The organism is Dactylosporangium sp. NPDC051484 (assembly GCF_040689395.1).
Taxonomy (GTDB): domain Bacteria; phylum Actinomycetota; class Actinomycetes; order Mycobacteriales; family Micromonosporaceae; genus Dactylosporangium.
Map to the genome: position 1 here is coordinate 228647 of NZ_JBFAZX010000005.1, position 56680 is coordinate 285326.

Sequence of the window (56680 nt, forward strand, 5' to 3'; positions counted from 1 at the left end):
TGATCACCACGCCAAGGACGGCGTCGCCGAGGAACTCCAGCCGCTCGTTGGTGGGCAGGCCGCCGTTCTCGTACGCGTACGAACGGTGGGTCAGGGCCCGCTTGAGCATCTCCGGGTCGAAGTCGACGCCGAAGGCGGTCTCGAGATGGTTCTGATTCTTCACGAGCGCTCTCCCAGTGCGTCACGGATAGTGAGGCCGCCGGCCGAGGAGAGTTCGGTCAGCAGATCGTCGGCGATACCGGCGACCGCCGGGGTGATGCGGTCGCGGTGCAGTCGTGCGGCGAGGGCGATGCCGTCGGCGACCTCGGCCCCGCCGGCCGAGCCGTGGCAGACGACGACGTCGCCGGCCACCCCCAGGAGCACGGCGGCCTCGTGGGGGCGTGTGCCGTACACCTCGGAAATCTTGGATCCACCGCGACTTGCGGTGAACGCCCCCTCGATGCCCTTGAGCAGGATGTTGCCGGTGAAGCCGTCGGTGACGACCACGTCGGCGGGGCCACCACGCGGCACGTCGAAGCCCTCGACGAGCCCGACGTAATGGCCGCCGGCGGGCAGCGGGATGTCGGACAGCGCAATCGACACGGCGCGGCGCAGCCGGTCGCCCTTGCCGGGCTCGCTGCCGATGGACAGCAGCCCAACGCGCGGGCGCGCGATGCCGAGCCCGACGGAGGCGAAGGCGGTGCCGAGCACGGCGTGCTGGACGAGCTCGAGCATGGTCGCGTCGAGGGTCACACCGACGTCGAGGAGGAGCACGGGTCCCCGTTCGGTGGGCAACTGTGCGGCGAGGCCAGGCCGGCGCACGCCGCGCAGCCGGCCCAGCACGTGCGCGGAGGCAGCCACGGCGGCGCCGCTGGAGCCGGCCGAGACCATCGCGTCCGCGCGGCCCGTGTACACCGCCTCGGCGGCCGTGCGGACCGTCGTCTCGCGGCGGATGTTGCGCAGCGGCGAATCGGCCATGCCGATGACCGAGTCGACGGCGATGACGCTGACGCGCTCACGGTCGCCGACCGCGAGCGCACCGACGACCTCGCCGGCCGACTGCTGCGGCCCGACGAGGACGAGGTGGAGGTCTGGATCGGCGCTGCATGCACGCAGAGCGCCGTCAACCACGACGGCGGGAGCCCCGTCCCCGCCGAGGAGGTCGACGGCGATCCGCGCGACGCCGGACGGGAGTCTCCCGCCGTGCGGCGATCGGTCGGATCGCGTCACCCGGATCCGGTGGTCAGACCTCGATGACCTGACGGCCGTTGTACGTGCCGCAGACCGAGCAAGCCGCGTGGGGCAGCTTGGGCGAGCGGCACTGCGGGCACGGCTGAGTGGAGACCGCGACGGCTTTCCACTGGCTCCGGCGCGACCGGGTGTTGCTGCGCGACATCTTCCGCTTGGGAACGGCCACGGGACCTTACTCCTCTGACTTGATCTGGGACAGGGCGGCCCAGCGCGGGTCGATCTGCTCGTGGTTGTGTCCCGCGGGCAGATCGTCGATCGGTACCCCACAGCCGGGGCACAGACCTGGGCAGTCTTCACGGCACACGGGGTTGGCGGCCAGGGAGAGCACCACCGCGTCCCGCAGTGCCGGCTCCAGGTCGATCAGGTCGCCCTGCAGCCGTCCAACCTCGTCCTCGTCCGTCGTCTCGTCCGTGGTGCTGTGCTCGTAGGCATAGAACTCTTGGATCGGGACGTCCAGCGTGTCGCTGATCGGGCGTAGGCAGCGCCCGCACTCGCCGACCAGAGGGCCGGTGACGGTGCCGGAGACGAGAACGCCTTCGGACACCGACTCCATGCGCAGCTGGAGGTCGAGCTCGGCGCCCTGGGGCACGCCGATCAGCTCCAGGCCGAGGTCTTCGGGCGCCGGCACCTTCCGCGAGACCGCATGCAGAGCGCCCGGTCGGCGTGGGAGGTCTCTCGTCTCGAGGACCAGCGGCGACCGGGGATCCAGGTGCGGGTGCTGTTGATGTGGCATCGTTCAGACTCCGGCCAGGCAGGGCCGACGGATTAGGCTACCCGAGCGGCAGATCTTCCGTCGAATCGCCCCCACCATAGCGCGCCCGAAGGCGCGGCTCAGAAGGGCAGTGGCCGGTCGTCCTCGCCGGAGGGGGTGAACGACCCGATCTCGCGCAGGGCGTGCATCTTGTCGCGCCCGCGCTCGATGGACGCCAGGGACCTGGTCAGGAACTGCTCGAAGTTGGCCAGTGCGGTGTCGACGTAGTCGTCGACCTCGTCACGCAGCCGCTGCGTCTCCGCGCGCGCCTCGTTGATCATCCGCGACGCCTCGTGCTCCGCCGACACGACGATCTCGTTGATCGACACGAGGCGGGTGTGCTCGGCCTCCGCCTCGGCGATGATCCGCTCGGCCTCGCGCCGGCCCGCCTCGACGATCTTGTCGCGCTCTTCCAGCAGCGCGGTCGCCCGGCGCAACTCCCCTGGCAGGTCGGCCCGCAGCTGGTCGAGCAGATTGATCATGTCCGCGCGATCGAACACGAAGTTGCTCCGCGACATCGGCGCCGACCGTGCACCCTCGATCAACGCGATGATCTGGTCGATGCTCTCGAGCGGATCCACCTGCGGTCACTCCTGTTCACAAGGTCGAACGACGTAACCATCATGCGGCTCGAAGCACGATGCCGCTCCATCGCCACTCGGGGGTTTCGCAACTACTTTCGCGCAGAGGCGAATCGCTCCCGCAGACGATTCGCCACGAGATCGGGTACATGTGGCGAAACGTCGCCGCCCCACTTGGCGACCTCTTTGATGAGGCTCGAGGAGACGAAGGAGAACTTCGGATTGGTCGGTATGAACAGCGTCTCGATGCCGCCGAGGCCGTAGTTCATCTGGGCCATCTGCAGCTCGTAGTCGAAGTCGCCGGCCACGCGCACACCCTTGACGATCGCGGTGATGTCGTTGGCCTGGCAGAAGTCGACCAGTAGGCCCTGGAAGGCGTCGACCCGGACGTTGGCATACGGCGCGGTCACCGCCGCGAGCATCTCCAGCCGTTCGTCGACGGTGAAGAGCCCCGCCTTGCTTTGATTGATCAGTACCGCAACTACGACCTCATCGAACAACTGCGATGAGCGACCCACGATGTCCAGATGCCCGTTCGTGACCGGATCGAACGAACCGGGACAGACCGCGCGCCTCATTGCACCAGCCCAAGCCTCATGAGCGGGGACCGTACCAAAGCTCCGGTCAAGCGCCGCGTGAGCCGTCCTGATCCCGTCGGGCATACCACAGTGCCGTCTCCCCATAGCGGCGCTCGGCGAGCTGGTGCAGGCCCCCGGGCCAGGCGATCGAGGCGCCTCGACTGGACCGCTCGACCACCACCACGGCGTCGGGCGCCAGCCAGCGCTCGGCGAGTGCCTCCAGCACCGCGCCGACGCGCTCGTCGGTTACGGCGTAGGGCGGGTCGACGAACACCGCGTCGTACGCCTCGTCCGGCTCCCCCGCGACCAGCCGCTCGACCTTGTCGGTCACCAGCCGCACCCGGCCACCCACGCCAAGCGCTGCGATGTTGGCCCGGATGACCCGCCCCGCCTTGGCGTCGGCCTCGGCGAGCAGCACGTGGGCGGCCCCGCGCGAGCACGCCTCGAGCCCGACCGCGCCCGAGCCGGCGTACAGATCGGCGAAGCGGGCCCCCTCGAGGTCGAGCAGGTTGTCCAGGCTGCTGAACAGCGCCTCTCGGACCCGGTCCGAGGTTGGGCGGGTGCCCTGCCCGGCCGGCACAGCCAGCCGCCGGCCGCCGTGCGCCCCGGCCACGATGCGCGTCACGCGCTCCAGGGTATGCGCTGGCCTGATGTGATCTGACTCACGTTCAGCCCTTCTCCAGGTACTCCGCCCGTTCCTCGTCCACCAATCGCGCGATCGTGGCGGCCAGGGCCGGGTGCCGCTCCAGCTCCGGGTCCTCCCCGATGAGCTGCGCCGCCTCCGCGCGGGCCTCCCCGATGAGCTCGGCGTCGCGCAGCAGCGACAGCAGCCGCAGGTGCGAGCGGTGGCCGGACTGCGAGGCGCCCAGCACGTCGCCCTCACGGCGCTGCTCCAGGTCGAGCTCGGCGAGCTTGAACCCGTCGGTGGTGGAGGCGACCGCGTCCAGTCGCGCCCGCGCGGGTGTGCCCTCCCCCGACTCGGTGACCAGCAGGCACAGCCCGGGCGCGCTGCCCCGCCCGACGCGCCCGCGCAGCTGGTGCAGCTGCGAGACGCCGAACCGGTCGGCGTCGAGGATCATCATCATCGTCGAGTTGGGCACGTCGACGCCGACCTCGATGACCGTGGTGGCGACCAGCACGTCCAGCTGCCCGGCGGCGAAGGAGCGCATCACCGCGTCCTTCTCGTCGGCGGGCAGGCGTCCGTGCAGCACCCCGATGCGCAGGCCGTGCAGCGGCCCGTCCTCCAGCTGCGGCGCCACGTCCAGGACCGCGACCGGGGGCCGGCGCCCGTCGTCGCCGACCGGCGGGACGTCCTCGCCGTCGGACTTGGCGTCGCCGATGCGCGGGCACACGATGTACGCCTGATGGCCCTTGGCGACCTCCTCGCGCAGCCGCCGCCAGGCCCGGTCCAGGAACGCGGGCTTCTCGGCGACCGGCACGACGTGCGAGGCGATCGGTGAGCGCCCGCGCGGCAACTGGCTGAGCACCGACGTCTCCAGGTCGCCGAACACGGTCATGGCGACCGTCCGCGGGATGGGCGTGGCGGTCATGACGAGCACGTGCGGGGGCTGGTCGGCCTTGGTCCGCAGGGCGTCGCGCTGCTCGACGCCGAAGCGATGCTGCTCGTCGACGACGACGAGGCCGAGGTCGGCGAAGTCGACGCCCTCGTAGAGCAGCGCATGGGTGCCGACGATGATGCCCGCGCTGCCGCCGCGGATCTCCTCCACGACGCGGCGGCGCGCGGCCGCGCCCAGCGACCCGGTCAGCAGCGCTACCCGGGTGGCCTCCGGGGCGGCGTCGAGCTCGCCGGCCCGCGCCATGCCGCCGAGCAGGTCCACGACGTTGCGGTGGTGCTGAGCGGCCAGGACCTCGGTCGGGGCGAGCATCGCCGCTTGGCCGCCGGCGTCGACGACCTGCAGCATCGCGCGCAGCGCGCACAGTGTCTTGCCGGAGCCGACCTCGCCCTGCAGCAGCCGGTGCATCGGGTGCGGCCGCGACAGGTCGGCGGCGATCTCGTCGCCGACGTCGCGCTGGCCGCGGGTCAGCTCGTACGGCAGGCCGGCGTCGAACGTCGCGAGCAGCCCGTCCTCGCGGCGCGGGCGCGGCACCGCGGGCCAGTCCTGCGCCCGCTTCTTGCGCTGGACCAGCGTCAGCTGCAGCGCGAACGCCTCGTCCCACTTCAGCCGCCGCCGTGCGATCGCCAGCGTTTGCTGCGACTCCGGGCGGTGGATCTCGCGCAGCGCCTTGTCCAGCGCGGACAGCCGGCGGCCCGCGCGCGTGGTCGCCGGCACCGGGTCGGGCGTGGGCGGCAGGATGTCGAGCACGGTGCGCACCGCCGCGGCGATGCGCCACGTCGGCACTCGCGCGGTCGCGGGGTACACCGGGATGATCGCGCCGGCGAACTCCTCCACCGCCTCCTCGCCCTCGCCGGCGTCGAGCAGCACGTAGTCGGGCTGGTTGAGCTGCAGCTTCTGGTTGAACCGGCCGACCTTGCCGGAGAACAGCCCCCACCGGCCCGGGCGCAGCTGGTTCTCCCGCCATGGCTGGTTGAAGAACGTGACGCTGATCTCGCCGCCGCTGTCGTCGCCGATGATCGCCTCGACCAGCGAGCCCCGCTTGCCGCGCGTGCTGCCTCGCTGCTGCGTGAACTGCCGCGACGTCACGCGCTTGACCTGCCCGAACACAGTGACGTCAGTGTCGATCTCCAGCGCCCGGATGTCGGTGTGCTCACCGCGCTCCTCGTAGCGGCGCGGGAAGTGGTAAACCAGGTCGCCGACCGTATGCAGGTCCAGGTGCTCAGCCAGCAGCTTCGCGCCGTTGCCCCCGAGCACCTTCTGCAGCGGCGTGGTCAGGTCGATGTCGGCCACTTCGGCTCTTTCCCCGTCTCGTTGCTACTCCACTCCCACAAGCAGTGGGTAATGCGGCTGACCACCTTCGTAGCACTGGACCTCGACGAAGGGCCAGGAGCCCTCGACGTGCGCCGTCAGAGCGGCCGTCAGGCCCTCGGGCGCGTCCCGGCCGGCGACGAGGGTGACGAGCTCACCGCCGCCCGCGAGCATCCGGTCCAGCAGCCGGCACGCGGTCTGCGACAGATCCTGCCCGATCAGGTTGACCTCGCCGTCCACGATCGCGAGGATGTCGCCCGGTTGGCACCGCCCGGCCACCGTCAGCGCCTCCCGGCTGGCGATCGTGACCTCGGCCGAGCGGCACCGCGCGGCCGCCTCCGCCATGGCGATCACGTCGTCCTCGAACCGGCGGTCGGTGTCGCGCACGGCCAGCGCGGCCAGCGCCTGCACCGGGGAGCGGGTCGGCACCACGCCCGCGCTGACGCCCATGGCGCGCGCCTCCGCGGCGGCGGCCGCGGCGACGGCCAGGACGTTCGGGTCGTTGGGCAGCACCACGACGCGGCCCGCGCCCGTGCCCCGGATCGCGTCGAGGATCTCGCCGGTGGAGGGGCTGCCGCTCAGCACCGCGGCCCCCTCGGCTTCGAACAGCCAGGCAAGGCCCGGGCCGCTGCACACGACGACCACCGCGCGCTCCTGGCGCCCAACTCCCGCACGTTCCCCGTGCTCAGCGTCACCGCGCTCCCGGCGCTCCGCCTCGGCGGTGCCCGTCTCGCCCGCCCCCGCGCGCACGCCGGTTGTGTCGCCCACCCCCACGCGCACCTCGGCCCTCGCCCCCGCCTCCGCGCGCACCTCGGCCTCGACGCCCAGCCTCGCGCGCACCTCGGCCTCGACGCCCAGCCTCGCGCGCACCTCGGGCGGGGCGCTCGGTGATGGCACGGCCGCGGCGGCCCGGGGTCGCTGGACCTCCGCGCGAGCAGCGATCTGGTCGGCGAACCGGGTCACCGAGATCCGGCTCGGCCTCCCGGCCTCGACGCCCGCCTCGATAGCCGCACCGATGTCGTTGACGTGCACGTGGACGTGCCAGGTCGGCTCGTCGCCGATCACCACGAGGGAGTCACCGAGCCCCGCGAGGACGCCGCGCAGGGCCTCGACCGCCGCCGCGTTGGCGTGCAGGAGGTACTGCACCTCGTACGCGTACTCCTCCGAGCCCGCCTCGCGCTGCATCGTCCCGCCCGGTCGCGGATCCGGCGGCGTCGCCGGCCCGGGCGCGCCCCCGGGCGGCGGTGCCTCGCCAGTCAGCGTCTGGACCAGCGCGTCGAGCAGCACCACGAGGCCCCGCCCGCCGGCGTCGACGACGCCGGCCTGGGCGAGCGCGGGCAGCTGCTCGGGCGTCCGTGCGAGCGCGACACGCGCCCCGTCGGCGGCCGCCCTCGCCACGGCGGCGACGCCCCCGGGCCACGCGCCGGCCACGGGAGCCACGGCCAGCGCGGCCCGAGCGGCGGCCGCGCCGACGGAGAGCACCGTGCCCTCCACCGGCGCCGCGACCGCGCGGTAGGCGCCGCGGGCGGCCTCGTCCAGCGCCCGGGCGAGCTGCCCCGCGTCCGCCGCGACCACGCCGTCCAGGGCGTCGGCGAGCCCCTTGAACAGCTGGGCCAGGATGATCCCCGAGTTGCCCCGGGCGCCCAGCAGGGCGCCGCGCGCCGCGCCGCGCAGGACATCGCCCACCGTGGCGCCGTCCGCGGCCTCCGCGGCGGCGGCCATGGTCAGCGCGAGGTTGGTGCCGGTGTCGCCGTCCGGGACCGGGTATACGTTGAGCGCGTCGATCTCGGCCCGATGGCGCCGCAGCGCGTCGAGGCCGGCGGCACACCACCGGCGGACGGTCGCGGCGTCCACGCTGTCTGGCACGCGCCAGAGCCTAACGGTGAGGTCGTCCATTCCCCACCGATGCGCCGCCGACAGGGCCGATTGGGTGTCACGGGCGGGGATCAGGTAACCTTGCCGGGTTGCCCGCCGCTCACCCGGCCGGTGACGCCTGGAGCGAGACCCGCGAAGCGGGCCCGTTCCGACCCGAGACTGCAATCAATCCCAGGAGATCCCCGTGGCTAGCGTGTGCGACGTCTGCGGCAAGGGACCGGGCTTCGGCCACAACGTGTCCCACTCGCACCGGCGGACCAACCGCCGTTGGAACCCCAACATTCAGACGGTGCGCACCCCGGCCGGTGGCGGCACCACGCGGAAGGTGCAGGTTTGCACCTCCTGCCTCAAGGCCGGCAAGGTCGTCCGCGGCTGACTCAGCCTGGCGCAAGGCCCCGTGACGCGGTCACGGGGCCTTTTGTCGTGCTCGGGCAACCGGGCCGCAGCGTCAGAGCTCGCGCCCGAACGACCGCACGTCCGGATACCCCTTGTAGTGCCCGAAATCCTCGATTCGCGCATATCCGCTCCGCTCGTACAGCGAGATCGCCTCGGGCTGAGCGGTCCCCGTCTCCAGCCAGATCCGCTGCCGCCCAGCCTGCCGCGCCGCGTCCTCCACGGCGGTCAGGAGGGCCTTCGCCACGCCGCGCCCGCGGAACTGCGGCGCCACGTAGAGCCGCTTGAGCTCCGCCGTCGTCTCGTCGGCGGCGAACGTGCGGAAGCCGACGCAGCCGGCCGGCGTGTGGTCCTGGTAGGCGACGAGGAACGCCCCCTCCGGCGGGTCGAACTCGCCCGGCACGATCGGGGTGGTGTCCCCCTCGCCGCCGTACCGCTCGCTCAGGTCGGCGAGCGCGGCGGTGGTGAGTTCGGTGGCGACCCGCGAGCCGTAGCGGGTCAGTCGGATGTCGATCTCGATCACGAGCGTAAAGGGTACGGGCCGCGACAGCCCTTACTGCTTCGGCGGGATTCCGTCACCGGAAGTGATCCCAGCCGGGCGCTCCCCCGCTGTACCTGCGCCCGTCGACGGTCACGCCGTCACCCACTGTGACCAGACTGGACGGAACGACGGTGCCAACAACCAGCCACTCGGCCGGCAACTCGATGTCCGGTGGGAAGGTGGCGGCGAGGGCGTGGTCGTCGCCGCCGGCGAGGAGCCAGCCGAGCGGGTCGACACCCAGCGCGGTCGCGGCGTCACGCATGGGCTCGGGCACGCTGAACGCGTCGCGACGCAGGTCGATGCCGACGCCGCTGGCGACCGCGATGTGGCCGAGGTCGGCGAGCAGCCCGTCGGACACGTCGATCATCGACGTCGCACCCATCCGCGCGGCGACCGGGCCCAGATGGTACGGCACCTCGGGCCGCCGGTAGGCGTCGACCAACAGCTTCGGCGAGCGGAATCCGCGCGACAGGATCGTGTACCCGGCCGCGGCGTGCCCGATCCGCCCGGCCACGGCCACCACGTCGCCCGGGCGCGCGCCCGTGCGCACCACCGGCGCGTGCCCCTCCAGGTCCCCGAGCGCGGTCACCGCGATGGTCAGCGTCGGGCTCGCCGACGTGTCCCCGCCCACGACGGCGGCGCCCGTCTTGGCCGCCTCCGCGGCCAGCCCGTCGGCGAGCTCCTCGGCCCACGAGACCTGCAGGTCCGCGGGGGCGCAGAGAGCCACCAGGAGCGCGGTGGGGCGCGCGCCCATAGCGGCGATGTCGGCGAGGTTGGCCGCGGCGGCGCGGTGGCCGACGTCACGCGCGCTGCACCAGTCACGGCGGAAGTGCCGCCCATCGACCAGCACGTCCGTGCTCGCGACGACGCGCGCGTCCGGGGCCGCGACGATCGCCCCGTCGTCCCCGGGCCCGAGCAGAACAAAGGGCGACGCCGCCCCGAGCCGGGCCGTCACCCGCGAGATCAGCCCGAACTCCCCGGCGGTTGCTAGGGTCACCCGTCCTCCAACATGATGCTCGATAGTGTCGCCGACGCCACGTGTCCTGGCATGATCACGCACGGCGGCTGATTTGCCGATTCCATTCTTGCGGTAGGTTGACGTCCTGATCAGCGCTCGTATGGCGCAGGGAGGGAGTCGTGTCGTGGTACAGGCATACATCCTGATCCAAACAGAAGTCGGCAAGGCACGCGACGTGGCCTCGGCCATCAAAGGTCTCAACGGCGTGGTCCGCGTCGACGCCGTCACCGGCCCCTACGACGTCGTCGTCCTCACGGAGGCGCGCAACATCGACGAGCTGGGGCAGCTCATCGTCTCGAAGGTCCAGTTGGTGCCGGGAATCACCCGCACTGTCACCTGCTCGGTGGTGCACTTGCAGTGACCGCGGACACGACGCGCCCCGCAGCGGGCCCAGCCAAAATCGCGACCCTCGCGGCACTGCCCGTCGCGCTGGTGGCCGGCCTGCTCGCCTTCTGGGGCCTGGGCGGCTTCCCGGACCATGCGGAAAAGCCGCAAAACCTGGCAGCTGTACCCGCTGAGGCACCCGAACTCGCTTCGCGCCCGGCCACGGTGTGCCGTGCATTGGTTTCGAAGCTGCCCGAAACGCTCGGCGGCCTCCCACGCCGCGCGGTGACCGCCGGCGGCGAGCAGAACGCCGCGTTCGGCGACCCGCCGATCGTGCTGTCCTGCGGTGTGTCGAAACCGGCGGTTCCACAGGACGCGCAGTTGCTCGGCCTGTCGGGCGTATGTTGGTTCCCGCAGGAGCGCCACAGCGAGACCGTCTGGCAGAGCGTGGACCGCGAGGTGGCCCTCCGCGTCGTGGTGCCGAAGTCCACCGACGGCTCCTGGCTGGTGAATCTCTCAGCACCGATCGTCGCCACCGTGCCCGCCACAGACCCCGGCTCTGTGCACTGCTGAGCCCTCCCCTCGTTCGGGCCCGCATCCTCTGGCGGCGCGGCCGCCACTTCGCTGACCGCCCCATCCGCGAGCTGACCGCCGCCTACACGCGCTGGTCGCGGCGACCGCGCGATCGTGGTCACGTCCGCGCCACCGTGCCTTTGGTCCGCCTCAGCCCAGCGCGGCGTCCAGAGCGCGGCGGACGTCCGCGACCAGGTCGGTGGTGTCCTCCACGCCACACGAGAAGCGGACGAGGCCCTCGGGGGCGTCATCGCCCCATTGCGCCCGCCTGTCCGCCGTGGTGTGCAGCCCCCCGAACGACGTGGCGGCGAACACCAGATCGGACGCGGCCAGGAAGCGCTCCACGGCTGCTTTGTCGGCCAGCGTGAACGTCACCACGCCCGGCACGCGGCGCATCTGCCGGGCCGCCGCCTCGAACGCGGGATCGCCCGGGCGCCCGGGCCACCGCACGGACGCGACCGCCGGATGGCCGGCTAGCAGCTCGCTCACGGCAGCCGCGTTCGCAGTCTGACGCGCCAGGCGCAGGTCGAGCGTCCCGAGCGACCGGTGGGCGAGCCAGGCCTCGAACGCCCCCGGGATGCCACCCGTCCGCGCGCGCCATGTGCGGATCGTCGCGATCAACTCCGGGTCGCGCGCGCACACGTAGCCCAGCAGCATGTCGGAGTGGCCGGTCAGCGCCTTGGTGGCTGAGGCGACCGAGAAGTCCGCGCCCAGGTCGAGCGGCCGCTGCCCGAGCGGCGTCGGCGTGGTGTTGTCCACGGCGACCAGACCCCCGCACGCATGCGCCCGCGCGGCCAGGTCGGCCACGTCGCACACGTCCAGGCCCGGATTGGACGGCGTCTCCAGCAGCAGGAGGCGGACGCCGTCGAACGCCGGGTACGGCCCCGCCGTCGGCATCGTGCGCACCTCGATCCCGCGCCCGGGCAGGTGCTCGGCGGCGAAGGCGCGGGTGAGGTAGTACCCGTCGCCGGGCAGCAAGACGGTGTCGCCCCCACGCAGCGTGGCCAGCAGGACCGCGGTGATCGCGGCCATGCCGGAGGCGAACACGACGCACTCGCCGCCCTCCAACTCGCCGATTGCCTGCTCCAGGAGGCGGTACGTCCGGTTGTCCGTCCGCCCGTACCCGTCCACGCCCGGCTGTGGCCCGGCGACCGGATCGAGATGGTAGGGCGCCCCGAACACCGGCGAGGGCAGGAACGGCTCCCCCGCGACCGGCGCCGGCACTCCGGCGTGAACGACGCGCGTGCCGTCGCCACGCGCGTCCGCACGCGACGAGGCCGCCGACCCACCCACCCGGCCGGCCTCCGGCCCGGACGCGGCATCGGCCGCCGGCACGGCGGTCGCGTCCGGGAATTCGGCGGTCATTGGCCGGTCGAGGGGACGCCCGGGCGCTCCGGCTTCGTCCCTCTCGCCATCAGCGCGGCAATGGCCTTGAGCGGGTCGACGCCCTCGTGGCAGACCTGCTCGACCTGTTCCGTGATCGGCATTTCGACGCCGACGCTGTGCGCGAGATCACGGATCGACAAGCAGCTCTTGACGCCCTCGGCGGTCTGGCGGGTCGCGAGCTGCGCCTGCTCCAGGGTCTCGCCGCGCCCGAGCCGCTCGCCGAACGTACGGTTGCGCGACAGCGGCGAGGAGCACGTCGCGATGAGGTCGCCCAGGCCGGCGAGGCCGGCGAATGTCATCGGATTGGCGCCGAGGGCCGCGCCCAGGCGGGCGGTCTCCGCCAGGCCGCGAGTGATCAGCGTGGCCTTGGTGTTGTCGCCTAACCCGAGCGCGGAGGCCATCCCGTAGGCGAGCGCGATGGCGTTCTTCACGGCGCCGCCAAGCTCGCAGCCGACGACGTCGTCGTTGGTGTACGGCCGGAGGTACCGCGTGCTGATCGCGCGCTGGACGAGCTCCGCGCGGCGGACGTCACGGCAGGCGACGACGCTGCCCGCGATCTGCTCGGCGGCGATCTCGGGCGCCAGGTTTGGGCCGGTGACCACCACGACGCGCTCCGGTTCGACGTCGGCGACCTCGACGATCACCTCGCTCATCCGCTTGAGCGTGCCGAGCTCGATGCCCTTCATGAGGCTGACGAGCGTCGCGTCCGCGCCGATCGACTCGCGCCAGGCGGTGAGGTTGTGGCGGAGCGTCTGCGAGGGCACGGCGAGCACGACGAGGTCGGCCCCCTCGATCGCCTCGAACGCGTCGGACGTCGCGGTGACCGCATCCGGCAACCACATCGTGGGCAGATAGTCCGGGTTGTGGTGCTGCTCCCGAATCGAGGCTGCAACCTCGGGGCGGCGCGACCAGATGGTGACCTGAGGGGTACCGGCGTCGGCCAGGATCTTGGCGAAAACCGTGCCCCACGAGCCGGCGCCCAGGACCGCCGCGCGCTGAATGCTCATGCCGCCTGCTCTTCGGGTCGCTGCGCGGTGCGCTTCGGGGTCCACAGCGGCGGCGGGGTGCCGCCCCGGATCTCTACCAGCATGTCGCGCAGGTGCAGCATGATGTGGTCGGTGATCTCGACAAGGACCTGCGCCGTCGGCTGCGCGTCCGCCCAGGCGGACAGGTCGATGGGGTCGCCCGTCACGATGGTCACCTTCGCGCGAGGGAGCAGCTTGAGCTTCTTCGTGCGCGGGTCGTAGAGCCGCTGCGGCCCCCACATGACGATCGGGATCATGGGCGCCCCGGTGTCCAGCCACAGCCGGGCGGCGCCGGTCTTGCCGCGCATCGGCCACAGGTCGGGCTCGCGGGTCGTGGTGCCCTCCGGGTAGATGACCACAGCCTCGCCCTCGCGCACGCCCGCCCGGGCGGCCTCGAGTGCCTTGACGGCGTCGGTGGTGCCGCGGCGAACCGGGATCTGGTGCACGGACTTCATCAGGTATCCGAGCACGGGCACCTCGAACAGGCTGGACTTGGCCAAGAACGACGGCCACCGGCCCGCGTCGTAAATGTAGTGCGCGACGGCCAGCGGGTCCGCGTGGGAGATGTGGTTGACCACGATGATCACCCCACCCTCGGCCGGGATGTGCTCCATGCCTCGCCAGGTGCGACGGGTCAGCACCTGGATCACGGGCTTGACGGTCATGACGGCGAAACGCCGCCAGAAGCCCAGCCTCCGGCGCACCATCTCACCCTCCCCTCACGGTTCTGCTGCGAATCATGCCACTGCCGGGCGCCGGGTGGCCGTGTCAGGATGGTTCATGCATTGCCACGGCCAGTCGTCCACTCAGCCGACGGCTCCCCACCGGGCGCCCGCCTGGGTGGCTGTGGTGCCGGTCAAACCCCTGCGAGCGGCCAAGACGCGGCTGCGCGGCGCCGTGCCCGAAGCCGTACACCCGGATCTGGTGCTGGCCATGGCTCGCGACACGGTGGCCGCCGCGCTCGCCTGCCGTGCGATAGCACGCGTCGTGGTGATCTGCGACGACGCCGCGGTCTGCGCCGAGCTGACCGCCCTGGGCGCGCTGTGCCTGCCCGATGCCCCGGCCGCTGGCCTCAACGCAGCCTTGTCGTACGGCGCCGAGGCCGCCCGGCGCGCGCCCACGCCTCGCCACCGGTCGGACGGCCCCTCACCCGACGGCCGTGGCCTCACCGACGCGGCACCCGCGGACGCCAGCCCCATCGACGACGCCGGGCCCGCAGACGTCGCGCACATCGGCGCAGGTCGCGTAGACGGCGCGCACATCAGCGTAGACCGGATGGAGGCAGTCCATACCGGCATCGGAGGCGCGGACGCGGCGCGCATCCGGGCGGAACGCACGGGCGCGGCGCACATCGGTCTGAACGGTGCGGACGCGGCACACATGGGTGTCGCAGGCGCGGACGCGGCGCGCATCGACGTGGGGCGCGCGGATGCGGGCGGGATCGCGGTGGTCGCGCTGACGGCGGACCTGCCGGCCATGCGGCCCGAGGATCTCGAGTCCGCCCTGATCGCGGCCGCGCGGGCAGGGAGGCGGGCGTTCGTGCCGGACCTCGAGGGCACCGGGACCGTGCTGCTCGCGACGCCGGCCGGGGAGGCGTTGGCGCCGCAGTTCGGGCCTGGATCGGCTGCGGCACACCTGCGCTCGGGCGCGGTGCGGCTCGACGGGGCGTGGCCGAGCCTTCGACGCGACGTGGACACAGCGGCCGATCTCGATACGGCGGTGCGACTGGGACTCGGCACACATACCGGACAAGTCCTCTGCACGGTAGCGTGATTGGCATGCAGGGCACAGTGGCGACGTTCGACGACGAGAGTCGCACCGGCACGGTGCTGCTCGACGACGGGGTCGAGGTGACGTTCCCGGCCGCGGCGTTCGACGCATCCGGGCTGCGGCACCTGCGACTCGGCCAGCGGGTGCGGCTCGACCACGACGATGTGGGCACGATCACGAAGGTCACCATCCCGACCCTGCCGTGATTCGCCAAGCAGCGGGAAGTTCATGTTGAGATCGGCACGAGCAGGCCATGATGATCCGGTGGACGAGAGCACGACCGGTCGAAATGGCCCGCGCAATGCCGCCCAGCGGCCCGATCCGGCGAGTGCACCACCCGAAACGACGAGATCCAGCGGGAGCGGGGCCCCGACTCGGGCTCGTCGAGCCACAAAGGTCGCACGGCTGGCAGCGGCCGACGAAGCCACGGTGAGCGAGGTCACGGTGAACGAGGCCATGACAGACACGACGAAGGCGTCCGAGCTGGTGCCGGCGCAGAAGGCCCCGACGAAGTCGACCGCGCCCGCGCGCGCCGTCAACAGTCCGGCGGAGTCGACGGAGCCGAAGCCGCCGACCGGCGGCGCGGAGACCGCCCCAGGAGCGTCCGAGACGAAGCCCGGCAGGCGGACGGACGCCGCTAAGCCCGCGCCGAGGGCGGCTGCCGCGAAACCAGCGACCCATGCGGCCGCCCGGAAGCCGGCCGCCGCCAAATCCGCGACGGACGCGGCTGGCGCAAAGCCGGCGACGCACGCGGCGGCTGCCGCGAAACCGGCGACGCGGACAGCTGCCACGAAGTCGCCGTCGCAGGCGACGGTCGCGAAGTCGGCGGCACGGGTGGCCACCGCCAAATCCGTGACACTCGCGGCTGGCGCGGATCGAGCTACGCAGGCGGCTGCCGCGAAGTCGGCGACGCAGGCCGGCGGCGTCGAAGCAACGGACGCCGCAAAGCAGCCAGTGATCCAGCCGGCCGCCGTGGGCCCGTCGGACACCAACGGCGTGGCCGTTGCGGAGGCCGCCGCCGGCGCGGAAGCAGCAGGCACCTCAGCCCCGGCGGGCGCCACAGCCATCGCGGTCCCGGCTGAAGGCAGGGACGCCACCGCGCCGGCAGAAGGTGCCGAGGCCGCGGTTCTGGCGGAGGGTGCGGACGCCAAGGCGCCAGCGGAAGGCGAGACGGGCCTGGAGAGCGTTGCTGCGGCACCGGCCGACGAGGCCGTAGCGGTGCCGGGCGAGGACGTGGGAGCGGCGCTCGGGGGCGTCGTAGCCACCGAGGACGCGGCCGGGGCGGACGCTGTGGCAAAGGGCTCGGCCACGATCGGGGACGAGGCCGTCGAGAGTGCGGGCGGCGCCGGGCACGCCGCCGACCGCGTGGACGCCCCTGCCGAAGAACCGGAGGCCGTCGGCGGGGGCCTCGACACCGAGTCGCTCGCGGCCGAAGGGGAGGCACTGCGGGTACAGCAGGGAGAGAAGCCGCTGCCGGAGAACCGGTATCTCAACCGTGAGCTGTCCTGGCTCGACTTCAACGCGCGTGTCCTGACGCTGGCCGAGGACCCGGCCACGCCGCTGCTGGAGCGGGCCAAGTTCCTCGCGATCTTCGCCAGCAACCTCGACGAGTTCTACATGGTGCGCGTCGCGGGGCTGAAGCGGCGCCTGCAGACCGGGCTGCCGGTGCGGCGGCCCGGGTTCCTGCCACCGACGGAGCAGCTGGAGCAGATCGCCGAGCGCACGTCCGCGCTGATGTCGCGGCAGTCGCGGGTCTTCGCCGAGGAGATCGCGCCGGCGATGGCCGCGGAGAACATCCACATCGTCCGCTGGACGGACCTGGACCCGGCGGAGCGGGAGCGGATGCGCGCGTCGTTCCGCGAGCAGATCTTCCCCGTGCTGACGCCGCTGGCGGTGGACCCGGCGCACCCATTCCCGTACATCTCGGGCCTGTCGCTGAACATGGCCGTGGTGGTGCGGGAGAAGGACGGCGGGCCGGAGCTGTTCGCGCGGATCAAGGTGCCCAACAACGTGCCGCGGTTCTTCGCGCTGCACGCCGCGCGCGACGGCGCCCGGGTGATGCGCTTCCTGCCCGTCGAGGAGCTGATCGCGGCGCACCTCGGGCAGCTGTTCTCCGGCATGCAGGTCGTCGAGCATCACCTTTTCCGGGTGACCCGCAACGCCGAGGTGGAACTCGACGAGGACCGCGACGAGGATCTGCTGCAGGCGCTGGAGCGGGAGCTCGCGCGGAGGCGCTTCGGGCCACCGGTAAGGCTGGAGGTCGCCGCGTCGATCTCCGACCACGTGCTGGAACTGCTCGTGCGCGAGCTGGACATGGACTCGCACGACGTGCTGCGGGTGCCGGGTCTGCTGGACCTGACGGCGCTGTGGGAGGTGTACAACGGAGTCGATCGTCCGGATTTGAAGGACCCTCCTTTTGTACCGGCGACGCACCCGCACTTCGCCGAGGGTGAGACACCGCGCAGCGTCTTCGCGCGGCTGCGCGACCACGACATCCTGGTGCACCACCCGTACCACTCGTTCTCCACGAGCGTGCAGCGCTTCATCGAGCAGGCCGCCGCGGACCCCAACGTGCTGGCGATCAAGCTGACGCTGTACCGCACCAGCGGCGACTCGCCGATCGTCGACGCGCTCGTCGACGCGGCCGAGGCGGGCAAGCAGGTGGTGGTGCTCGTCGAGGTGAAGGCGCGCTTCGACGAGCAGGCCAACATCGGCTGGGCGCGGACGCTGGAGCGGGCGGGCTGCCACGTCGTATACGGCCTGGTCGGGCTCAAGACGCACACGAAGACGGCCCTCGTGGTGCGGCAGGAGGGCAACCACATCCGCCGCTACTGCCACGTCGGTACCGGCAACTACCACCCGAAGACGGCGCGGCTCTACGAGGACTACGGCCTGCTGACCGCCGACCCGGAGGTGGGCGCTGACCTGACCGACCTGTTCAACGTGCTCACCGGCTACAGCCGACAGACGTCGTACCGCCGGCTGCTCGTCGCGCCGCACGGTGTGCGCCGCGGCATCATCGAGCGGATCGAGCGCGAGGTCGCGTTCGGCGCCGGCGGCCTCGTGCAGCTCAAGGTGAACTCGCTGGTCGACGAGGAGGTCATCGACTCGCTGTATCGGGCAAGCCGCGCGGGGACGCGGGTCGATCTGATCGTGCGCGGCATCTGCGCGCTGCGCCCGGGCGTACCGGACCTGTCGGAGAACATTCGGGTCCGTTCGGTCCTGGGCCGGTTCCTGGAGCACTCACGGGTGTTCCGGTTCGGCCACGGCGCCCGCGCGGAGTACTGGATCGGCTCGGCGGATCTCATGCACCGCAACCTGGACCGCCGCGTGGAGGCCTTGGTGCAGGTGACCGACCCGGCGGCGACCGAGGAACTGCACCGGGTGCTGAGCCTGATGATGCGTGACGAGACGGGGGCTTTCGAGCTGTCGGGCAACGGCGAGTGGCACCGACGGCCGGGCAGAAACCCGCAGGAGGCCCTGCTGCGCCGCATCGTCGACCGGGCGGAGTGAGCCGGTTCAACCTTTAGGGTGACTGAATGCTGGAGGAAGAGCGCAAGTACCAGGTCGACGACGCGTTCAGGATGCCGGACCTCGGCGCCGCCGGACGGGTGAGCGCGCGGAAGCCGGTGACGCTGCGGGCGACCTACTACGACACCACCGAACGGTTGCTCGCCCGGCACGGGGTTTCGCTGCGGCACCGCAAGAACGACGCCCCGGCGAAGGTCTGGACGGTCAAGCTGCCGTCCTCGACGGTGGGGGTGCGCCATGAGCACTCCCGCCCGGCCGCGGGCGCGGGCGTGGTGCCGCCAGACCTGCTCGACCTGGTGACGGCGTACCGGCGTGGGCGCACCCTCGGACCCGCTGCGGTGCTGCGCACGGTGCGGACCGTCTACGAGGTCGCCGACCGTGACGGCGCGGTCCTGGCCGAGGTGGCCGACGACGTCGTGAGCGTCCTCGACGGGCGCAAGGTCGCGCACCGGTTCCGCGAGATCGAGGTCGAGCGGGTCGACGGCGAGCCGAAGCTGCTGGACAAGATCGAACGGCTGCTGCTGCGCGCGGGCGCGGAGGCGGGCGACTTCGTGCCCAAACACGTGCGGGCGATGGGCCAGCTGGAGGCGCCGGTTCTGGCCGTACCCGCGCCGCTGCGGCGCCGGCCCCGCGCTGGCGACGTGGTGACCGAGGCGATCCGCCGCGACGTCGCGCGCATCTTCAAGCACGACCCGTTCGCGCGGCTGCGCGCGATCATGCCCAACGGCGACACTCCGGTGCACCAGATGCGGGTCGGCACCCGCCGGCTGCGCAGCGACCTGCAGACTTTCCAGGCGCTGCTGGACCCGGCCTGGACGGCGCGGCTGCGGGCGGAGCTGGCATGGCTGGCCGCCGCGCTCGGGGGCGCGCGCGACGTCGAGGTGCTGCGGGCGAGGCTGCACCGTACGGCCGCCGCCGACCCGCTCGTACCGCCGGATCCGGAGGCGGTGGAGCGCATCGACGCGGCGCTGGCGGCACGGCAGGAGCCGGCGCTGGCGGCGCTGGACGCGGCGCTGCACTCGCGGCGGTACGTGAAGCTGCTCGACGCGCTCGTCGAGGCCGTGCAAACGCCGCGGCTGTCGGCGCTGGCCCGGGAGCGCGCCGACGAGGTGCTGCCGGGCATCGTGCGTAAGCCGTGGCTGCGGCTGGTGTCCGGCGGGGGCGGTGCGCCCGGCGCCGGCGAGCTGACCCCGGACCTGCCCGACGACGAATGGCACGAGGTCCGCAAGCGGGCGAAGCGGGCCCGCTACGCCGCCGACGCTGTCTCGGCGGTCGTCGGCCCCGACGCGCTGCTGCTGGCGAAGGCCATCGCGCGGGCGCAGGGCGTGCTCGGCGAGCATCAGGACGCCGCGATCGCTGCGGACGCGTGGCTGGACGCCGCCGCGGACGCGCCCGGCGACCACACCCTGGCGGTCACGGCGGGGCGGCTGTTCGAACGCGAGCGAGCCTCGGTCACGCGCGCCCGCGCGAAGTTCCCGGCCGTGTGGGAGTTGGTACTGGAGGATAAAAACATCGCATGGCTGAAGTGAATTCGGTGGTTCGCGCCGCGGGCGGCGTCGTGTGGCGGCACACCAGCGGCGGCGCGCCGGAGATCGTGCTCGTGCACCGGCCCCGGTACAACGACTGGTCGCTGCCCAAGGGCAAGCTCGACCCGGGCGAGCACGAGCTGACCGCCGCGGTCCGCGAGGTGTTCGAGGAGACGTCGGTGGAGGCGGTACCGCAGGTGCGGCTGCCCTCGATCAGATACCTCACCGGCGAGCCGGGCGTGGAGAAGCTCGTCGACTTCTGGTCGATGCGCGCGGCCGCGTGGGTGCCGCGGCCGGCCGATGACGAGATCGAGGAGGCCCGGTGGGTGCCGGTCGCCGACGCGCAGTCGGCGCTGAGCTACGCGCACGACCGGGGCGTGGTGCGCGCGTTCCTGGGCCTGCCGCCGGTCACCGCGGTGGTGGCGCTGGTACGGCATGCGAAGGCCGGCCGACGGGACGAATGGACCGGCACGGACGCCGAGCGGCCCCTGGAACCCGCCGGGGAACGCGACGCGCGGGCCCTGAGCGGGCTTCTGGCGCTGCTACGGCCGGACCGGGTGGTGTCGGCCACCCCCCTGCGGTGCCGCCAGACCGTGGAGCCGCTGGGGCTGCCGATGGAGGTCGACGCGACGTTCGACGAGTTGCAGGAGCCTGAGCCGGCCGCCGCGGCGCTGGCCGAGTTGGCCAAGCGCGGTGGCACGACCGTGGTGTGCAGCCAGGGCAAGCTGATGCCGCCGCTGCTCGCGGCGCTGACGAAGCGCAGCGACGTCAACTTCCACACCCGTAAGGGCGCCGGATGGGTGCTGTGCTTCTCGGACGGGCGCATCGTCGGGCGGGATCGGCTGACGCCGGTGACGCTGCGGTAGTCGAAAGCGGAAAGGCGAAAGGGCGGCGCCGTGATTCGGAGCCGCCCTTTTCGTTGCCTGCTTCCTTACTTGGCTGCGGCCTTCTTGGCAGGCGCCTTCTTGGCGGCCGTGGTGGTCTTGGCCGCGGCCGTGGTGGCCGTCGTCGTCTTGCGCGCCGCCGTGGACGCCGCGGCGCGGGTCGTCTTGGCGGCGGCCTTCTTCGCCGGCGCGGCCTTGGTGGCGGCAGCCTTGGCCGGAGCGGCCTTGGTGGCGGCGGCCTTGGCCGGAGCGGCCTTCGCCTTCGCCGTGGTGGCCTTGGCCGTGGTGGCCTTGGCGGTCGTCGCCTTCGCGGCGGCCTTGGTCGCGACGGCCTTCTTTGCCGCGGCGACCTTCGGCACCTTGCCGCTGGCGACCATCTCGCGGAAGCTGGCGCCAGCGCGGAACGCGGGAACCGACGTCTTCTTCACCTTCACCGCTTCACCGGTGCGCGGGTTGCGGGCGGTTCTCGCACCACGGATGCGCTTCTCGAACACGCCGAAACCGGTGATGGCGACCTTGTCGCCCTTGGTCACGGCGGCCTGAATCTCGGCCAGTACCGCGTCCAGCGCCGCGTTCGCCGACTTCTTGTCGCCCAGGCGAGCGCTGAGCGCCTCGATGAGCTCGGCCTTGTTCACGTTTCCTCCCGTACCAGAATTGAAGTCCCTGTGGGCAAGGTATCCCAACGCACACAGGATACAAACATATGACGGAAAAGAAATCGTTGTGGAGTAACGGATTTGACCGGCGGCTCATCGAGACGCCCCTGCGGGGGCTAGTGAACGACGGGTGTCCACTCCGGACGGCCTTGTTCGAAGGCGGTGATAGCGTCCTCGTGGCGAAGGGTGAGGCCGATGTCGTCGAGGCCTTCCAGCAGCCGCCAACGACTGAAATCGTCCAGTGGGAAGTCCCATTCGTGGGCGCCCGCACGCAACTGGCGGGACTCCAGGTCGACCGTTACCGCGAGCTCCGGGTCGGCCTCGATCGCGGCCCACAGGGTCTCGACGTTTTCGAGGCCCAGTTCGACGGGCAGCAACCCGGCCTTGAGCGCGTTGCCGCGGAAGATGTCACCGAAACGGGGGGCGACGACGGCCCGGAATCCGTAGTCCTGGAGTGCCCAAACGGCGTGCTCACGCGAGGATCCGGTGCCGAACTCGGGCCCGGCGACGAGGATTGAGGCGCCCTCGTAGACCGGATTGTTGAGCACGAATTCCGGATCGGAACGCCAGGCGTTGAACAGTCCGTCGGCGAACCCGGTGCGGGTGACGCGCTTGAGGTAGACGGCGGGGATGATCTGGTCGGTGTCCACGTTGGACCGGCGCAGCGGTACCGCGGTGCCGGTGTGGACGGTGAACTTCTCCATGTGTTCGTGTCCCTTTTAGTTCAGGTCGGCGGGGGCGGCGAGGTGACCGGCAACGGCGGTCGCCGCGGCGACCGGGGGCGAAACCAGGTGGGTGCGACCGCCGCGGCCCTGGCGCCCCTCGAAGTTGCGGTTGGACGTCGAGGCGGAGCGCTCGCCCGGCTTCAGCGTGTCCGGGTTCATGCCCAGACACATGGAGCAGCCGGCGAAGCGCCACTCGGCGCCGGCGGTGGTGAAGACCTGGTCGAGACCCTCCTGCTCCGCGGCCGCGCGCACAGAGGCCGAACCGGGCACCACGAGCATCCGTACGCCGTCGGCGACCTGGCGCCCGCGCAGCACCTCGGCGGCGGCGCGCAGGTCCTCGAGCCGGCCATTGGTGCACGAGCCCAGGAACACCACGTCGACCGGGATCTCGCGCATGGCGGTGCCGGGAGTGAGCGCCATGTACTCCAGCGCCTTCTGCGCGGCGACACGCTCCGCGCTCTCGGCGAAGTCGTCCGGGCTGGGGACGAAGCCGCCCAGTGGCGCACCCTGGCCCGGGTTGGTGCCCCAGGTGACGAACGGGGTGAGCTGCGAGATGTCCAGCGTCACCTCAGTGTCGAACTTGGCGCCGTCGTCGGTGCGGAGGCTGCGCCAGTACTCCTTGGCACGCTCCCACTCCTCGCCCTTCGGCGCGTACTGCCGGCCCTCGATGTAAGCGAAGGTCGTCTCGTCCGGCGCGATCATGCCGGCCTTGGCGCCCCACTCGATCGACATGTTGGAGATGGTCATCCGACCCTCCATGGACAGCTTCTCGATCGCCGGGCCGCGGTACTCCACGACGTGCCCGCGGCCGCCGCCTGTGCCCACCTGAGTGATGAGCGCGAGCACCAGGTCCTTGGCGGTGACGTCGGGGCCGAGCTCGCCGACGACGTTGACCGCCATGGTGCGCGGGCGCGCCTGCGACAGCGTCTGCGTCGCCAGGACGTGCTCCACCTCGGACGTACCGATGCCGAACGCGAGGGCGCCGAATGCACCGTGCGTGGAGGTGTGCGAGTCGCCGCACACGATGGTCATGCCGGGCTGGGTGAGGCCGAGCTGCGGTCCCATGACGTGGACCACGCCCTGCTGCTCGTCGCCGAGCGAGTGCAGCCGGATGCCGAACTCGGCGCAGTTACGGCGCAGCGTCTCGATCTGGGTGCGTGACACCGGGTCGCTGATCGTCAGCAGGTTGTCGGTAGGCGTGTTGTGGTCCTCGGTCGCGATCGTCAGGTCGCGGCGCCGCACGGGGCGGTCGGACATGCGCAGGCCGTCAAACGCCTGCGGACTGGTGACCTCGTGCAGCAGGTGCAGGTCGATGTAGAGCAGATCGGGCTCACCCGCGGCAGTGCGTACGACGTGCGCGTCCCACACCTTCTCCGCCAGCGTACGCGGCTGCTGTCGTGCTTCTCCCACCATCTGGACATCCTAAAATTTGGGAGGTATGTTTCGGTCTGTGGGACACAGTATGAGCGGTGTGGGCGTGCTCGACAAGGCGGTTGTCATCCTTGCCGCCTGCGTCGACGGCGCCAGCCTGGCGGAATTGGTGGAGCGGACCAAGCTTCCGCGCGCCACCGCACATCGCCTGGCACAGGCGTTGGAGATCCACCGTTTGCTCGTGCGCGACGCCCAGGGCCGCTGGCGCCCGGGCCCGCGGCTCGGCGAGTTGGCCAACGCCGCACCGGACGTACTGCTGACCGCCGCCGAGCCGATGCTGACCGCGCTGCGCGACGCGACTGGAGAGAGCGCGCAACTGTATCTGCGCCGCGCCGACGAACGCCTGTGCGTCGCCGCGGCCGAGCGGGCCAGCGGGCTGCGTGACACGGTGCCGATCGGCGCCGTGCTGCCGATGACGGCCGGCTCTGCCGCACAGGTCCTCCTGGCGTGGGAGCCGCCCGAGGCCGTGATGCCGCTGCTGCCGCGCTGCAAGTTCACCGGACGCACCCTCGCGGAGGTGCGGCGGCGCGGCTGGGCCCAGAGCGTGGCGGAGCGCGAGGCCGGCGTGGCGAGCGTTTCCGCGCCTATCCGGGACCGCACGGGGCGGGTCATCGCGGCGATCAGCATTTCCGGACCGATCGAGCGCCTGGGCCGGCGCCCGGGCGATCGCCACGCGATGGCCGTCGTGCGGGCCGGGCAGCGCCTGTCGGGCCTGTAGCCGGTTCGCTTCCGTCCCCGCCTCGCTACCGCACGCGCGCGATTCGCGCTTCCTCCGCCCGGCCGGTCAGCCTCCGGCCGGGCGTTGGTGCTTCCCCACATGTCTTTCAGGTTCGTACGCCTGGTGCCAGGCGTCCTTCCTCGTGTGTGACACCGTCCTGCATGAACGCCGTGAGTGCTGATGTCTCGCGGTGCTTGCCGGCCCCTTGCCTACGCGGGTCTCGTGATGCTTCCCAATTACTATTACTCGTTTCGCTTGCACACGGCCCTTCATGTTCGCTGCTGGGTCTGGTGATCGCCGGCGGCTCCTCGCGGTCGCCGCGTCCGTCCTTGAGTCTTCGGGGCTCGACGCCCATCGGTATCTCGGGCGTGGCCACCGCAGCCGTGCGGGTGCCTGAGGGCGCCCAGAACGGACGCCGGCTGGGCGGAACCACGCGCGGACGCGTCGGGCGCTGCGTCGATGCGCTGATCCTGACCACGACGGCGTCGCACGGGGTTGCGTGCCGCGCGGACGCGCCTACGATCGGCGAGACGTGCCCTCCGGAGCGTCCGGGAACGCCGGGCGTGGGCGCGTCCTGCATCGGCGGATCCGGGGCGCAGTCCCGGAGCGCATCAGCTGGAAGGAACGCCAGTGCCCGACTCCACCACACCTGCCAGCCCCGAGCCGGACGGCTCGGCGGGTATCCACTCCACCCCGGCGTCGGGGACGCCGGCCTCCCCGTCGGACCACGGCCCGAGCGGGCCCGACGCGCCGAACTCCCCTCCCGCACCGCAGGAGCCGCAGCTGCCACCGCCCGCAGAGCCGAGCGGCAACACCGCCAGCGGCCGGGGTGGCTGCATGACGGCGATGATCGGGCTGTTCGTGTTCATCGCGGCAGTCCTGGGGATCGCCACCCAGTTGTAAGCGGACGGGCGCCGCGCCCGCGCCCACTGACGGGTGCGGGCGCGGCGCCATGGTTCGAGGACCGGCTCGGCGTGGCGACGTGGACCGCGCCCGCGCATCCGGACCGAGCGGTGGAACTGGTCGCGGCCTCGGCGATGGACGACGGCAAGGTGCGGGCAGGACAACGCGCAGGCAGGAGCGGGCACGGCCGGCAGCCAGGGCGGCGCGGGCGGCGGCGACGCGGACCTCGGCGCCGGACGTCGCACAGCACACGCGCGGGAGGGGACGGCGTGGACTTCGTTGCCGCCGACGGGGGTACGTGCTGCCGGCGCTCGGTGAACGGGGGCTCACAGACCGCGGACGCCGCGTCCACGGAGGCAAGGCGGTTCCCGGGCGCGGAGGCAACGCAGGACTTCCCCGGCAAGGATGCCGGGTTCCGGGCGGCTGCGACGTTGCCAGCGTGGATCAGCCCGCGATCGGCTGGGCAGACCTCACGAAGGTGAACAAGCTCACCCCGGCCCCGCACGCGGGATACCCGGGCGTGGCTGACACCGGAAGGCGACCTGCCGACCTGCTGACCGGCGAGGGCGCGTCGCCGAACCTGCCCGCACTGAACGGTCAAGGGCATCGTAGGGTCGGGCGTACAAGCGGCTACGACGGCCTCTACGCCCGTGTGCGACTCATCGGGTCGGGCGGGCTCCCCCGAGAGTACCCCCGCCGCCGGATCGGACGTCCTGAGCGCGCTCAGCGTCATGGCGGGCCCATCGGCGACCTGACGGCGGCGTTGGGCACAGACCTCGCGGCATTACCTGTCGCGGACGGTTAGCTGCCACTGACAGTGAGGTAACGGCGGGGCCGCGGCACTGCATGTCCGGGTCGTCATGGGTTGACCCGCCGCGCTCGTGAAGTGACCCCAAGGTCCAGGCCGCGCCCGCGCGTGCGGGCGCCGCCGGGTGAGGTCCGAGCGACCGAGGCGCCCAGCGCCAACGGCGCGGCCACGCACAGGAGGGACAGCCGGGCCTGGCGGGCAGGGAGCGGCCGGACGGAGGGAGATCCGAACGTGGCGGTGTGACGTACAGCATGGGCGGAAGCCGCGACCGGCCCTAGTCGAGTGCTTAGGGGCGGCGTCGGGCGCGAATGCGGGTACCAAATGAAAAACCGCGCCTCCCGAAGGAAGCGCGGTCTCCCACTGTAGCCCCGACCGGATTCGAACCGGCGCTACCGCCTTGAGAGGGCGGCGTCCTGGGCCGCTAGACGACGGGGCCCCAGAACGTGCTGACGTGCGGTGAAACTCTACAGCACCGCGATCTTGCTGCGGTGCTGGGGTACCAGGACTCGAACCTAGACTAACTGAGCCAGAATCAGTCGGGCTGCCAATTACCCCATACCCCATTGGCGCTTACCGCGCCGAAAGAGAACTTTACCGGAGGTCCCCTTCCAAGCCAAATCGGTTGTCGGCAACGTGCCTATTCCAAGGTCAGGACCCTGTTGCTGAGCGCGCCGATGCCCTCGATCGAGACGACGACCTCGTCGCCGGCCACGATCGGGGAGACGCCGGCCGGGGTGCCGGTGAGGATCACGTCGCCGGGCAGCAGCGTCATCACGTGTGACACATATGACACAAGCGTCGGCACGTCGAAGATCATGTCCTTGGTGCGGCCTAGCTGGCGGACCTCCTCGTTGACCTCGCAGCGCACCTCGACGTCGCCGACGTCCACGCCGGTGACGATCCACGGGCCGATCGGGCAGAACGAGTCGAAGCCCTTCGCGCGCGTGAACTGCACGTCCTGGCGTTGCAGGTCGCGCGCGGTCACGTCGTTCGAGCAGGTGTACCCGAAGATCGCCGCAGCGGCGCCCGCGCGGTCGACGCGGCGCGCGCCGGTGACGCCGATCACGACGGCGAGCTCAGCCTCGTGCTCGACCCGCTGCGACTGCGGGGGCAGCCGGATCGCGTCGTTGGGGCCGATGATGGAGGTGGACGGCTTGAGGAAGAGCAGCGGCTCCTTGGGCACGTCATTGCCCAGCTCGGCCGCGTGGTCGGCGTAGTTGCGCCCGACGCACACCACCTTGCTGGGCAGGATGGGTGAGAGGAGCCGCACGTCGGCGACGGCCCAGCGCTGCCCGGTGAACCGGAGGTCCCCGAAGGGGTGACCATTGATCTCGGCAACGGTCAGGCCGGAGACACCGGCCGCGGGCTCGCCCTCGACGACCCCGAACGACATGCCACTGCTGTGGGCGAAACGAGCGATACGCACGGGTGGAAATCTACTCCGCGCGCAAGTGGCGCTGCACGAACGCGTTGCGGAACGCGCCCCGCGGGTCCAGCCGCGCGGCGAGGGCGGCGAAGTCGGCCGAGCGCGGGTAGCGCGGCGCGTGCCGGAAGACCTTGCCCCAGTGCGGCCGCGCGCCCAGCGGCGCGAGCTGCTCCTCCAGCGCCTCAACCGCCCGAAGAACAAGATCATTATTCGGTACCCAGGTGAAGTGCAGCGCCACGCTGTCGCGCCCGTAGTGCGGGCTGAGCCACAGCTCGTCCGCCGCGACCGTGCGGATCTCGGAGATCTGCAGCGCGGGCGCGACCAGATGCCGCACACGGTCCACTGCCGCGAACGCGGCGACCGCGTCCGCGCGCGCCACGAAGTACTCCGTTTGCAGCTCCTCGCCGCTACTCGGGGTGAACTCCAGCTTGAAGTGCGGCAGCCGCGTGTGCCATGGCCCGGGCGCGCCGCCCTGCTCGGTGCAGTGCACTGGCGACATGGCCGCGATCGGGTGCCGCGGCCCGCCGGCCGGTTTGGCCCCGAACAGCTCCGCGGGCGCGGGCGCGTCGCCGTCGCGTCGCTTGACCCACACCTGGTCGACGGTGTCGCCGGCCCAGCCGGTGAAGAGGCTCACGCTGTACCCCGCGGCCGCGATCTCCTCCCAGTGCGCGTCCAGCCGCGCGCGGGGCAGGTGTTCGAAGACGTGCTGGCTCACCTGGTACGCCGGGACGACGTCCAGCGTCACCCGCACAACCACACCGAGCGCCCCGAGCGCGACGACACTGCCCGGGAAGTCGGGGTCTCCGCGCCGCAGCGACACCAGCTCGCCGTCCGCGGTGACGAGCTCGATCGCGGCGACGGCGGTCGCCAGGTTGCCCAGCCCGACCCCGGACCCGTGCGTGCCGGTCGCGACCGCGCCCGCGACCGAGATGTGCGGCAGCGACCCGAGGTTGTGCAGCGCGTACCCGGCGGCATCCAGCCGCTCGGCCAATTCCCCGTACCGCACCCCGCCGGCGACGCTGACCGTGCCCCGCTCCGCGTCGATCCGGATGTCCGCCGGCAGCCCGGCGACGCTGATGAGGTCCCCGGGCGTGTCCGCGATGGGATTGAACGAGTGCCCGGTACCAAACACGCGCACCCGCTCGGCGCCGGCCACGATGCGCTGCACCTGTTCGACCGTCTCGGGCCGGTGCACTCGCGCCGCCCCGAACTCGATGTTCCCGGCCCAGTTCCTCAGCCGCTCGGTCATCCGCGCCTCCTCGCCACGATGGAGCCGATCCCGAAGCCCCGTTTTCCGAAGCCCTGCTGCCCACCACCCCGGGATACAGCCGCCATCATCGCCCCTCGCGCCCCGCTGTGCGGCGAGGACCTCGGCGCCGAAACCGCCCGTACGCCGTATGAACCGGACGCGCCCGCGCGGACGGGTATGACGGCTCTCCAACCACGCGGCGAAGGCACGAACGCGTTGGCCACGAATCGCAATGCGCGCCAGGTACGCCCGCATCCCGCGCGGGCGCAGGAGCGCGGAGGCTCGGACGCGAGGCCCGACGCGGAGAGGCTGGATCCACAAACGCCTGTAACCAGCGCCGACAGAGCCGAACGACAGCGGCCGCAGTGCGGGCGCGGGCGGCTATGACGGTGCCCGGTGCGGAAGTGGCGTCAGGAGGGCGCGTTGAGGTACCGAAGCATCTGCTGAATCTCGGCGGTCCTCGACTCGTCGATGCGCCGGGCCAGGTCGAGGGCGCCGGGGTTCACGCCGGTGCCGGTCTCCATCCGGGCGATCTCGATCGCGTTGTGCTGGTGCGCGATGAGCATGTTGAGGAACTTGGTCTCGAACTCCGTGCCGCTGGTGGCTCCGAGCGCCTTGATGTCGTCAGGGCTGGTGCCGTGCGCCCCGCCGTGGGCGGCGTGCGCGGACGGGTCCGCGGCCGACGGCTGGCCCCACGCGCCGAGCCACACCTGCATGGTCTTGAGCTCGTCGGTCTCAGTGACGTCGATCGCGGCCGCGAGGGTGCGTATGTCCTCGCGTACCGCCTTCGTCCGGGCCAGGCGGACCATCTCCAGTGCCTGGCTGTGATGGGCGACCATCATCTGGCTGAACATGACGTCGGTGTCGTTGAAGACGCGTTGCTCGGTGCCTGCGGGGGCGGGCTGGGCCGGGGCGGCGGCGCAGCCCGCCAGCAGGAACGCCGCGAGAAGAAGCGCGAAGCGTTTCATGTTCCGGGGATCTCCTTGCGCGCGGTGGCGCCCCGATGCGCGGGACGCCACCGCTTTCGAGCGGTACCGAGGTTCAGACGCGCTTCCACAGGGCCGGGACGTTGGGCGGCTCCCAGCCCGGGATCGCGGTGTGCGCCTGGAGGCACTGGTAGGTCACACCGTTGTACGTGACGCGGTCTCCGACCTTGTACGCGGTGCCGGAGGCCCAGGTGGTCGTGCCCGCCGGCGGTTGCGAGGCCGTCGGAGAGGCGGTGGGTGATTGCGACGGCGTCGGCGAGGGCTGCGTGGGCGTCGGCGTGGGGTTGCCACCACCGCCGCCGCCGACCTGCAGGTCGACGCACGAGTAGAACGCGTTGACGGTGTCAGCGACGTTCCAGCGGGCCAGCACGAGGATCCGGCCGGTCCGCCCGCCGAGGTTCACCGTGTGCGACGCCGTCGCGTCGGGCTGCCTGCCGCCGCCGTCGATGACCGCGATACGGGTGCCGCCGACGAAGTACTCCCAGTTCGTCGTGGCGTGGCGGGCGGTGAACACCCAGTTGAAGGTGACGGTGTTGCCGACCGACGTCGCCGGCCAGCCCATGTTCGGGTTGTCGAGTTGGGCGAAACGGCTGTTGCCGCCGCTGCAGCTCGTCAGGCCCTTCGGACCCTCGACGCTCTGCGGCTCGTACACGATGGCGCCGCAGTTGGCGACGCGGCCCTGCGCGCACATCGCCTGGCGGCTGGGCGGTGAGGAGATGTACCCATGCGCCGATGCCGGGGACGCCGTCACCAGCAGTGCGGCGGCCGCAGTGGCCAGTGTCATGAGTACCGCAGCGATCGCTTTGCGCATCCAATCGCTCCTTCCAGCGGTGGGGGTGGTCCCGTCAATGTAAAGGAAGGATTGTTAACAGTAAATAACCTTTATGAATATCGCTCAATGAAGCCCCTAACTTAAGGTAGGGTTCATCCCCCTTTGAGGCACCCGTGCGGATCCGCGGGACGGCACTCGGCCCTTCGCAGGCGTCCACACGCACGAGTGGCCTGGGCGCCTCCGTGCGGACACGGCCGGACCATCACCTGGCCCGGTCACGTGGCCGGCTGGTGCGGGTTTATCCGGCGCCATCGTGGTCAGCAGGGCTGCACGAGCCCGCCCACACCCGCTCGCACCGAGTCGCGAGGAGACGCCATGCCCTACATCGCCACGTCCGACGGCGCCCAGATCTTCTACAAGGACTGGGGTGCGGGCCGACCCGTCGTGTTCAGCCACGGCTGGCCCCTCAATGCCGACGCCTGGGACAACCAGGTGATGCTGCTGGCCTCCAACGGCTTCCGCGCGATCGCCCACGACCGCCGGGGCCACGGCCGATCCACGCAGACATGGAACGGCAACACCATGGACCAGTACGCCGACGACCTCGCCGAGGTCATCGACCAGCTCGGCCTCACGGACGCGATCGTGGTCGGGCACTCCACCGGCGGCGGCGAGGTCACGCGGTACCTCGGGCGCCACGGTACGTCGCGCGTGGCGAAGGCCGTCCTGGTCGGTGCGGTGCCGCCGCTGATGCTCAAGACCGACACCAACCCGGAGGGCACGCCGCTGGAGGCATTCGATGCCATCCGGGCCGGGCTGGCCGCCGACCGCTCGCAGTTCTACCGCGACCTGAGCGCGCCGTTCTACGGCGCCAACCGTCCGGGCAGCACCGTGTCACAGGGCATGCGTGACCAGTTCTGGCTGCTGAGCATGCAGGTGGGGCTGAAGGCCGCCTACGACTGCGTCAAGGAGTTCTCGGAGACCGACTTCACCGAGGATCTCAAGCGGATCGACATTCCCGTGTTCGTCGCGCATGGTGACGACGACCAGATCGTGCCGATCCAAGCGGCCGCGCCCAAGACGGTGCAACTGCTGAAGGACGCGACGCTCAAGGTGTACCCCGGCGCGTCCCACGGCATCGTCGGCGCCTACGAGGCGGCGCTCAACGCCGACCTGCTCGCGTTCATCCGGGCCTGACCCCCAACGGCCGGGCGGCGTACCCGGACGCTCCGCCTCAACCGACTGCGACCGCGCCCCGGCCCGCGGGCACCCCGCCAGGCGACCTCGTGGTGGCTCAGAGGTACCGCATGGGACATGGACATCGCGCCCGGGCGCTGCTTGCCTGGAGGTATGGACGATGTGATCGTGCTCGGCGCCGGCGTGATCGGCCTGACCTGTGCGGTGCGCCTGCTCGGGAGCGGCGCGCGCGTGCGCGTGGTGACGGCTGACGAGCCCACCCGGACGGTGTCCCGGCTGGCCGCGGCGGTGTGGTACCCGACGCACACCGAAGGCGACCCGCGCGTCCTCGCGTGGGCGCGCCGAACGTACGACGAGCTCATGGCCCAGGCCGCCGCCGGCGTCCCTGGCGTCGCCCCGCGTCCGACGCGCATGCTGCTGCGCGGCCCGGCTGGCACGCCATGGTGGTCGGCTGCGGTGCCGGACTTCGCGGCGCATCCGGGCGAGTGGCGCTTCACCGTGCCGTCGGTCGAGATGGAGCCGTACCTTGGATGGCTTGCCGACCGGGTGCGACAGTCGGGCGGCACGCTCACGCGCGGGCGCGTCGAGCGACTGGCTGACCTCGCGGGGCAGGCGGGGACGGTGGTCAACGCGACCGGCCTGGCGGCGCGCGTCCTCGCGGACGACCCGGCCGTGTTCCCGGCCCGGGGGCAGATCGTCGGCGTGGCCAACCCGGGCCTGGTGACGTCGATCCGGGACGAGGACCACCCGGACGGCATGACGTACGTCCACCCGCGCTCCCGCGACGTCGTCCTCGGCGGGACGTTCCAGCCCGGCGACTGGTCCGAGACCGTCGACCCGCCGACGACCGAGGCGATCCTGCGCCGGTGCACCGGCCTGGTCCCGGAGCTGACCGGGGCGCGACCACTGTGGGAGGCGGTGGGGCTGCGCCCGGCGCGGCATGGAGGCCCACGGGTGGAGCCGGATCCGACGCCGCTACCGGGTGGCACCCGGCTCGTCCACAGCTACGGGCACGGCGGCGCGGGGGTCACGCTGTCGTGGGGCTGTGCCGATGAGGTCGTCCGGCTCGCGTCGTTCTGAGTGGCCCGGCACTACGCACAACGCGCCCGCGCGGACCCGCCGCACCCGCACGAATCCATTGCCTCCATACGGCCGCGCACCCCGCACAGACAGACCACCTCGGCGCGGACGCGGACCCGCACAAAAGGACCGCCTCCGCGCGGACGTGCCGCGCCAGCGCGGAGGCGTGAAGACCGCGACCGCGCGCCGCTCCGGGCCGTCGGCGGGAGCGGTGCGCGGTCACTGGGACAAGACCGAAGAGACGAGGAGAGCAGGACGAAACCGGCCGGTCGAGAAGGGCGGATCAGGCGTCGCGGGTCTTGAACAGGTACGCCGCCACGGCCAGCAGCAGCACCGTCCAGCCACTGAAGACCGCGAAGCCCTGCCACTGGGTCAGCAGCGCGTCCGGGGGCAGGGCGGGTTCGAAGATGAGCTGGCCGGCGTTCGTGGGCATCCACGCGTGGATGTGAGCGCCCCAGCTGCCCGGCAGGAGACCGGTCAGCTGTGACACGATCAGGATCAGGCCCAGCACGGCGGTCATGGCGCCCGCGGTGTGGCGGATGATGGCCCCGAATGCCAGCGAGAACAGGCCCAGCATGGCCATGAAGAGGCCCGCCCCGATGACCGAGCGGGTCACGCCCGGGTCACCCAGGGAGACCGGAATGTGCTCGGCGATGATGGCGCGGCCCAGAAAGAACGCGCCGAAGGAGAGCAGTTCACCGACGACGAGCATCAGGGTGGCGAACACCAGGATCTTCGCGCCGAGGACGGTGAGGCGGCGCGGCTGCGCCTGGAGAGTGGAGCGGATCATGCCGGTGGTGTACTCCGCCGAGATGACCATCACACCGAGGACCGCGATCACGAGCTGGGCGATGAACACGGGGCGGGCGATGACGATCTCGAGCGGGTGCTGGCGCAGGTAGCCCTGGCTCGACGGGTCGGTAATGTCCCACTGGCGCACCACCGCCCAGGAGATGATCGACATCAGGCCGATCGCGATGCCGGCCATGGCGACGATGGACCACACCGTTGAGCGCACGGAGCGCAGCTTCGTCCACTCGGAGCGCAGCATGCCGGATAGGCCTGCTCGTGGAAGTACGATGCCGGTCATTGCTTTTCTCCCGGGATTGCCGCGTGGTACTCGACGCTGTCCTTGGTCAGTTCCATGAACGCCTGCTCCAGAGATGCCTGCAGCGGCGAGAGTTCGTGCAACCGGATGCCGTTGTCGAACGCCAGGTCGCCGACGCGCGGGAGCGGCAGCTCCGTGATGAGCAGCACGCCGTCGGGCTCGGGCGCGGCGTTGCCGCCGGCGGCGGTGACGAGGCCGGCAAGGCGCGCGGCGTCGGGCGTCCGCGCGCGGACGGCGAGCGCCGAGTTACGGTCGATGAACTCGCGCACTGTGCAGTCCGCGATCATTCGACCCCGTCCGATCACGAGCAGGTGGTCGGCGGTGTGCTCCATCTCCGACATGAGGTGGCTGGAGACGAGTACGGTGCGGCCCTCGGCGGCCAGGGAGCGCATCAGGTTGCGAATCCACAGGATGCCCTCGGGGTCGAGGCCGTTGACGGGCTCGTCGAACATGAGCACCTTCGGGTCGCCCAGCAGCGCGGTCGCGATGCCGAGCCGCTGGCCCATGCCGAGCGAGAATCCCTTCGAGCGCTTCCGCGCGACGCCGGTGAGGCCAACGACGTCGAGGACCTCGTCGACGCGGCGGCGCGGCAGGTTGTTGCTCTGCGCGAGGCACAGCAGGTGGTGGTACGCGCTGCGCCCGCCGTGGATGGCTTTGGCGTCCAGCAGCGCGCCGACCTCGCGCATCGGGTTGTCCAGGGTGGCGAACGGGCGGCCGTTGACGGTGACGGTGCCCTCCGTGGGCGCGTCCAAGCCCAGGATCATGCGCATCGTGGTCGACTTGCCCGCCCCGTTGGGACCGAGAAATCCGGTGACCTGGCCGGGGCGGACCGTGAACGACAGCCGGTCGACGGCGACGCGTTCGCCGTAACGTTTCGTGAGGCCGACAGCCTCGATCATGGTGGCTTCCTTCCGCTGGCTCGGCCGGCCCCCGCGCGGGCGCGCCGTCTCGACGAAAGGTAGAGGTGTGTTGCTGTGGCGAGGCTAAGAGAGGCTGTGACGGCCCTCAGTCACGGGTGTACGTCATGTCGAAGTCCTTGGCCCAGCTGAGGCCGTCCTTCGACATCTCCCACTGGGCGGTGATGCGCTTGCCGTCGGCATCGAGTATGCCGGTGAAGCGCTGGTTGAAGCCCTCGGCCGCGCGCCAGATCCGCCAGGTGCCGCCGTCGAGGTCCATGCCGTAGGTGCGCAGGACACCGCGGGCGTCGGAGTACAGCATGGTGAAGGTCCTGCTGCCGTCGTCGTAGCCGATGATCGACGTGGTCGGGAACGGCGCATTGATGATCCACTCCTTGGGCACGTCGTCGCCCGGCGGATCCGCGTCCGCGCGCTGGATGAGGAACTCCCCCTCGTCCGCCCACGCGAAGCTCGTCCAGCCGCGCATGGTGACCTTGCCGTTCACGGTGGCGGTCGTGTCCCACATGCCCAGCAAGGGCCCTAGCCGCCGCCGTACCTCACTCATCGCCACTCCCCGGACCCAAGTTCCCGCCGCAACATGAACCCGACTTATACACCAAGCGGCCGTGTCCGGGTTCCACCCTGCGGTCAGTTACCGACGGTCTCCAGGAGCCTGTCGCACTCGGCGATGAGGCGTCCGCGCAGCGGGGCGGCGCGCTCGGCGAAGGAGCGCTGTTCATCGACGTAACGCGTCCTTCCCTCGACGGTCTCGATCCGCACCGGCTCGTAGCCGAGGTCGGCGAGGTCGTACGGCGAGGCCCGCATGTCGAGGGTGCGGACGTCGCGGGCGAGCTCGAAGCAGTCGGCGATGAGCTCGGCCGGAACCAGCGGGGCGAGCTTGTACGCGTGCTTGTAGAGATCCATGTTCGCGTGCAGGCAGCCCGGCTGCTCGTTGGCGGCCTGCGCCTCCCGGGTCGGCTGCAGCAGGTTCAGCGGCCGCGCGGGCTCGGTGTAGAAGCGGAACGCGTCGAAGTGGCTGCACCGGATCCGCCCGGCCGCCACGACCGCGTCCGTGCCCCGCGGGCCCAGGCGCAGCGGCCACGCGTTGTGCCGCAGCTCGTCCTGCGTCTGCCGGTACACCATCGCCCACTCATGCAGGCCGAAGCAGGCCAGGTACGGCGTCCGCGCGGCTGTGGCGGCGAGCAGCTCGCGGATCCACGCGATCGCGTCCGCGCGGCGGGCCGGCACCGTCGCCGCGTCCTCGCCCGACTCGTCGAGGACGATGCCCGCGCCCGGGTGCCAGCGGCGCAGCTGCGCGGGCCGGTACGAGTAGTAGGTGAAGAGGAAGTCCTCGACCGGATGCTTCCGCCCGCGCCGGCGGCGGGCCAGATGCGGCTCGATCCAGGCGTCCACGCGCGCCTCGTGGGCGGCGCGGCGGGCCTCCCAGGTCGACCGGTCCAGAACGATGAGCTGCACTGTTCAAGCTTACGGAGCGGTAGCGCCGGCGCGGGCGCCTAGCCCCGGCCGGCCGATCCGGGCGGGCGTGCCGTCGGCGTTGTGGAACGTCACGCCGATTGGTCCATTGTGGATGGTGAGCTCGCCCGCGGCGGTGACGCTCACGTCGAGCTCGCCGTCGGCCACCTTCAGGCCGCGGACTCGGAACGCGCCGACCGGCGAGGGGGCGAGCGGCGCGAATGTGATCCGCCCGGCCGGCACGTCGACGTCGAGCCCGAGCAGCGCGGTCAGGATCGCCGGCCCGGCCGCCGCGGCCCACGCCTGGGGGCGGCACGCGGTCGGGTACGGGGTGGGCAGGTCGTCGCCGCCGTACAACTCGGGGAAGCGGAAATCGAAGCGCTCGGCCGCGTCCAGGAGGGCCGCGATGACCGCCGACGCCTCCGCGCGGTGGCCGTCGCGCGCCAGACCCAGCAGTGCCACGGCGTTGTCGTGCGGCCAGACGGAGCCGAGGTGATAGGAGAGGAAGTTGTACCCCGCTGACGCCGGTGCGGCCGTGCGGATGCCGAACGGCGAGCGCAGCGTGGCGAGGCGCTCGGCCACAGCGGCGCTCTCCGGCGGGGTGAGCAGGCCGGTGCCGAGCAGGTGGCCCATGTTGGAGGCGATGAGGTCGACCCGCTCGCCAGCGCCGTCCAGGGCCGTCGCGGGCTGCCCGCCGGGGCACCAGAACGATGCCCGGAAGCGCTCGGCGAGGTCGTTTGCCCACTCGCGCCATCGCTTCGCCTCCCCCGCCGCGTCGTAGCCTCCGTCGCCGGCCTCGTACGTCGCCGTGGCGTCGTGGGAAGCACTGCCAGCCGCGCCGGTCACCGCTGCGTCGTGGGCGCTGCCGCCGGTAGCGTCATCGTCCGGGGTGGCGTCGGGGAACTGATCGAGGAGCCAGGCGCCGTCGAGGGCGGCCCGGTATGCGTAGGCCTGGACCTCGCTCAGCGCGATCGGGCCGCGGGCCGGGCGGCCGTCGGCGTGCTGCACGGCGTCGGCGGAGTCCTTCCAGCCCTGGTTCGTAAGGCCGGTGCCGCCGGTGTCGTAACGCACGAAGCCGTCGTGCCGCATCAGCCAGCCGACGGCACGGCGCACGGCGGGCAGGAGCGTGCGGACGGCGGCCGGAGGCATGCCCCACCGGTACGCGTCGGCGAGGACGCTCACGAACAGCGGCGTCGCGTCGACCGTGCCGTAGTACACCGGGGGCAGCGTGTGGCCGGTGCCGGCGCGGCGCAGCTCGTGCAGGATCCGGCCGGGTTCCTCCTCCGTCTCCGGATCGTGGCGGACGCCCTGGCGGGCCGCGAGGAGGCGCAGCGTGCCCGCGGCGGCGTCGTGACCCAGCGGCAACGCGAGGCGGGCGGCCCAGAGGGCGTCGCGGCCGAACAGGGTCAGGTACCAGGGGCTGCCCGCGGCGTAGTACGCGTCCGCGCCCTCGGTCCGGCGCAGTGCGTCGAGGTCCTGGACGCTCGCCCGTACGAGCGCGTCGAGCCGCCTGTCGTCCGCGGCGACGCGGAGGGTGCTGAACCGCTTGGGCCGGGCGATCGGGGGCACATCCGTGCGGGTGATGCGCAGTTCGGCGGACCAGGTTCCGCGCGCGGGCACGGTGGCACTCCAGCGCAGCGTCGCCGCGGCCCCGAGAAACGGACGCGCCTCCACGCACGGGTCGGCGTCCGCGTCCACGCCGGCGGCGATGTGCGCAGGCGGGATTGTTTGGATGCGAACGGACATGCCGTCGGCGGCGTGCCAGTCGAGGCGCTCCTGAGGGTCCGCCGCGGCCGGGGGCCGGCCGGCGGCGGGGGCGGCATTCGCGACACGGCCCGCCCGGACCTCGCCCATCCCCGCGAAGTCGGTGGCCGCGTGCACCGCCACGTCGACCGTGATCGGGGCGTGGGAGGCGTTGGCCAGGGTGATGGTCTCAATGCCACCCGACGGCTCGGCCAGCCGGCGGCGCGACAGCGTCAGCGTGGGGGCGTCGCCGCCGGGGGCGGGCAATTGCGGTACCGACGAGAAATGGGCCGAGGCCGCGCCCGTGCGGCGGACGGCGATCGGAACCGGCTCCGCGGCATCGACGGTGACGACGAGGCGGGACAGGACGCGGCGGTCCTCGACGTAGAGGCCGTCGGCGCCGCCGGCGAGCCGGCCGGAGGGGCCCGAGAGCCAGGTCGCCGGGGCGGCCACGCAGGTGACGTGGTCGTGCAGGTAGGGCTGTGCCATCTCGGCCATCTCGTTCCTTCTGCTCGGCCCTGCTCGGCTCTCAGCCGCCGATGACGTTGACCGCGCGGGCCACCACCAGCAGCACGGTCACCAGAGAGATCACGGACTCGGCGACCATGAGCATCTTCGCCCACTTGGACATTGGCATGGTGTCGGTCGGGCTGAAAGCGGTGGCGTTCGTGAAGGCCAGGTAGAAGTAGTCGAAGAAGCCCGGCTCCCAGTCGCGGTGGACCAGCTCGGGCACCTGCATCTGAGGGAAGAGGAAGTCGGGGTGCGGGGTGTCCGCGTCCGCGCGCGCTGCGGGCCCGCCGCGGTCGGCCTCCCAGTACCACAGGGCGAACACGATGACGTTGGTCAGCCAGATCGCGGCGGCCCACAGCAGCAGGTGCGCCGGCGCCAGGTCGCCGTGGGTTTGGTCGAAGAGGGCGCGCACGAGCAGCCAGACCGACCAGGCGGTGACGACCGTCAGCAGGGCGGCGAGGCCGATGGACAGCGGCCGGAGGATGCGGGTCTCGCGATTGATCCGCAGCGGGTTGACCGCGACGATGCTGATCAGCAGGGCGGTCTCCAGACCCGGGAGCAGCCAGCGCGGGCGCGGCGCCAGGTCGGGCGGCAGGACCAGGTGGATCCCGATGGCGACCGCGATGGCGAGTGCGGCGGGCCAGCGCTGCTCCGCCTCCGTGCGTCGCAGCCAGCCTGGCGGCGGCGTTGGCCGCTCCGGCTTCGGCGAGCCGTTGGGGCCGCGGTCTGGCGCGGGTGGCAGGTCACTCACGGCAGCCAACCGTAGACCTGCCGTCGCGCCCGGGCCAGCAGAACCTCCGCATGGCTGAACGACCTGCCGCAGGGACGCGCGGAAGCGTGGGCGTCGGCTCAGGTGAACAGGTGGTAGAGCTGCCAGGCGATGGCCGCGAGGCCGGCCAGGGCGAGGACGGCAAGGTACGTCAGGACCAGCCGAGTGTCGCGCAAAATGCACTTCGAGCGGGTGAGGCCGCGGCGGCGGGCTCTGGCGTAGCCGACGAAGCCCAGCAGGGCGAAGCCCACCACCGCTACCGGGCCCAGGAGCCAGGCCAGGGCCGCGATGGTGGCGTAGATGCAGAGACGGAGCGGATCGTACGGCGCGGACGCGCCAGGCGCCGGGGAAGACGATGATGGCGGCTTCGCGCCCGGGCGCGAAGGCCTCGCCAGGTTTGCGGGCAGAGCCGAAGACAGCGGCAGCGCCGAAGACGGAGGCGGAGCCGAAGACGAGGAGGAGGAGGAAACCGACGGCGCGGGCGCGGCCGAAGTCGCCGGCAAGGCCGACGTCGGCAGCGGCGTCGAAGACGAGGAGAGAACCGACGGCTCGGGTGGGGCCGAGGTCGTGGGTGGGGGCGGCGAGGTCGGCAGCCGGTTTGTCATGAGGTCGCCTCGGTTGCGGCCGGTCGGGGGGACAACGGCAGCAGCTGGCTCGTCGCGCGTGGGAGGCGTTGGGCCGACAGGGCGGACCAGGCCTGTACGGCGCAGAACGGGGCGCACTGGTCCTGGGGGCCGGTCTCGTCCGTGCGGCGGGTGGCCACGTGGACACAGCACTGCAGGAGGCGCTCCTCGATCATGGTGTGCAGGTCCATGAAGGGCTTGACGGTGATGCGCTTGACGCGCTCGCCGAGCATTTTGCGCAGACGGTTACGACCGCCCGGCAGCGAGGATGACACGAGGGTCGTCAGGGTGGAGATGCCCAGGTCGCAGTTCTCGCAGATGTCGCGCCACAGGGAGCCTACGTCCGGGTGGGACAGGGAGGACTGCTCGGACAGCAGGCCCAGCAGGGAGTCCTTGACGGCGGTGCGCAGGGCGGCGGGCAGCTGTACGTCGGCGATGCGGTTGGCGACCATGTCGGGGGCCAGGTCGAGGAACGACAGGAGGCGCTCGTGGCCGATGAGGGCGGTCATCGACTGCCAGTGGCCCGCGTCGTCGCGCAGCATGTAGCCGACCGAGCAGCAGTGCGGATGCGAGCACGGCAGGGCCGTGAGGTCGCGCCAGGTAACCAGGTCGCCGGTCTGCGGGCCGAGGCGCGCCAGGACGCCCGTGTGCGTGAGACGGTTCATGGGGTCGATCGGGCCCGAACGGCCGGAGCCGAACTGGGGCTGCAGGGAGACGCCGCCGACGTACGGGGTGTCCAGGGCGCGCTTGACGACGGCGCCGATCTCGTCGTCGTTGACGCCCAGGGCACACGTCATGGTCAGGGTGGTGAAGACGCCACGCGCGGAGAGGCGGTCGACCGCCTGGTCCTTGAGGCGGCGCAGGTCGGCGCCGCGGTGGTGGCGGGCGGCGCGCTCGGACACGCCGTCGTACTGCAGGTAGACCTCGACCCGCTCGCGGTGGCGGGTGAGGAGGTCCAGCAACGCGTCGTCGCGCGCGATGCGCACGCCGTTGGAGTTGATGAGGATCCGAACGACGTTGCGCGCGGAAACCTCGTCGAGCAGTTCCTCGAGCCACGGGTAGAGGGTCGGCTCGCCGCCGGAGAGCATCAGCACGTCGATGCGCCCGTTCTCGCGCGACAGCCGGGTGTCGAGGCTCGCGAGGACCTCGGCGAGGGGCACGGCGCCTTCGATGGCGGGCGAGGAGTCCGTGAAACACGTGGGGCAGCGCAGGTTGCAGCTGTCGGTGAGGTCGGCGAGCAGGATGCAGGTGTGCTGGGTCTGCATCTCCGGCAGGCCGGCCAGGTACGCGGACGGCACGGGGGCGAAGTTGCCGGCCACGTCGGGGATGTGAGCCTTCGTGGGCGCGGTCCACTGCTCGAGGTACCGCAGGATCTCCGGCGACTCGTCGTAGAGGGTGCGGACGAGGCCGTGGCTCGGGCAGCCGCGCTCAAGCCAGATCCGCCCGTCCCGTTCGGCGAGGAGACCGGACAGACGCTGGACCATCTCCAGTGGACGGTCCGGATCGTCGGCCGCGCAGGCGGGGCAGAACGCGTTGACGTAGCGGTGGATGCGGTCTCCGCGCAGTTGCATTCCGGAGTTCATGACGATCCCTGGTTGACGATGGCGAGGCACACGCCGATGCCGGCGATGGGGAGGACGGCCACGCTGACGCTCCAGCCGATGAGGATGCCCAGGCCGATGCCGCGGTCCTTGCGGGCGATCCACACGATGCCGACGACGAGGCAGGCGACAAGCAGCAGGCCCTGCAGCAGGATCTCGACGTAGACGCCGATGATGGCGTTCTCAGGTTTGGCGCTCCTGCCGCCGATGATGATTGCGGCGACGCCGAGCAGGATCGCGACGGCCTGGCCGAGGAAGGCCAGGCCGATGCCGCCGAAGACGCGCCTCGTGTGGATGGGGCGCTCGGGGGCGGGCGGAGGCGGTGGAGGCGGCGGCACGGACCAGCCGTACTGGGGCGGAAAACTCACGGCAGCGCCTCCGCTTCGTTTGGGACCTCACGGCCGGGCGCGCGTCCGCGCGGTCGAGAGCTCACGTCAGTGCCTCCGCTTCGTTCGGGACCTCACGGCTGTGTGCGCGTCCGCGCGCGTGCCTCCAGGCGAAACGCGCCATGGTCAGGGGCAGCAGGGCGAGCAGGAACAGTTGCGAACGGGTCAGGCCGGCCCAGACGACCTCGTTGCCGCGCACGAACTCGACGCCGAAGCGGAACGCGGCGTAGGCGGCGAGGTACAGGGTGAAAAGCCGCCCGGGCGCGGTGATGCGGCCGCGCAGCGCGAGCAGGGCCGCGAAGGCCGCCAGGTGGAACAGGATCTCGTACGCGATCGACGGGTGCAGCGGCACGCCGGCCGGCACGTGCATCGCCGCGGCGTGCGCGTCGTCGAGGGTGATGCCCCACGGCAGGCTCGTCGGGGTGCCCGGCGGCTCGGCCAGCAGGCAACCGACGCGGCCGACCGCCATGCCCGCGGCGACGGCGGGTGCGAAGAGGTTGCCGGTCTTGTGTGGGTACCCGCTGATCCGCTTACCGAGCAGGGCGCCAAAGTAGGCACCGAGGAGCCCGGAGAGGATGCTGCGGTTGCCGAACGCCCACTGCTCCAGCAGCGTCGCGTTGTCCCTCGGGTCGAGGTGCTGAGCCCACGTGCCCAGGCGGGCCAGGAGGGCCCCGCCGACGAGGGCACCGGCCAGCACGTACCAGAGGCGCTCGTCCTGAGCGCCGCGGCGGCGGATCTCCCACAGCAGCACGAGCGCGGCGACCCCGATGCCGAGCGCCACGAACACGTCGTGGGACAGGATCGCCACCGGACCGATCCGCGCGATCACTGGGTACACGGATGTCGAGCCTACTGCCAGAGCGCCGCGACGTGCGGTTCTTCCATGCTGGCCGAACGGCCACCGCGGACCGGCCGGACCCGAAGCAACGCGCGGACGCGAGCAACGCGGAGCGGCAAGCGGAGCAAACCGGCCCCCGAAGGCAGAGTGCGAAGAAGCCGACGCGCGGCGAAGTGGCACGAAACAAGGTGCGACGCGGACACCGGTTGTGTGGCTCGCTTACCCTGGCGGGATGGTCACCACGGAGGACACCCTGCCGTTGCTGCCGGAGAAACCGGTCAAGCCGCGGCGGCGCTGGTGGACCGTGGTGCTCTGGCTGGCGGTGGTGCCGTTCGTGGTCTGGGCGGCGACGCGGACGCTCGGGCTGGACCGCGGGTTCCCCGCCGTGCAACTCATCGCCTTCACACCCTATGTCGCGGCCGCCTCGCTGCTGCCGCTGTTGGTCGCGGTGCTCACCAAGCGGCTCTGGGCCGCGCTGGTCGCGGCGCTGGCCACGATCGCGCTCGCGGCCTGTGTGCTGCCGCGCTGGGTCGCCGACAGCTCGCCGGAGCCGGACGGGGGGCCGGCGATCCGGGTGCTCAGCGTGAACATGCTGTTGGGCGGGGCGGACCCGGCGATGATCGTGGGGCTGATCAGGAAGCACGGCGTGGATCTGGTGGCGTTGCAGGAGTACACGCCCGAGGCGAAGGACGCGCTGCGCTCCGCGGGGCTGGAGGACGTGCTGCCGAACGCGGTGTCGTACCCGCAGCCGGGTGTGACGGGCTCGGCGGTGTACAGCCGCTTTCCGGTGGCGGACCTCGGGTATCGGCGCTTCGAGTCCGGGTTCGGGCAGGCACAGGCGGGGGTGCGGGTGCCGGGCGCGGCGGAGGTGCGGGTCGAGTCGGTGCACACATGCGCGCCGGCGGCCGCGTCGCGGAGCGGGTGCTGGGAGCGGGACATCGCGCAGGAGCCGGCGGCCACGCCGGACGGGGCGGTGAGCCTGCTGATTGGGGACTTCAACGCGACGCTGGACCACAAGGGGTTCCGCTCGGTGCTGGCCAAGGGCTACCGAGACGCCGCGGACGTGGTAGGGGCCGGCTTCGAGGCGTCGTGGCCGTTCGACGAGCGGTGGTTCATCCCGGGTGTGACGCTGGATCATGTCGTGGCCGACAAGCGGGTCGGCGTGCGCACGGTGACGGTGCACCGGATGCCGAACAGCGACCACAAGGCGGTGTTCGCGGAGCTGGTGCTCCCGAAGGGCGCGGCCTGAGCCGGCAGGGCGCGACCGGCGCAGAGATCGAAGGCGTACCTCCGGCTACACGCGGTTCGTTGGCCGGGAGTACCTTCACCTACGAATCGGGCCCCCGCCCGAACCGGAACCACGTTGGAGCAGATGGGTGACACGAACGTTCCGCGGCCTCGCGCTCGCCTTCGCCGTGCCGCTTCTCCTGGGCGCGGTGGTCGCCTGCTCGGACAAGCAGGGCGACAAGCCGGAGCCGGCGTCCGACCGGCCCACGGTAGAGGTGACCGCGCAGCCGCAAGACGCGCAGTCGGCACAGGTGGCGGCCGAGCAGGTGTTCGACAACCTGTCGGAGGGCGACTGGGCCGGGGCCTACGACCTGTGGACCGACAGCGCCAAGGCGGCGATCGACAAGGACGCGTACATCGACCTGGTGGCGACGTGCACGGGGCAGCAGGGGAAGTATCAGGTGACGGGCGTGACGCCGGTCGACGACAGCACGGCGACGATCAAGTGGACGCACGCCCCGGCGGCCGGTTCGGCGAACCAGACCGGGACGAACACGGTGAAGTACCAGAACGGGGCCTGGAAGTTCGAGCCCGACTCGGCGGCGCTGGCCGCATATAAACAGAACAAATGCCCGTAGGGCGACAAAGGAATCGGTACGGCGGGGGTCGGCAGTTGTCGGCCCCCGCCGCGTATGTCTAGACGTGCACCTGGCGGGTGAGGCCGTAGTTGAGCGCGTCGACGAGGGCCTGCCAGCTGGCCTCCACGACGTTCTCGTGAACGCCGACGGTCGTCCAGTCCTCCCCGGTCGCGTGGGTCTCCACGAGGACACGGGTGACCGCGCCGGTGCCGTGGCTGCCCTCGAGGATGCGAACCTTGTAGTCGGCCAGCTGGAAGCCGGCCAGCTCCGGGTAGTGCCTCGTGAGGGCCACGCGCAGCGCCTCGTCGAGGGCGTTGACGGGGCCGTTGCCCTCGGCGGTGGCGATGACCCGCTCGCCGCGGACGCGGACCTTGACCGTCGCCTCGGAGACCACGGCGCCGTCCTCGCGGTGCTCGACCAGGACGCGGTACGACTCCAGGGCGAACGGCCGCGGCAGGGCGCCCTCGGCCAGCTCCGCGCGGGCCAGCAGCTCGAACGAGGCGTCGGCGGCCTCGAACGACCAGCCCTGGGCCTCGAGCTCCTTGACCCGGTTGGTGACCCGGGACAGAGCCTCCGGGTTGCCGGCAAGGTCGACGCCGAGCTCGCGCGCCTTGAGCTCGATGCTGGCCCGGCCGGCCATCTCGGTGACCAGGATCCGCATGTCGTTGCCCACGACGACGGGGTCGATGTGGTTGTACAGCACGGGATCCACTTTGATCGCGCTCGCGTGCAGGCCCGCCTTGTGAGCGAACGCTGACGACCCGACGTAGGCCTGGTGGGTGTCGGGTGCGATGTTGGCGATCTCGGCGATGGAGTGCGAGACGCGCACCATCTGCTCGATGCATCCGTCCGGTAGGACCGGCATGCCGAGCTTGAGCTGCAGGTTGCCGACGACGGCGAACAGGTCTGCGTTGCCGGGCCGCTCGCCGTAGCCGTTGGCGGTGCACTGGAAGTGCGGCACGCCGGCCTCGACGGCGGCGACGGTGTTCGCGACCGCGCACGCGGTGTCGTTCTGGCAGTGGATGCCGAGGCGGGCGACGGCCTGCTCAGGGGTGATGCCGAGCGCGGCGGCGAGCCGCTGCCGCACCTCGTCGATCGTGCGGGTGATCAGCGACGGCAACATGCCGCCGTTGGTGTCACACATGACGGCGGTCTCCGCGCCGGCGGCGAGGGCGGCGGCGGCGACACTGGCGGTGTATTCGGGGTCGAAGCGGTAGCCGTCGAAGAAGTGCTCGCAGTCGAGGAAGACCCGGCGGCCTTCGGAGACGAAGTACTCGACGGTGTCGCGGACCATCGCCAGGTTCTCCTGCGCGGTGGTACGCAGGGCGCGCTCGACGTGGCGCAGGTCCGACTTGGCCACGAGCGTCACGGCGGGGGTCTCGGCGTCGAGCAGGGCGCGCACCTGCGGGTCGTCCTGGACCCGCACCCCGGCCTTGCGGGTCGCGCCGAACGCGACGAAGACGGCATGTTTGAGGTTGAGTTCGGTGCGGGCTCTGCGGAAGAACTCGGTGTCCTTCGGCATGGCCCCGGGCCAGCCGCCCTCGATGAACCCGACGCCGAACTCGTCGAGCAGCCGCGCGACGGCGAGCTTGTCGACGACGGAGTAACTGATCGCCTCACGCTGGGCCCCGTCGCGAAGCGTCGTGTCGTACACCTGCATGGTTGCTCCTTTGGCGGGAAGAGGGGGGGCCTGGTGCGCTACTCGGATCGGGACCAACAAAAAGACCCCTCGCGGATGCGAGAGGTCTGCGCGGCCAGCTGGAGGATGCTGGACGCGCTAAGGGCCAATAATGAGCCGAGTCACGTTCGGTAGCTTGCCACGCACCGGCCCCCAGTGGCACGTGATTCCGGATTTTGAGAACTGGGGTGATCTGCTTCACGATTCACCCTGTTCGTCACGTCCCCGTAACGAGGACCCGGCAATGTTGAAGCCGGTCCGATGAGGCCCGCGCGGGCGGGGCTTGATCACCGTTCGTGAGTACTGTTGGCGAGTGAGGAGGTGTGGTTCGATGTCCATTGCGACGTTGCGGGCGGCTCTGCCGCCGTATGCGCGGGACCTCGAGCTGAACCTCGACTCGGTGCTCGCCGCGCACCTGTTGGACGAGCAGCGACTGTGGGGCGCCGTGCTGGCGTGCGCGATGACGACCCGCAGCGCCTTCGTGATCCGCAACATCGCGGCCGAGGCCGGCGAGCACCTGAAGCCGGAGGCCGTCGAGGCGGCCAAGGCGGTCGCGTCGCGGATGGCGATCCACAACGTCTACTTCCGCGCCAAACACCTCATCGGTGACGAGGCGTATCAGCACCTGCCGGCGCGGCTGCGCCGCCAGGTGAGTTCCACGCCCGGCGTCGGCGCCGCCGACGTCGAGGCGTGGTCAGTGGCAGTATCCGCGATCACCGGGTGCGGGGTGTGCCTGGAATCGCACGAAAGATCACTTCGTGGTGCAGGGGTGTCCCGCGAAGTGGTCGACGAGGTGTTGCGCGTCGCCGCGGTGGTTCACGCGTTGGCGGTAACCCTCGATGCAGAGGCGGCTCTCGACTAGGAGCTTTCCTCTTGTACGGGTGTCGGAGTGGCGGCTCCGGCACCCGTACGCATTTCCGGGTGTAGGTTGCGCTCAGCGCGTCTGTGGGGCGGCCCGGCAGCGGCTACCGTTGGCGATCCGCAGCATCGCGCGCACCTTGGGGGCAGGATGATCGACGGACTTCCGCCGGAGCCGATCGAGCCGCCGGTCGATCCGCCGCTGGGCTGCGCCGATCCGATGCTGTGGCGCGTGGCCCGGGCCCTGCACGACGCGCACCGCCCGCGCACGGACAACTTCTGCGAATGCAAGGCGTTCTGGCCGTGCCCGGACGCGCGACTGGCGGAGGAGGCGCTGCAGCTGGCATGCGACCGGTCGGTGCCGCGGGCGGTCAAACCGGGGATGGGCCGCAGTTCCAACCTGGGCCGCTGGTCAGCGTAGGGCGGACGGGCCGAGGCCCTGCGCAGACGCGAGCGACGCCGGGGCGAGCCCGGCGCCGCTCTTTGTAAAGCATTGGTTACAGAACGCGGTGGACCCAGCCATACGGATCGGGTGCGATGCCGCGCTGGATCGACACGAGCTGCTCGCGCAGGCTCATCGTCACCTCGCCCGCCTTGCCGTCGGCGACCGTGAACTCGCCGTCGGCGTCACGCACGGTGCCGATCGGAGTGATCACCGCCGCCGTGCCGCACGCGAAGGCCTCCCGCAGCCGGCCGCTGTTCGCGTCGGCGCGCCACTGGTCATACGAATACTGCTCTTCCCGGACCGTGAGGCCCCGGTCCACGGCCAGCCGCAGCACCGACTCGCGGGTGATGCCGGGCAGGATCGTGCCGGTCAGCGGCGGGGTGGCGATCGAGCCGTCGTCGAAGACGAAGAACACGTTCATGCCACCGAGCTCCTCGACGTAGCGCTGCTGCGCCGCGTCGAGGAAGACCACCTGGTCGCAGCCGTGCTCCATCGCCTCGGCCTGCGCCACCAGGCTGGCGGCGTAGTTGCCGCCGCACTTGGCCGCGCCGGTGCCGCCGGGGGCGGCGCGGCTGTACTCCCGCGAGACCCAGACGCTGACCGGCCGCACGCCGCCCCTGAAGTAGCTGCTGACCGGGGAGGCGATGATCAGGAAGAGATACTCCGAGGAGGGCTTGACGCCGAGGAAGGCCTCGCTGGCGTATTCGAATGGGCGCAGGTAGAGGCTGCCCTCCGGGTCGTCGGGGACCCAGTCGCGGTCGACCCGGATGAGCGCCTCAAGGGCGTCGAGGAAGAGCCTCTCCGGGACCTGCGCCATGGCTATCCGCCGCGCCGAGGCGCGGAACCGGGCGGCGTTGGCGTCGGGGCGGAACAGCGTCACCCCGCCGTCGGCGGCCCGGTATGCCTTGAGCCCCTCGAAGACCTCCTGCGCATAGTGCAGGACCGCGGTCGCCGGGTCCATCGGGATCGGGCCGCGCGCCTCGACGCGGGCGTCATACCAGCCCTTGCCCTCGGCGTAGCGCACGGTGACCATGTGATCGGTGAAGATCCGGCCGAATCCGGGGTTGGCCATCAGCGCGGATCGCTCCGCGGCGGTTACAGGCTGCGGATTCTGACGAATCTCGAAGTCGAGCGTTTCACCGCCGTTCATGCATGCCTCCACAAAAGGTTGCGCCGGCACGCTCACGCCGCGTGCCGTGCCTGCAACTTACCCGAACGGACGTTCAATCGCAGCCAGGGCGCCGGGCATCGGAGATATGGCGCCGGGGCCCAAGCTCACACCAAGCTCAGACCCGGCTCACGCCACACTCACACCAAGCTCACGCCACGGCTGCGGCGAGGCGGTCTCCGATCGCCTCGGTGGACAGCGCGCTGCCCGGCGTCCGCGTGGTCACCTCGGCGCCGACCGCCTCGTTGACCCGCGTCGCGGCCTCGGGGTGACCGAGGTGGTCCAGCAGCAGCGCGGTGGACAGCACGGCGGCCGACGGGTCGGCGACGCCCTTGCCCGCGATGTCCGGGGCCGAGCCGTGCACGGGCTCGAACATCGACGGGAACGCCCGCTCCGGGTTGATCGAACCGCTGGCGGCCAGGCCGATACCGCCGGTGACCGCGGCGGCGATGTCGGTGAGGATGTCACCGAAGAGGTTGTCGGTGACGACGACGTCGTAGCGCTGCGGGTTGGTCACCAGGAACATGGCGGCGGCGTCGACGTGCTGGTATTCGGTCTCAATGTCCGGGAAGTCGGCCTTGACCGCGTTGAAGGTGCGCGCCCACAGCCCGCCGGCGTGGGTGAGGACGTTGGTCTTGTGCACCAGCGTCACCTTGCGGCGCGGGCGCTTCGCGGCCCGGGCGAACGCGTCGCGGATGACCCGCTCGACGCCGTGGCGGGTGTTGAGGCTCTCCTCGGTGGCGACCTCGGCCGCGGTGTCCGGGTGCAGGTTGCCGCCGGCGCCAACGTAGAGGCCCTCGGTGCCCTCGCGGACCACGACCAGGTCGATCTCGCCGGGCTTGACGCCCGCCAGGGGGCTGGTCGTGCCGGGCCACAGGCGGGAGGGGCGGAGGTTGACATACTGGTCGAACTCGAAGCGCAGCTTGAGCAGCAGGCCCCGCTCCAGCACGCCCGGCGGGACGCTGGGGTCGCCGACGGCGCCGAGCAGGATGGCGTCGTGGCCGCGCAGCTCGTCCAGGACGCTGCCGGGCAGCACCTCGCCGGTGCGGTTGTAGCGGGCGGCGCCCAGGTCGTAGTCGGTCGTCTCAACGCCCGGCAGGACGACGCGCAGCACCTTCAGCGCCTGCGCCACGACCTCCGTGCCGATGCCGTCACCAGCCACAACCGCGATCTTCGCCACCACTGACCCCTTTCGTAGACCCCGTCAACGGTACGCCGCCGTCCTATTCCGTGGACCGGCGTCCCGATCATTGGGATCACCAGGGGGAATGAGGGCGGGGAGCGCCGCCACGCTCCCCGCCCTCATCAGAGGAAGGTCCCCTAGTCGGCGGACAGGTCCGCCGTGCTCGCCGCGGTCGCACCGATGGCCTGCTGGGCCGCCCCGAGCAGGTCCGCCTCCACGGCCGTGTCGACGGTCAGCGTCATGAGCGCCTCCCCGCCGGCCTCGCGCCGGGCGACCTGCATCGCCGCGATGTTCACCCCCGCCGAACCCAGTATCGAACCGACTGTCCCCACCACGCCGGGGCGGTCGGCGTAGCGGAAGAACAGCAGCACACCCTCGGCCGCGAGCTCGAGGCTGAAGCCGTTGATGTCGGTGAGCTTCAGCGCCTCGCGTGGGCCGGCGACGTATGTGCCGGACACCGAGGCTACCCGCCCGTCCGGAAGGGCTCCACGCACGGTCACCAGGTTGGGCTGGTCGGAGGAGTCGGTGAAGGCCGCGAGGGCGACCTCGACGCCTCGATCGGCGGCCAGGTGCGGGGCGTTGACGTAGGTGACCTGCTCGGCCACGACGCTGCCGAACAGACCCTTCGTCGCGGCCAGCTTGAGGACCGACACATCGTGCTTGGCCACCTCGCCGTACACCTCGACCGTCACCGCGGACGCGACGCCCCCGGCCACGGCGGTGAAGACGGCGCCCAGCCGCTCGGCCAGCGGCAGCAGCGGCCGGACCTCCTCGGCGACGAAGCCGCCGACCTGGACGTTCACGGCGTCGGGGACGAACTCGCCGTCGAGGGCGAGCTTGACGCTGCGCGCCACCGCGAGCCCGGCCTTGTCCTGCGCCTCCACCGTCGAGGCGCCCAGGTGCGGCGTGGCGACCACGTTGTCGAACGCGAACAGCGGCGAGGCGACGCACGGCTCCTTCGCGAACACGTCGATGCCGGCGCCGGCGACCCGCCCGTCCGCGATCGCGTCGGCGAGGGCCTGCTCGTCGATCAGGCCGCCGCGCGCCGCATTGATGATCCGCACGCCGGGCTTGACGATCGCGAGCTCGCGCACGCCGATGATGCCCACCGTCTCCGGGGTCTTGGGCAGGTGGATCGAGATGAAGTCGCTCTCCCGCAGCAGCTCGTCGAGGCCCAGCAGGCGGACCCCGAGCGCGGCGGCCCGGGCGGGCTGGATATACGGGTCGTAGGCGACGAGGCGCACCCCGAAGGCGGCGATGCGCTGGGCGAACAGCACGCCGATGCGGCCGAGCCCGACCACGCCGACGACCTTGCCGGACAGCTCGACGCCGGTGTACTTCGACCGCTTCCACTCCCCCGCCTTGAGCGCGGCGGACGCGGCGGCGGTGTTGCGGGCGACGGCGAGCAGCAGCGCGACGGCCTGCTCGGCGGCGGAGACGATGTTGGACGTGGGTGCGTTGACCACCATGACGCCACGCGCCGTGGCGGCCGGCACGTCGATGTTGTCGAGGCCGACGCCCGCGCGGGCGACGACTCTCAGCCGGGGCGCCGCGGCGACCGCCTCGGCGTCGATCTGGGTGGCGCTGCGCACGATCACGGCACTGGCGTCGGCGAGTTCGGCGAGCAGCGCGGACCGGTCGGTGCCGTCGATGTGGCGGACCTCGTAGTCGTCGGCGAGCACCTCGAGAGCGGACGGGGCCAGTTCCTCGGCGATGAGCACCACCGGGCGGTCAGGAGGGAGGGTCATAGCGTCCTCGACTTCCGTGCTTCGGTTGGCGTCGACTGCGGGGCGCGCGGCACTGCCCGCCACGCACGGGCGAAACGCTCCAGGGCCGGGCGGTCGGCCTCTTCAGGCGATGGTAGGCCCGCAGCTCCAGTGGCCCGCGACCATGAAGACGTGAGCGCGATCACAGCCACCGTGCGATGCTGCACTCGAACACCCGGCAACCCGCCGCCCCGCCCGAACGCGAACGCCCGGCGCTGTTGACTCTCCAGCGGCTGGAGACCCCAGGCTTTGGGGCATGACGACAAACCTGACGCCCGGGGAGAAGCGGGAGCTCTTCGGGGACTTCGATCCCGACGCGCACGCCGACGAGGCGCGCGAGCGGTGGGGGGACACCGACGCCTACCGGGAATCGGCGCGGCGCACCTCGAGCTACACCAAGGACGACTGGGCTCGGATCAAGGCGGAGGCGGCTGAGAACACCGCGGCGTTCGCGTCGGCCTTCACCGGCGGCGTCGCCGCCTCCGAGCCGCGGGCCATGGACCTCGCCGAGGCGCACCGCCAGCACATCGGGCGGTGGTTCTACGACTGCCCGCTCGAAACGCACCGGGGGCTCGGCGACATGTACGTCGCGGACCCTCGGTTCACCGCCAACTACGACACCGAGCACCCGGGGCTGGCGCGGTACATCCGCGACGCGATCCACGCCAACGCCGCCCGCCAGGGCTGATCCGCCGGTCCTTGGCACCGCGGACCTGGCAGGGCCGGGGCGCCCTTCAGGCAGCCCCGGCCCGGTGTCTCGCGGGAGGAGCGGTCCGCAGGTGACGCGGCCCGAGTCATGAAATGGAAGCGGGGCCCCTCACGGTGAGGGGCCCCGCGGCCGTGTCAGGCAGTCTCGGTGATGGGGCGGTCGACCCAGCTCATCATCGAGCGCAGCTGCTTGCCGGTCTCCTCGATCGGGTGGTTGGCGCCCTGCTCGCGGTACTTGGTGAAGTTCGGGCGGCCCGCGTCGTCCTCGGCGATCAGCTCGCGGGCGAACTCGCCCGACTGGATCTCGCCCAGGATGCGCTTCATCTCCTCCTTGACCCTCGCGTCGATCACGCGCGGGCCGCGGGTGTAGTCGCCGTACTCGGCGGTGTCGGAGACGCTGTAGCGCATGCGGGCGATGCCACCCTCGTACATCAGGTCCACGATGAGCTTGAGCTCGTGGAGGCACTCGAAGTAGGCGATCTCCGGGGCGTAGCCCGCCTCGGTGAGGACCTCGAAGCCGGTCTGGACCAGGGCCGACGCGCCGCCGCAGAGCACGGCCTGCTCGCCGAACAGGTCGGTCTCGGTCTCCTCCTTGAACGTGGTCTTGATCACGCCGGCGCGGGTGCCGCCGATGCCGGCCGCGTAGGCCAGGGCCAGCTGCAGCGCGTTGCCGGTGGCGTCCTGCTCGACGGCGACGAGACAGGGCACGCCCTTGCCGTCGACGAACTGGCGGCGGACCAGGTGGCCCGGGCCCTTCGGGGCGACCATGCACACGTCCACGTCCGCGGGGGGCGTGATCAGCCCGAAGCGGATGTTGAGGCCGTGGCCGAAGAAGAGCGCCTTGCCGGCGGTCAGGTTCGGGGCCACGTGGTCGGCGTAGAGCGAGCGCTGCGCGGTGTCCGGCGCGAGGATCATGATGACGTCCGCCTCGGCGCTGGCCTCGGCCGGGGTGAGGACGCGAAGGCCCTGCTCCTCGGCCTTGGCGCGGCTCTTGGACCCCTCGGGCAGGCCGATGCGCACGTCGACGCCGGAGTCGCGCAGGCTCAGCGCGTGGGCGTGACCCTGGCTGCCGTAGCCCAGCACCGCAACCTTGCGGCCCTGGATCAACGACAGGTCGGCGTCGTCGTCGTAAAACACCTCGGCGGGCATGCTGTGTTTCCTTTCGGGAGTTTCAGGGATGCGGCGCGGAGCGCCCTTATGAAGCGGCGCGCAGCGCCGGACCGGTCGTGATGGAGCGTGAACCGCGGCCGATGGCCACGACGCCGGACTGGACCATTTCCTTGATACCGAACGGCTCCAGGTCACGAAGCAGCGCGTCCAGCTTTTCCGACGTGCCGGTCGCCTCGATGGTGAGGGCGTCGGCGGCGACGTCGACCACGCGGGCCCGGAACAGGTTCACGGTCTCGAGGACCTGCGAGCGCACCGGACGTTCCGCGCGCACCTTCACCAGCAGCAGCTCGCGCTGGACGCTGGCGGTGGTGTCGAGTTCGACGATCTTCAGGACCTGCACAAGCTTGTTGAGCTGCTTGGTGACCTGTTCCAGCGGGGATTCGTCCGCGTTGACCACGATCGTCATCCGGGAGACCTCAGGGTGCTCGGTCTCGCCGACGGCCAGGGAGTCGATGTTAAAGCCGCGCCGAGCGAACAGGCCGGCGACGCGGGCCAGTATGCCGGGCTTGTTCTCCACCAGGACGGAGAGTGTGTGCTTGGCCATGATTCGGTCGACTCCCCTACACGTCGTCCTGGTCGAACGCGGGGCGGACGCCTCGCGCGAACATGATCTCGTCGTTGCTGGTGCCGGCGGCCACCATCGGCCACACCATCGCATCCTTGCCGACCACGAAGTCAACGACGACCGGCTGGTCGGTGACCTTCATCGCGGCCTCGATCGTGGCGTCGACGTCGCGCTTGGTCTCGCAGCGCAACCCGACGCAGCCCAGCGCGTCGGCGAGCTTCACGAAGTCGGGGATGCGGTGCTTGTGGGTGCCGAGCTCGGTGTTGGAGTACCGCTGGTCGTAGAACAGCGTCTGCCACTGCCGGACCATGCCCAGGTTGCCGTTGTTGATGACGGCCACCTTGATCGGGATGCCCTCCAGGGCGCAGGTCGCCAGCTCCTGGTTGGTCATCTGGAAGCAGCCGTCGCCGTCGATCGCCCACACCGTCTTGTCCGGCATGCCGACCTTGGCGCCCATCGCGGCCGGGACCGCGTAACCCATCGTGCCCAGGCCGCCCGAGTTGAGCCAGGTGGCCGGGTGCTCGTACTGGATGAACTGCGCCGCCCACATCTGGTGCTGGCCGACCCCGGCGGTGTAGATGGCGTCCGGGCCGACGATCTTGCCGATTCTTTCGATGACGTACTGCGGCGACAGCGTCCCGTCGGCGGGCTCCTCGTAGCCGAGCGGGTAGCGGCCGCGGATGTCGTCGAGCGTCGCCCACCAGTCCTTGAGCGACGGCCGGCGCCCGGCCGCCTGCTCGGCCGCCACCGCGGCGATGAGCTCCTCGATGACGTGCTTGGCGTCACCGACGATCGGCACGTCCGCGATCCGGTTCTTGCCGATCTCGGCTGGGTCGATGTCGGCGTGGATGACCTGCGCGTTCGGCGCGAACGTGGACAGTTCGCCGGTGACGCGGTCGTCGAAGCGGGCCCCGATCGCGATCAGCAGGTCCGACTTCTGCGGCGCGTAGACGGCGGCGACCGAGCCGTGCATGCCCGGCATGCCCAGGTGCTGCGGGTGCGAGTCGGGGAACGCGCCGCGCGCCATCAGCGTGGTGACGACCGGGGCGCCGGTCAGCTCGGCCAGCTTGAGCAGCACCTCGGATGCGCGTGCCTTGATCACGCCGCCGCCGACGTAAAGGACCGGGCGCTTCGCGGCGGCGATCAGCCGGGCCGCCTCGCGGATCTGCTTGCCGTGCGGGTGCAGCGTCGGGTGGTACCCGGGCAGCTCCATCACCGGCGGCCACTTGAACGTCGTCTGCTTCTGCAGCACGTCCTTGGGGATGTCCACCAGGACGGGGCCGGGGCGGCCGGTGCCGGCCAGGTGGAACGCCTCGGCGAGCACCCGGGGCAGCTCCTCGCCGGACTTGACCAGGTAGTTGTGCTTGGTGATCGGCAGCGTGATGCCGGCGATGTCCGCCTCCTGGAAGGCGTCCGTGCCGATGTACTGCGAGCCGACCTGCCCGGTGATCGCGACCATGGCGACCGAGTCCATGTAGGCGTCGGCGATCGGGGTGACCAGGTTGGTCGCGCCCGGGCCGGAGGTGGCCATGCAGACGCCGACCTTGCCGGTGGCCTGCGCGTAGCCGGTCGCCGCATGGCCGGCGCCCTGCTCGTGGCGGACCAGGATGTGCCGGACGTTCTCGGAGTCGAACAGCGGGTCGTACGCGGGCAGGATCGCGCCGCCAGGGATGCCGAACACGACATCGGCGCCGAGGGCCTCAAGCGAGCGGACGAGTACCTGCGCGCCGGTGAGCAGCTCCGTCTGAGAGGGCTGGGGCTTCTTGCTGTCGGCCGCCGGCGGTGTCGGATGCGCTCGGTGGGCGAGGACTTCTGGCGTGGGTCTCGTCATCGCAGTAAGCACTTTCGCTCGTAAGGTGTCAAGGCAGGCTCAGAGTTCACTGGGGATACAGCTCCGGACATGAAAAAACCCCACGTGCTCGGCACGGGGGGCTAGCGCGCTGACGGTAGGCGTCGGCGCGCTAGGCGATAAGTACTCGGAGCGACCTCGACGACATGTGCCCACTCTGACGCATCTCACCGCCTGAGTCAACCGATCCCAGGATGCGGAACGTGTCAGACTCACAGGTATGCCCGAGCTGCGGTCCAAGACCTCTACTTCTGGTCGCAACATGGCCGGCGCACGCGCCCTCTGGCGCGCCACCGGCATGACCGACTCCGACTTCGGCAAGCCGATTGTCGCCATCGCCAACAGTTTCACGCAGTTCGTGCCTGGCCATGTCCACCTGCGCAACCTCGGGATAATCGTCGCCGACGCGGTCGCCGAGGCCGGAGGGGTCGCCAAGGAGTTCAACACCATCGCCGTCGACGACGGCATCGCCATGGGCCACGGCGGAATGCTCTACTCGCTGCCCAGTCGCGAGCTCATCGCCGACGCCGTCGAGTACATGGTGCAGGCCCACTGCGCCGATGCCCTCGTGTGCATCTCCAACTGCGACAAGATCACGCCCGGCATGCTGCTCGCGGCCCTGCGCCTCAACATCCCGACCGTGTTCGTCTCCGGCG

At 71.4% G+C, this 56680-nt stretch carries 55 protein-coding genes, 2 tRNA genes and 1 pseudogene (2 of these 58 cut by a window edge); 18 read left to right on the forward strand and 40 right to left on the reverse strand.

What is annotated here, in order from left to right; all coding sequences use genetic code 11:
- The 9 genes from rnc to AB0367_RS12040 form a co-directional block, all read right to left on the reverse strand.
- A protein-coding gene (gene rnc, locus AB0367_RS12000) for a ribonuclease III (RefSeq protein WP_366226241.1) crosses the window boundary here: on the reverse strand, positions 1–163 show its 5' portion. The gene continues 656 nt to the left of window position 1, outside the view; only the first 163 of its 819 coding nucleotides appear in the window; it begins with the start codon at positions 161–163; its stop codon lies off the left edge, out of view.
- On the reverse strand, positions 160–1209 hold the full coding sequence (locus AB0367_RS12005; RefSeq protein WP_366226242.1) for a phosphate acyltransferase PlsX: 1050 nt from the start codon (positions 1207–1209) through the stop codon (positions 160–162). The genes rnc and AB0367_RS12005 overlap by 4 nt, the downstream gene beginning before the upstream one ends.
- 13 nt (positions 1210–1222) lie before the next feature.
- Positions 1223–1396 carry a 50S ribosomal protein L32 gene (rpmF, locus tag AB0367_RS12010; protein ID WP_259861936.1) on the reverse strand — a complete coding sequence of 58 codons (174 nt, stop codon included), beginning with the start codon at positions 1394–1396 and terminating at the stop codon, positions 1223–1225.
- Between the two features lie 6 nt (positions 1397–1402).
- Positions 1403–1963, reverse strand: a complete 561-nt coding sequence (locus AB0367_RS12015; RefSeq protein ID WP_366226243.1) for a YceD family protein — start codon at positions 1961–1963, stop codon at positions 1403–1405.
- A gap of 98 nt (positions 1964–2061) precedes the next feature.
- A complete protein-coding gene (locus AB0367_RS12020) occupies positions 2062–2562 on the reverse strand; it encodes a hypothetical protein (RefSeq protein WP_366226244.1) in 501 nt (166 codons plus the stop codon).
- Positions 2563–2654: 92 nt separating this feature from the next.
- Complete coding sequence (gene coaD / locus AB0367_RS12025; protein ID WP_366226245.1) at positions 2655–3140, reverse strand: pantetheine-phosphate adenylyltransferase; 486 nt, start codon at positions 3138–3140, stop codon at positions 2655–2657.
- Between the two features lie 46 nt (positions 3141–3186).
- The gene (gene rsmD / locus AB0367_RS12030; RefSeq protein ID WP_366226431.1) at positions 3187–3792 is read right to left on the reverse strand and encodes a 16S rRNA (guanine(966)-N(2))-methyltransferase RsmD; all 606 of its coding nucleotides are present in this window, start codon (positions 3790–3792) and stop codon (positions 3187–3189) included.
- Between the two features lie 16 nt (positions 3793–3808).
- Positions 3809–6007, reverse strand: coding sequence for an ATP-dependent DNA helicase RecG (gene recG, locus AB0367_RS12035; protein ID WP_366226246.1), 2199 nt, complete (start codon positions 6005–6007; stop codon positions 3809–3811).
- Between the two features lie 24 nt (positions 6008–6031).
- The gene (locus AB0367_RS12040) at positions 6032–7891 is read right to left on the reverse strand and encodes a DAK2 domain-containing protein (protein WP_366226247.1); all 1860 of its coding nucleotides are present in this window, start codon (positions 7889–7891) and stop codon (positions 6032–6034) included.
- Positions 7892–8084: 193 nt separating this feature from the next.
- Between AB0367_RS12040 and rpmB the strand changes: the two genes are divergently transcribed.
- The gene (rpmB, locus tag AB0367_RS12045) at positions 8085–8276 is read left to right on the forward strand and encodes a 50S ribosomal protein L28 (protein ID WP_190249618.1); all 192 of its coding nucleotides are present in this window, start codon (positions 8085–8087) and stop codon (positions 8274–8276) included.
- Positions 8277–8348: 72 nt separating this feature from the next.
- On the opposite strand, the gene AB0367_RS12050 is transcribed toward rpmB, so the two are convergent.
- Positions 8349–8816 (reverse strand): GNAT family N-acetyltransferase, encoded by a 468-nt coding sequence (locus AB0367_RS12050; RefSeq protein WP_366226249.1) that lies wholly within the window; start codon positions 8814–8816, stop codon positions 8349–8351.
- Between the two features lie 52 nt (positions 8817–8868).
- Positions 8869–9831, reverse strand: a complete 963-nt coding sequence (locus AB0367_RS12055; RefSeq protein WP_366226252.1) for a thiamine-phosphate kinase — start codon at positions 9829–9831, stop codon at positions 8869–8871.
- Between the two features lie 145 nt (positions 9832–9976).
- Between AB0367_RS12055 and AB0367_RS12060 the strand changes: the two genes are divergently transcribed.
- Positions 9977–10213 (forward strand): Lrp/AsnC ligand binding domain-containing protein, encoded by a 237-nt coding sequence (locus AB0367_RS12060; RefSeq protein ID WP_366226253.1) that lies wholly within the window; start codon positions 9977–9979, stop codon positions 10211–10213.
- Positions 10210–10749 carry a DUF3515 domain-containing protein gene (locus AB0367_RS12065; protein ID WP_366226254.1) on the forward strand — a complete coding sequence of 180 codons (540 nt, stop codon included), beginning with the start codon at positions 10210–10212 and terminating at the stop codon, positions 10747–10749. Before AB0367_RS12060 ends, AB0367_RS12065 begins: the two co-directional genes overlap by 4 nt.
- A 150-nt stretch (positions 10750–10899) precedes the next feature.
- Here AB0367_RS12065 and AB0367_RS12070 read toward each other — a convergent pair whose 3' ends face one another.
- From AB0367_RS12070 to AB0367_RS12080, 3 genes are read right to left on the reverse strand one after another with little or no spacing between them, the layout of a single operon-like run.
- Entirely contained in the window at positions 10900–12114 is a 1215-nt protein-coding gene (locus AB0367_RS12070) for a cystathionine gamma-lyase (protein WP_366226256.1), read from the reverse strand.
- Positions 12111–13142, reverse strand: a complete 1032-nt coding sequence (locus AB0367_RS12075; RefSeq protein ID WP_366226257.1) for an NAD(P)H-dependent glycerol-3-phosphate dehydrogenase — start codon at positions 13140–13142, stop codon at positions 12111–12113. Before AB0367_RS12075 ends, AB0367_RS12070 begins: the two co-directional genes overlap by 4 nt.
- Positions 13139–13867, reverse strand: coding sequence for a lysophospholipid acyltransferase family protein (locus AB0367_RS12080; RefSeq protein ID WP_366226259.1), 729 nt, complete (start codon positions 13865–13867; stop codon positions 13139–13141). The genes AB0367_RS12075 and AB0367_RS12080 overlap by 4 nt, the downstream gene beginning before the upstream one ends.
- A gap of 748 nt (positions 13868–14615) precedes the next feature.
- Here AB0367_RS12080 and AB0367_RS12085 point away from each other — a divergent pair.
- The 5 genes and pseudogenes from AB0367_RS12085 to AB0367_RS12105 all read left to right on the forward strand — a co-directional run.
- Positions 14616–14933 (forward strand): annotated as a pseudogene (locus AB0367_RS12085) (2-phospho-L-lactate guanylyltransferase); the annotation flags it as partial.
- A gap of 5 nt (positions 14934–14938) precedes the next feature.
- On the forward strand, positions 14939–15136 hold the full coding sequence (locus AB0367_RS12090) for a cold-shock protein (protein WP_366226260.1): 198 nt from the start codon (positions 14939–14941) through the stop codon (positions 15134–15136).
- Between the two features lie 1012 nt (positions 15137–16148).
- Positions 16149–18443, forward strand: coding sequence for an RNA degradosome polyphosphate kinase (locus tag AB0367_RS12095; protein WP_366226432.1), 2295 nt, complete (start codon positions 16149–16151; stop codon positions 18441–18443).
- Positions 18444–18469: 26 nt separating this feature from the next.
- The gene (locus AB0367_RS12100) at positions 18470–19990 is read left to right on the forward strand and encodes a CYTH and CHAD domain-containing protein (protein WP_366226262.1); all 1521 of its coding nucleotides are present in this window, start codon (positions 18470–18472) and stop codon (positions 19988–19990) included.
- Positions 19978–20853 (forward strand): NUDIX domain-containing protein, encoded by an 876-nt coding sequence (locus tag AB0367_RS12105; protein ID WP_366226264.1) that lies wholly within the window; start codon positions 19978–19980, stop codon positions 20851–20853. Before AB0367_RS12100 ends, AB0367_RS12105 begins: the two co-directional genes overlap by 13 nt.
- Before the next feature lie 65 nt (positions 20854–20918).
- Here AB0367_RS12105 and AB0367_RS12110 read toward each other — a convergent pair whose 3' ends face one another.
- The 3 genes from AB0367_RS12110 to leuC form a co-directional block, all read right to left on the reverse strand.
- Positions 20919–21506 carry an HU family DNA-binding protein gene (locus tag AB0367_RS12110; RefSeq protein ID WP_366226433.1) on the reverse strand — a complete coding sequence of 196 codons (588 nt, stop codon included), beginning with the start codon at positions 21504–21506 and terminating at the stop codon, positions 20919–20921.
- 137 nt (positions 21507–21643) lie between these two features.
- On the reverse strand, positions 21644–22231 hold the full coding sequence (gene leuD, locus AB0367_RS12115; RefSeq protein ID WP_366226266.1) for a 3-isopropylmalate dehydratase small subunit: 588 nt from the start codon (positions 22229–22231) through the stop codon (positions 21644–21646).
- A gap of 15 nt (positions 22232–22246) precedes the next feature.
- The gene (gene leuC, locus AB0367_RS12120) at positions 22247–23665 is read right to left on the reverse strand and encodes a 3-isopropylmalate dehydratase large subunit (protein WP_366226267.1); all 1419 of its coding nucleotides are present in this window, start codon (positions 23663–23665) and stop codon (positions 22247–22249) included.
- 49 nt (positions 23666–23714) lie between these two features.
- Between leuC and AB0367_RS12125 the strand changes: the two genes are divergently transcribed.
- Both AB0367_RS12125 and AB0367_RS12130 read left to right on the forward strand, forming a co-directional pair.
- Positions 23715–24401 carry an IclR family transcriptional regulator gene (locus tag AB0367_RS12125; protein WP_366226434.1) on the forward strand — a complete coding sequence of 229 codons (687 nt, stop codon included), beginning with the start codon at positions 23715–23717 and terminating at the stop codon, positions 24399–24401.
- A 630-nt stretch (positions 24402–25031) separates the two neighbouring features.
- Positions 25032–25304 (forward strand): hypothetical protein, encoded by a 273-nt coding sequence (locus tag AB0367_RS12130; RefSeq protein WP_366226269.1) that lies wholly within the window; start codon positions 25032–25034, stop codon positions 25302–25304.
- Between the two features lie 1171 nt (positions 25305–26475).
- Here AB0367_RS12130 and AB0367_RS12135 read toward each other — a convergent pair.
- The 6 genes from AB0367_RS12135 to AB0367_RS12160 all read right to left on the reverse strand — a co-directional run bounded on the left by AB0367_RS12135 (position 26476) and on the right by AB0367_RS12160 (position 30584).
- Positions 26476–26548 (reverse strand) — tRNA-Glu (locus AB0367_RS12135).
- Positions 26549–26603: 55 nt separating this feature from the next.
- Positions 26604–26675 (reverse strand) — tRNA-Gln (locus AB0367_RS12140).
- Between the two features lie 74 nt (positions 26676–26749).
- Positions 26750–27538 carry a fumarylacetoacetate hydrolase family protein gene (locus AB0367_RS12145; RefSeq protein ID WP_366226271.1) on the reverse strand — a complete coding sequence of 263 codons (789 nt, stop codon included), beginning with the start codon at positions 27536–27538 and terminating at the stop codon, positions 26750–26752.
- Between the two features lie 10 nt (positions 27539–27548).
- Positions 27549–28787 (reverse strand): FAD-binding protein, encoded by a 1239-nt coding sequence (locus AB0367_RS12150; protein ID WP_366226272.1) that lies wholly within the window; start codon positions 28785–28787, stop codon positions 27549–27551.
- A 410-nt stretch (positions 28788–29197) separates the two neighbouring features.
- A complete protein-coding gene (locus AB0367_RS12155; RefSeq protein ID WP_366226273.1) occupies positions 29198–29755 on the reverse strand; it encodes a DUF305 domain-containing protein in 558 nt (185 codons plus the stop codon).
- 73 nt (positions 29756–29828) lie between these two features.
- On the reverse strand, positions 29829–30584 hold the full coding sequence (locus AB0367_RS12160) for a lytic polysaccharide monooxygenase (RefSeq protein ID WP_366226274.1): 756 nt from the start codon (positions 30582–30584) through the stop codon (positions 29829–29831).
- A 336-nt stretch (positions 30585–30920) separates the two neighbouring features.
- Between AB0367_RS12160 and AB0367_RS12165 the strand changes: the two genes are divergently transcribed.
- Both AB0367_RS12165 and AB0367_RS12170 read left to right on the forward strand, forming a co-directional pair.
- Complete coding sequence (locus AB0367_RS12165) at positions 30921–31742, forward strand: alpha/beta hydrolase (RefSeq protein ID WP_366226275.1); 822 nt, start codon at positions 30921–30923, stop codon at positions 31740–31742.
- A gap of 153 nt (positions 31743–31895) precedes the next feature.
- Complete coding sequence (locus AB0367_RS12170) at positions 31896–32822, forward strand: FAD-dependent oxidoreductase (protein WP_366226276.1); 927 nt, start codon at positions 31896–31898, stop codon at positions 32820–32822.
- 283 nt (positions 32823–33105) lie between these two features.
- Here the strand turns inward: AB0367_RS12170 and AB0367_RS12175 are convergent, their stop codons facing one another.
- The 10 genes from AB0367_RS12175 to AB0367_RS12220 form a co-directional block, all read right to left on the reverse strand.
- Positions 33106–33873, reverse strand: coding sequence for an ABC transporter permease (locus AB0367_RS12175; RefSeq protein WP_366226277.1), 768 nt, complete (start codon positions 33871–33873; stop codon positions 33106–33108).
- A 35-nt stretch (positions 33874–33908) separates the two neighbouring features.
- Entirely contained in the window at positions 33909–34829 is a 921-nt protein-coding gene (locus tag AB0367_RS12180; RefSeq protein WP_366226279.1) for an ATP-binding cassette domain-containing protein, read from the reverse strand.
- A 106-nt stretch (positions 34830–34935) separates the two neighbouring features.
- Positions 34936–35391 (reverse strand): hypothetical protein, encoded by a 456-nt coding sequence (locus AB0367_RS12185; RefSeq protein WP_366226280.1) that lies wholly within the window; start codon positions 35389–35391, stop codon positions 34936–34938.
- 83 nt (positions 35392–35474) lie between these two features.
- A complete protein-coding gene (locus AB0367_RS12190) occupies positions 35475–36302 on the reverse strand; it encodes a 3-methyladenine DNA glycosylase (protein ID WP_366226281.1) in 828 nt (275 codons plus the stop codon).
- A 9-nt stretch (positions 36303–36311) separates the two neighbouring features.
- Positions 36312–38540, reverse strand: a complete 2229-nt coding sequence (locus tag AB0367_RS12195) for a glycogen debranching N-terminal domain-containing protein (RefSeq protein ID WP_366226282.1) — start codon at positions 38538–38540, stop codon at positions 36312–36314.
- Positions 38541–38571: 31 nt separating this feature from the next.
- Positions 38572–39303 carry a hypothetical protein gene (locus AB0367_RS12200; protein ID WP_366226283.1) on the reverse strand — a complete coding sequence of 244 codons (732 nt, stop codon included), beginning with the start codon at positions 39301–39303 and terminating at the stop codon, positions 38572–38574.
- Between the two features lie 98 nt (positions 39304–39401).
- Positions 39402–39572, reverse strand: a complete 171-nt coding sequence (locus AB0367_RS12205) for a hypothetical protein (RefSeq protein ID WP_366226284.1) — start codon at positions 39570–39572, stop codon at positions 39402–39404.
- A gap of 350 nt (positions 39573–39922) precedes the next feature.
- Positions 39923–41527 (reverse strand): radical SAM protein, encoded by a 1605-nt coding sequence (locus AB0367_RS12210; protein WP_366226285.1) that lies wholly within the window; start codon positions 41525–41527, stop codon positions 39923–39925.
- Complete coding sequence (locus tag AB0367_RS12215) at positions 41524–41913, reverse strand: hypothetical protein (protein WP_366226286.1); 390 nt, start codon at positions 41911–41913, stop codon at positions 41524–41526. Before AB0367_RS12215 ends, AB0367_RS12210 begins: the two co-directional genes overlap by 4 nt.
- A 61-nt stretch (positions 41914–41974) precedes the next feature.
- Positions 41975–42769, reverse strand: a complete 795-nt coding sequence (locus AB0367_RS12220) for a prolipoprotein diacylglyceryl transferase family protein (RefSeq protein ID WP_366226288.1) — start codon at positions 42767–42769, stop codon at positions 41975–41977.
- 232 nt (positions 42770–43001) lie between these two features.
- On the opposite strand from AB0367_RS12220, the gene AB0367_RS12225 reads away from it, so the two are divergent.
- Positions 43002–44018, forward strand: a complete 1017-nt coding sequence (locus AB0367_RS12225) for an endonuclease/exonuclease/phosphatase family protein (protein ID WP_366226290.1) — start codon at positions 43002–43004, stop codon at positions 44016–44018.
- A 127-nt stretch (positions 44019–44145) separates the two neighbouring features.
- Positions 44146–44634: a hypothetical protein gene (locus tag AB0367_RS12230; protein ID WP_366226292.1), complete on the forward strand. Its 489-nt coding sequence runs from the start codon at positions 44146–44148 to the stop codon at positions 44632–44634.
- A gap of 58 nt (positions 44635–44692) precedes the next feature.
- Here AB0367_RS12230 and cimA read toward each other — a convergent pair whose 3' ends face one another.
- Positions 44693–46294, reverse strand: coding sequence for a citramalate synthase (cimA, locus tag AB0367_RS12235; protein WP_366226293.1), 1602 nt, complete (start codon positions 46292–46294; stop codon positions 44693–44695).
- Between the two features lie 349 nt (positions 46295–46643).
- Between cimA and AB0367_RS12240 the strand changes: the two genes are divergently transcribed.
- Positions 46644–47174 (forward strand): carboxymuconolactone decarboxylase family protein, encoded by a 531-nt coding sequence (locus tag AB0367_RS12240; protein WP_366226294.1) that lies wholly within the window; start codon positions 46644–46646, stop codon positions 47172–47174.
- 147 nt (positions 47175–47321) lie between these two features.
- Complete coding sequence (locus AB0367_RS12245) at positions 47322–47591, forward strand: hypothetical protein (RefSeq protein ID WP_366226295.1); 270 nt, start codon at positions 47322–47324, stop codon at positions 47589–47591.
- 76 nt (positions 47592–47667) lie between these two features.
- Here AB0367_RS12245 and AB0367_RS12250 read toward each other — a convergent pair whose 3' ends face one another.
- The 3 genes from AB0367_RS12250 to serA form a co-directional block, all read right to left on the reverse strand.
- A complete protein-coding gene (locus AB0367_RS12250; RefSeq protein WP_366226297.1) occupies positions 47668–48765 on the reverse strand; it encodes a branched-chain amino acid aminotransferase in 1098 nt (365 codons plus the stop codon).
- Between the two features lie 169 nt (positions 48766–48934).
- Positions 48935–49963, reverse strand: coding sequence for a 3-isopropylmalate dehydrogenase (locus AB0367_RS12255; RefSeq protein ID WP_366226298.1), 1029 nt, complete (start codon positions 49961–49963; stop codon positions 48935–48937).
- A gap of 140 nt (positions 49964–50103) precedes the next feature.
- Complete coding sequence (gene serA, locus AB0367_RS12260) at positions 50104–51714, reverse strand: phosphoglycerate dehydrogenase (protein ID WP_366226299.1); 1611 nt, start codon at positions 51712–51714, stop codon at positions 50104–50106.
- A 274-nt stretch (positions 51715–51988) separates the two neighbouring features.
- On the opposite strand from serA, the gene AB0367_RS12265 reads away from it, so the two are divergent.
- Positions 51989–52420, forward strand: a complete 432-nt coding sequence (locus tag AB0367_RS12265; protein ID WP_366226300.1) for a TipAS antibiotic-recognition domain-containing protein — start codon at positions 51989–51991, stop codon at positions 52418–52420.
- A 155-nt stretch (positions 52421–52575) separates the two neighbouring features.
- On the opposite strand, the gene ilvC is transcribed toward AB0367_RS12265, so the two are convergent.
- The 3 genes from ilvC to AB0367_RS12280 are packed head-to-tail and all read right to left on the reverse strand — an operon-like array spanning position 52576 to position 56006.
- Positions 52576–53589, reverse strand: a complete 1014-nt coding sequence (gene ilvC, locus AB0367_RS12270; RefSeq protein WP_350548414.1) for a ketol-acid reductoisomerase — start codon at positions 53587–53589, stop codon at positions 52576–52578.
- Positions 53590–53635: 46 nt separating this feature from the next.
- Entirely contained in the window at positions 53636–54154 is a 519-nt protein-coding gene (gene ilvN, locus AB0367_RS12275; protein WP_344613581.1) for an acetolactate synthase small subunit, read from the reverse strand.
- 16 nt (positions 54155–54170) lie between these two features.
- Positions 54171–56006 (reverse strand): acetolactate synthase large subunit, encoded by a 1836-nt coding sequence (locus AB0367_RS12280; protein WP_366226301.1) that lies wholly within the window; start codon positions 56004–56006, stop codon positions 54171–54173.
- A 238-nt stretch (positions 56007–56244) separates the two neighbouring features.
- On the opposite strand from AB0367_RS12280, the gene ilvD reads away from it, so the two are divergent.
- Positions 56245–56680, forward strand: the beginning of a protein-coding gene (gene ilvD, locus AB0367_RS12285) for a dihydroxy-acid dehydratase (RefSeq protein ID WP_366226302.1). The gene runs 1418 nt beyond the window's last position; the window shows 436 of its 1854 coding nt (coding positions 1–436); the start codon lies at positions 56245–56247; the stop codon falls past the right edge of the window.

Excerpts from the sequence above, each read along its gene's own strand:
- AB0367_RS12195 (WP_366226282.1), bottom strand. The coding sequence starts at position 38,540 with ATGGCCGAGATGGCACAGCCCTACCTGCACGACCACGTCACCTGCGTG.
- AB0367_RS12160 (WP_366226274.1), bottom strand. The coding sequence starts at position 30,584 with ATGCGCAAAGCGATCGCTGCGGTACTCATGACACTGGCCACTGCGGCC.
- AB0367_RS12080 (WP_366226259.1), bottom strand. The coding sequence starts at position 13,867 with ATGGTGCGCCGGAGGCTGGGCTTCTGGCGGCGTTTCGCCGTCATGACC.
- AB0367_RS12100 (WP_366226262.1), top strand. The coding sequence starts at position 18,470 with ATGCTGGAGGAAGAGCGCAAGTACCAGGTCGACGACGCGTTCAGGATG.
- AB0367_RS12155 (WP_366226273.1), bottom strand. The coding sequence starts at position 29,755 with ATGAAACGCTTCGCGCTTCTTCTCGCGGCGTTCCTGCTGGCGGGCTGC.
- AB0367_RS12250 (WP_366226297.1), bottom strand. The coding sequence starts at position 48,765 with ATGAACGGCGGTGAAACGCTCGACTTCGAGATTCGTCAGAATCCGCAG.
- AB0367_RS12105 (WP_366226264.1), top strand. The coding sequence starts at position 19,978 with ATGGCTGAAGTGAATTCGGTGGTTCGCGCCGCGGGCGGCGTCGTGTGG.
- leuC (WP_366226267.1), bottom strand. The coding sequence starts at position 23,665 with ATGGTGGGAGAAGCACGACAGCAGCCGCGTACGCTGGCGGAGAAGGTG.
- AB0367_RS12070 (WP_366226256.1), bottom strand. The coding sequence starts at position 12,114 with ATGACCGCCGAATTCCCGGACGCGACCGCCGTGCCGGCGGCCGATGCC.
- AB0367_RS12090 (WP_366226260.1), top strand. The coding sequence starts at position 14,939 with ATGCAGGGCACAGTGGCGACGTTCGACGACGAGAGTCGCACCGGCACG.
- AB0367_RS12175 (WP_366226277.1), bottom strand. The coding sequence starts at position 33,873 with ATGCTGCGCTCCGAGTGGACGAAGCTGCGCTCCGTGCGCTCAACGGTG.
- leuD (WP_366226266.1), bottom strand. The coding sequence starts at position 22,231 with ATGGAGAAGTTCACCGTCCACACCGGCACCGCGGTACCGCTGCGCCGG.
- coaD (WP_366226245.1), bottom strand. The coding sequence starts at position 3,140 with ATGAGGCGCGCGGTCTGTCCCGGTTCGTTCGATCCGGTCACGAACGGG.
- AB0367_RS12015 (WP_366226243.1), bottom strand. The coding sequence starts at position 1,963 with ATGCCACATCAACAGCACCCGCACCTGGATCCCCGGTCGCCGCTGGTC.
- AB0367_RS12170 (WP_366226276.1), top strand. The coding sequence starts at position 31,896 with ATGGACGATGTGATCGTGCTCGGCGCCGGCGTGATCGGCCTGACCTGT.
- ilvC (WP_350548414.1), bottom strand. The coding sequence starts at position 53,589 with ATGCCCGCCGAGGTGTTTTACGACGACGACGCCGACCTGTCGTTGATC.
- AB0367_RS12185 (WP_366226280.1), bottom strand. The coding sequence starts at position 35,391 with ATGAGTGAGGTACGGCGGCGGCTAGGGCCCTTGCTGGGCATGTGGGAC.
- AB0367_RS12150 (WP_366226272.1), bottom strand. The coding sequence starts at position 28,787 with ATGACCGAGCGGCTGAGGAACTGGGCCGGGAACATCGAGTTCGGGGCG.
- AB0367_RS12165 (WP_366226275.1), top strand. The coding sequence starts at position 30,921 with ATGCCCTACATCGCCACGTCCGACGGCGCCCAGATCTTCTACAAGGAC.
- AB0367_RS12240 (WP_366226294.1), top strand. The coding sequence starts at position 46,644 with ATGTCCATTGCGACGTTGCGGGCGGCTCTGCCGCCGTATGCGCGGGAC.
- AB0367_RS12265 (WP_366226300.1), top strand. The coding sequence starts at position 51,989 with ATGACGACAAACCTGACGCCCGGGGAGAAGCGGGAGCTCTTCGGGGAC.
- AB0367_RS12245 (WP_366226295.1), top strand. The coding sequence starts at position 47,322 with ATGATCGACGGACTTCCGCCGGAGCCGATCGAGCCGCCGGTCGATCCG.
- AB0367_RS12125 (WP_366226434.1), top strand. The coding sequence starts at position 23,715 with ATGAGCGGTGTGGGCGTGCTCGACAAGGCGGTTGTCATCCTTGCCGCC.
- serA (WP_366226299.1), bottom strand. The coding sequence starts at position 51,714 with ATGACCCTCCCTCCTGACCGCCCGGTGGTGCTCATCGCCGAGGAACTG.
- AB0367_RS12280 (WP_366226301.1), bottom strand. The coding sequence starts at position 56,006 with ATGACGAGACCCACGCCAGAAGTCCTCGCCCACCGAGCGCATCCGACA.
- AB0367_RS12180 (WP_366226279.1), bottom strand. The coding sequence starts at position 34,829 with ATGATCGAGGCTGTCGGCCTCACGAAACGTTACGGCGAACGCGTCGCC.
- AB0367_RS12225 (WP_366226290.1), top strand. The coding sequence starts at position 43,002 with ATGGTCACCACGGAGGACACCCTGCCGTTGCTGCCGGAGAAACCGGTC.
- AB0367_RS12210 (WP_366226285.1), bottom strand. The coding sequence starts at position 41,527 with ATGAACTCCGGAATGCAACTGCGCGGAGACCGCATCCACCGCTACGTC.
- cimA (WP_366226293.1), bottom strand. The coding sequence starts at position 46,294 with ATGCAGGTGTACGACACGACGCTTCGCGACGGGGCCCAGCGTGAGGCG.
- ilvN (WP_344613581.1), bottom strand. The coding sequence starts at position 54,154 with ATGGCCAAGCACACACTCTCCGTCCTGGTGGAGAACAAGCCCGGCATA.
- AB0367_RS12075 (WP_366226257.1), bottom strand. The coding sequence starts at position 13,142 with ATGAGCATTCAGCGCGCGGCGGTCCTGGGCGCCGGCTCGTGGGGCACG.